Below are 57,671 nucleotides of genomic sequence, written 5' to 3' on the forward strand. Positions count from 1 at the left end.
TCCGCCCTGGCGCGTCATCGCCACCAGCAATACCTTGGCCACGTCCTGGGCGACTTTCTTGCCGTGGTCCCGGGCGACCACCGCCAAGGCCAGGTCTATGCCGGCAGTAACGCCGCCAGAGGTGATCAGGTTGCGGTCCTGGACGTAAATCTGATCGGTCTCCACCGCCGCCTTGGGGAAAGCCTTGATCAACCGTTCCGTATAGTGCCAATGAGTCGTCACGCGATAGCCATCCAGTAAACCGGCATGCCCCAGCACGAAGGCACCCGTGCAGATCGAGCCATAACAGGTCACCCGCCGGACAGCGTCCTGGAGCCAGGCGAGCAGCGACGGATTTTTTTCGTTATAGGCGCCGGGGCCGCCAGGCACCAGCAACAGGTCATAGCCCCCATCCGCCTGATCGATGTGCGTGTCAGCCTGTACCCGGACACCGTTGGAGGCCCGCACCGCCTCGTGCTCAGTGCCAATCAGCGACAGCTGATAGTGGTCGTCCGGCCCCAGATAACGATTGGCGATGGAAAACACCTCCATGGGCCCGGCCATGTCGAGCAGGAGAAAGTCCGGGAACAGCACCATCGCCACTGTTTTCATGGGTTTTAACTCATTGATATAAAAAGAATAGAAGCTTCACGCCGACATTGGACAGTATGACCGGATATGGCACGAACGGCGGCCGAGAATACGTGATTTCCCGCACAAAACTGTCAACCTGAAAGAGACAATGTTTCAACTTCCATCTACTTATTGCTCCCAGCGGTAAACATTAACCTTCTCCTCACTCGGACGAATTCTCGTCCCTACGGGAGATCTCATCATGCTGACCCTTCGCAAAGCCTCTGATCGTGGCGCCGCCAATCACGGCTGGTTGAAGTCGTTCCATACCTTTTCCTTCGCCAATTACCGCAATCCGCGGGAGCAGGGTTTTTCCGACCTGCTGGTGATCAACGACGACCGGGTGGCCGCCGGCAAGGGTTTCGGTCAACACCCGCACCGGGACATGGAGATTTTCTCCTATGTGCTCGAAGGCGCCCTGGAACACAAGGACACCCTGGGCACGGGTTCGGTGATCCGCCCCGGCGACGTGCAACTGATGAGCGCCGGCAGTGGCGTGGCCCATAGCGAGTACAACCACTCGGCCAACCGGCCGGTGCACTTCCTGCAAATCTGGATCGTGCCGGACGTCGTCGGCGCCAAACCGCGTTATCAGCAAGAACACTTCAGTACTCAGAAAAAACGCGGTCGGCTGCAACTGATCATCTCGCCTGACGGGGCCAACGGCTCACTGAGCGTGCGTCAGGATGCGCGGGTCTATGCCGCGCTGATTGACGGCAAGGAAAGCGCCACCCTGGAGTTGGCCGCCGATCGCTATGCCTACGTGCATGTCGCCCGGGGCAATGTCGAACTCAACGGCGTGCAACTGCAGGAGGGCGATGGCGTGCGGGTTCGGGATGAACAGGTGCTGACCTTGAGCAATGGCGCGGATGCCGAAGTGCTGGTGTTCGACCTGCGCCCTCAAGAACTGCCGCAAATGCCGTGAGTGCAGTGGGCCCGGGCCTGTGCCCGGGCTTCACCCATGTTGCCCATCATTCACAATCCTTGGCTTGCCCACTCCCGCACGGCCTGGGCAAACAATCTGAGCGCCATGGGCGGATGTCGATTGGCCGGGTAATACAGGCAGAGCCCAGGGTAGTAAGGGCTCCATTCCGGCAACAACTGAATCAGGTGCCCGGCCTCCACGTGCTCCGTCACTTGCGCCTCGGGCACCCAGGCCACACCGATACCCGCCAGGGCCGCCTCGACCATCAGGTTGAGGTTGTCCATGGTCATCGGACCGTCCACGTCGATGTTCGCGCTCCTGCCCAGATGCTCCAGGTCCCAGCGAAATAACGCTCCACTGGCAAAACGGAAACGGATGCAACGGTGTTGCTTGAGGTCATGGGGCGCCTTGGGCGCCTCGTGGTGCTCAAGGTAGTCGGGCGATGCGACGGCCACAAAACGAATATCCGGGCCAAATCGCACCGCGATCATGTCCCGGGGCACGTCGTCATGAAGACGGATACCCGCATCAAAACCATCGGCGACAATGTCCACCAGACGGCCGTCGGCAACGCACTCGATATGGATCTGCGGGTTGGCGGCGAGAAAGCCCGGGATGACGTGGCGGATCAGGGGCCGAAAAGAGGATTCCGACGCACTGAGACGAATCGAGCCTGACGGTGTATTGCGCGCCGAGGTGACTTCATTCACCGCACTTTCCAGATCCCCCAGCAACGGCCTGACTCTCTGGAACAACTGATCCCCCGCTTCGGTCAGGGCGACGGATCGTGTTGTGCGGTTGAACAGGCGCAGCTCCAGGCGCGCCTCCAGGCCACGCATCGAATGACTGAGCGCCGACGGCGAAACCCCCAATAGTCGCGCCGCACCACTGAAACTGCGTTGCTCGGCAATGGCAACGAACGCCGTCAACTCCGGTAATCCTGCACGAATCACTGATGAATTCCTCTCAATAGCCCATGAAACCACAGCCTGATTGTTGATATTTATACAGCAATTTAAGCTGCCTTCATTCATCCCATCGTTATGAAGGAGATAGAGCATGCGCAAACGTCAATTAGGTAACAGCGGCCTGGAAGTCTCGGCCATGGGCCTGGGCTGCATGAGCTTGAGCTACGGCTATGGGCCGGCGCAGGAAACGGCGGCGGCGATCAAGCTGATTCGCCACGCATTCGACCAGGGCGTGAACTTCTTCGACAGTGCCGAAGCCTATGGCCCCTATGCCAATGAGACCTTGCTGGGTGAGGCGCTGGCGCCCATTCGCGACCAGGTGGTGATTGCCACCAAATTCGGCTTCAAGGACGGCCTGGTCTCGGAAGGCCTGGACAGCCGCCCGCAGACGATTCGCGCGGTAACGGAAGCCGCGCTCAAGCGCCTGCGTACTGACCGCATCGACCTGCTCTATCAACACCGGGTCGATCCGAACGTTCCGATTGAAGAGGTGGCCGGGACCGTCAAGCAGTTGATCGAAGAAGGCAAGGTCAAGCACTTCGGCCTGTCCGAAGCGGGCGTGCAAGCAATTCGCCGGGCCCATGCGGTTCAACCGGTCACCGCGCTACAGAGCGAGTACTCTCTGTGGTGGCGCGAGCCGGAAGCGGAAATCTTGCCGACCCTCGAAGAGCTGGGCATCGGCTTCGTGCCTTTCAGCCCCTTGGGCAAGGGTTTCCTGACGGGTGCGATCGACGAGCGAACCACCTTCGCCGCCGGTGATTTCCGCAACCTGGTCCCGCGGTTCTCTGAAGAAAATCGCAAGGCAAACGCTCATCTGGTCGAAGTGCTCGGCCAGATCGCCGATGGCAAAGGCGCCAGCCGCGCTCAGATCGCCATCGCCTGGCTGCTGGCGCAAAAGCCCTGGATCGTACCGATACCCGGCACCACCAAACTGCATCGCCTGGAGGAAAACATCGGCGCGGCCGAGATCATCCTGACGCCTACGGACCTGAGTGCCATCGAATCGGCCATGGCGCAGATTACCGTCGTGGGCGAGCGCTATCCCGCGCACTTGCAACAACGCGTCAATCGCTGAGTCCGCGCCCACAAGAAAATTCACTTGACTTAACGGTCATTAAATCAGCAATTAGTCTTCTGCCGAGTACTAGCGCCTTGGGCCCGGCGCTACCCTCCTCTCGCAGTTTGCGCATAAATCGTCGCTCAAGGAGGCAAAGGGCGCAGGCTTGATCTATTCATAAACTAACTAATGGATTAACTAGAGAGCCCATGAAAGAGCAACCCCGGCGGCAGGCGATTTCTCACACCTGGCAGGTGCTTGCTCCTGCCAGTGTGCTTTGCATCGCCCTGCTCACGGGCTGCGCCGTGGGCCCGGACTTTACCCGGCCTGGTGTCGCTAAAAATGCCGGTTATTCGCAGGAGAAGCTGGCGACGACGACCGCCTCGGCGGACGTGGCGGACGGAGGTGCCGCGCAAAAGCTGGTCGAGGGCATGGATATTCCCGGCCAATGGTGGACGCTTTTTCGCTCGCCGACATTGAACGCGCTGGTGGAAGAGGCGCTGAAGGCCAATTCGGACGTGGCCGCCGCTCAAGCAGCCCTCCGCCAGGCCAATGAACTGGCTTATGCCGAGCAGTCTTCACTGTTTCCCTCCCTGAGTGGCAGTGCATCCAAGACACGGCAGCTGCCATCGACCGCCAATACCTTTGGTTCGCCCGCGCGGATTCTCACCGTCAATTCAGCATCGCTGAGCGTCTCTTACGACCCGGACGTGTTCGGGGGCGGCCGGCGCCAGATAGAATCCTCCACGGCGCAGGCCGAGTATGAACGCTACCAACTGGAGGCGACTTACCTCACGCTGACCTCCAATGTCGTCAACACCGCCGTGACCCTGGCTTCCCTGCGCGATCAGGTGACGGCCACCCAGGCAATCATTCGCCTGCAGAGCGATCAGCTCGATCTCCTGCAGTCGCAACGGCGGCTGGGGGCGATCGCCAATACCGACGTGCTCACGCAGCAAGCGGCACTGGCCCAAACCCGCGCGACCTTGCCGCCCTTGCAAAAGCAGCTCGCCCAGACCCGTAATCAGTTGATGGCCTATCTCGGCCGTTTTCCCAATCAGGATCAGGGGGAGAATTTCGACCTGGCCTCCCTCCATCTGCCCGAGCAGTTGCCGCTCAGCCTGCCCTCGACCATCGTCGAGCAGCGACCCGATGTGCGCTCCGCCGAAGCGCAACTGCACCAAGCCAGCGCCAATATCGGCGTGGCCGTTGCCAATCAACTGCCGCAATTCAGCATCAGCGGAACACTGGGCTCCAGTGCGCTGGGTGGCACCCGGCTGTTTTCGTCGGGCACGGGATTCTGGAGTCTCGCAGGCTCAGTCAGCCAAACGATCTTTGACGCGGGCACACTGGAGCATCGCAAGCAGGCCGCTGTGGCCGCCTACGATGAATCGGCGGCACGTTATCGCAGCACCGTGATCGCCGCCTTCCAGGATGTCGCCAACGCACTCCGGGCACTGCAAGCGGACGCCGATACGCTCAACCAGCAGGTGCAAGCCGAACAGGCTGCCCACCAAAGCCTGGATCTGGCACAGGCGCAGTTCCGCCTTGGCGCCGTGGGTTACCTGAATCTGCTGACGGCGCAACAGAACTATCAGAACGCGGTACTCACCCGCGTCAAGGTGCAGAGCACCCGCTACAGCGACACCACCGCCCTCTTCCAGGCACTGGGCGGCGGATGGTGGAACCGAACCGATGTGGCCCCTACCTCCCTGGGCAGCCCCGACCGTTTTTGAAACAGCGAGAAAAAACCATGGCTGACGCCAACACTGCCGCTGCTCCATCGCCCCAGCCGACTGAACCTGGCGGTGCACGCAAACGCCGGCTACTCAAGCCCATGCTCATCATGATCGCGGTGGTGCTGGTCATTGTCGCCATCATCGCGGGGGTGAAATTCACCCAGATCTCGAAGCTGATCGCCCAATCCAAGATCCCGCTACCCCCTGCCGTGGTGACGGTCATGCGCGCCGAGTTCGCCGATTGGCAGCCGAGCGTTTCCAGCGTGGGGTCGATCAAGGCGGTACGGGGTGTCGATGTCACCACCGAGGTCGGCGGTATCGTGCGCACCCTCGGCTTCAAACCGGGACAGCAGGTGGCGGCCGGCGACCTGCTCGTCCAGTTGAATGCGGATTCGGACATCGCCCAGCTTCACTCCCTCGAAGCCACCGCCAGCCTGGCCGGCACGGTCCTCAAACGCGACAAGGCACAACTGGCGGTGAGCGCCGTGTCCCAGGCGCAGGTCGAGGCGGACGAGGCTGACTTGAAAGCCAAGATGGCGGCTGCAGAACAGCAGCGGGCGTTGGTGGCGAAGAAAACCATCCGTGCGCCCTTTGCCGGCAAGATCGGGATCACCAGTGTCAATCCCGGTCAATTTCTCAACCCCGGCGACAAGATCGCCACCCTGCAAACCTTCAACCCCATCTATATCGACTTCAACGTACCGCAAGCCCAAGTGGGGGCGATTGCCCTCGGCCTGCCCGTCGCGGTCACGGCGGGCGGCCTGCCCAAGCAGACCTTCGCCGGCAAGGTCACGGCCATCGACACCAGGTTCGATCCGACCACACGCAATGTCGTCGTTGAAGCCACCGTCGATAATCCGAAGCAAAGCCTGGTGCCCGGCATGTTTGCCCAAGCCGTCGTGCAGTCCGGAGAGAAGCAGCGCTACCTCACCGTGCCACAGACCGCCGTCACTTATAACCCTTACGGTACGACGGTGTTCACCGCGGTGCAGAAGAACGACCAGGGCAACGATGTGCTCACGGCGCAGCAGACGTTTATCCAGACAGGGCCGACCCGCGGTGACCAGGTGGCCATTCTGTCCGGCGTGAAGGAAGGCGACCAGGTGATCACCAGTGGCCAGATGAAGCTCAAGAATGGCTCACCGGTGAAGGTCGATACCCAAGGCGCGCCCTTGAACGACGCGGCCCCCAAGCCGCAAGAACAATAGGTCGCGCGCCCCATGAAGCTTACCGATATCTTCATCAAGCGACCGGTCTGGGCCGTTGTCATCTCGCTGTTCATCCTGATACTGGGGTTGCGCTCGATCTTCGGGCTGCCGGTCAACCAGTGGCCACGCACTGAAAACACCGTGGTCACCATCACCACCAGCTACTACGGTGCGGATGCCGCCACCGTGGCCGGCTTTATCACCCAGCCTCTTGAGTCGGCCATCGCCCAGGCCCAGGGCATCGATTACCTGGCCTCCTCGAGCATTACCGGGATCTCGACCATTACCGCGACCCTGCGGCTCAACTACGAGGCCAGCAAGGCACTTACGGAGATCAACACCCAGGTCAACTCGGTGAAGAACCAGCTACCGGCCCAGGCCCAGGAGCCGGTGCTCACGGTGGCGGTCGGACAGACCACCGACGCCATGTACCTGGGTTTCTACAGCGATGTATTGCCCACCAACAACATCACCGACTACCTGTTGCGGGTCGTCAAGCCGAAGCTCGACTCCCTCGAAGGCGTGCAGACGGCCGAGATCCTGGGCGGGCGCCAATTCGCCATGCGCGCCTGGCTCGACCCGGGCAAGCTGGCCGCCCACAACGTGTCGGCGCAGGACGTTTCCGTCGCCCTGGCCAACAACAACTACCTGTCGGCCCTGGGTTCGACAAAAGGCCAGATGATCACGGTCGACCTGACCGCCGGCACCGACCTGCATACCGTGGATGAATTCAAACAGCTGGTCATCAAGCAGAACGGCGATGCGCTCGTGCACCTGGAAGATGTAGCCACGGTGACCCTGGGGGCGGAGAGCTACGACACCAGCGTCGCGTTCTCCGGCAAGCGCTCGGTGTTCATCGGGATCAAAGTGGCACCGAATGCCAACATCCTGACGGTCGCCGCCAGCGTCAGGAAGGCTTTCCCCGACCTGCAATCGCAACTGCCGAGCGGCGTCCGGGGCGAGATCGTCTACGACTCCACCGAGTTCATCAATACCTCGATCTATGAGGTGGTGAAGACCCTCGTCGAGGCGATGATCATCGTCTCGATCGTCATCTATCTGTTCCTCGGTTCGTTTCGCGCGGTGATTGTTCCGCTGGTGGCAATACCGCTGTCGCTGATCGGGACCTTCTTCATCATGTTCCTGCTGGGGTACTCGATCAATCTGCTGACCCTGCTCGCCCTGGTATTGGCCATCGGCCTGGTGGTCGATGACGCGATCATTGTGGTGGAGAACGTCGACCGGCATATCAAGGAAGAAGGCAAAGGCGTAATGGAAGCGGCCATGATCGCGGCCGGGGAACTCGGCGGTCCGATTGTCGCCATGACGGTGGTGTTGATTGCCGCGTACGTCCCCATCGGGCTGCGCACGGGGCTCACCGGTGCGCTGTTCAAGGAGTTCTGTTTCTCCCTGGCGGGCGCCGTGACCGTGTCGGCCGTGGTGGCGCTGACCCTCTCGCCGATGATGACTTCACGGTTATTCAAACCGGGACAGGAAGAGGGTCGCTTTGCCCGCCTGCTGGATCGCTATTTCGACCGGCTACGCCACCGCTATCACCGGGTCCTGTCGGCCGGGCTGGACAGCTGGCCGGTGCTGGTCACCTTTGGCTTTATCCTGTTCCTGCTGGTGGCCGCCAGCGGCATGACCGCCAAGAGCGAGCTGTCGCCGACCGAGGACCAGGGGCTGGTGTTCATGCAGATCAAAGGGGCACCGACGGCCTCTCCCCAGCAGATGGAGCGGCTGGCTGACCAGGTCTTCCAGATCGCGAAGACGGAACCCGAGTACGCACAGATGTTCCAGCTCACCGGGGTGCCCGCGCTCAATCAGGGGCTCGGCGGCGTGCTGCTCAAACCCTGGGGAGAGCGTGGTCGCTCGCAAGCGGAATTGGTGCTGGACCTGCAACAGAAGTGGAACCAGGTGGCCGGCGCCAAGATGGCGGCCTTTCCGCTGCCGTCGTTACCGGGTGCCCAGGGTTTGCCGGTGCAGTTTGTGATCACCACCACGGAGTCCGTCGAGAACTTGAATGAAGTCGCCCAGGCGGTTATGGCAGAGGCCCAGAAGCAGCAGCTGTTCTGGTTCTCGGACCTGGACCTGAAGATCGACAAGCCACAAGCCAAGCTGATCGTCGACCGTGACAAGATCGCCGCCCTGGGGATGACCCAGGCCGATGTCGGCGCGGCACTCTCGGCGGCGCTGGGTGGGAATTACGTGAACTATTTCTCCACCGCCGGGCGCTCGTACAAAGTCATTCCACAGGTCCTGCAGGTCGACCGCCTCAACCCCGATCAGATCCTCGATTACTACATTCGCACGCCCTCCGGCGCCATGATCCAGGCGCGCACGGTGGCGCATATCGAGACCACCACGGAAGCGGAGTCCATCAACCACTTCCAGCAGCTCAACTCGGCCACCCTTTCAGGCGTGAGTGGTGTGGCCCAGGGTGAACTGCTGGCGAAACTGGACAGCATCCTGCACAACGTCGCGCCATCGGGCTACACCTCCGATGCGTCGGGTGAGTCGCGTCAGTTCATGCAGGAATCGGGCGGATTCGTCGGCCTCCTGCTGTTCTCCATTCTGATTGTCTACCTGGCGCTGGCCTTCCAGTTCGAGAGCTACCGCGACCCGGTGGTGATCCTGTTTTCGGTGCCACCGGCGCTCTTCGGCGCGCTGGCCTTTATCACCATGGGCTTCGCCTCGATCAACGTGTACACACAGGTGGGCCTGGTGACCCTGCTCGGGCTGATCACCAAGCATGGGATTCTGATCGTGCAGTTTGCCAACGAACTGCAGCGCGCCGGTCTCAGCAAGCGCGAGGCCATCGAAGAAGCCGCGGCGGTGCGCTTGCGACCGATCCTGATGACCACCGCGGCCATGGTGTTGGGCGTGGTGCCGCTGGTCTGGGCCTCCGGGGCCGGTGCGGCCGGGCGCCACGACATGGGCCTGGTGATCTTCGCCGGCCTCTCGATCGGTACCCTGCTGACGCTGTTCATGGTCCCGGCCATGTACATGTTCATTGGCACCACTCACCATCAGGAGGCGCCCGCGCAGCCGCTGTCTACACCGGTGGCCTAGCGGTCGCCACGCTCACGCCAGGCGTGCGCGAAGAAACTCGATGAAACGCTGGGTCTTGGCCGGCAGCAAGCGGGTCTCGGTGACGGCATAAACCGTCACCGGCTTGCCCTGCCATTCGGGCATGACACGACACAGTTGGCCATTACGCAGTTCATCGGCAATGATTTCCTCGTTCATCAGCACGATGCCCTGGTCGAGCGTAGCCAGCCGCCTCAGCATCCCGACGCTGTTGACCATGAAGCGCCCGCCCACCGCTACCGAGAGGGTTTGTACGCCATCGTGCAGCGTCCAGCTCCCGGCCTTTTGAATATTCAGGCACTGATGCCGTTCGAGATCACTCGGTGTACGGGGCTCGCCCGAGACTTCGAGATAACGCGGCGAGGCGTACAAATAAGGCACCAGGGTGATCAAGGGGCGTGCGATCAGTTGCGAGTCCTCCGACTCGCCAATCCGAATGGCGACGTCAAAGGGTTCGCTCACCAGGTCGACGCGCCGGGAGGTCAGGTCGAAATCGAAGCTGATGCCCGGATAGAGCTCGGCAAACTCAGCGATCAGGGGCGACAGGTAAGTGACCGCAAAGTCCACGGGGAATGAGACCCGCAGCACCCCGCTGGGTTGCGCGAGCATTTCGCCAAGCTGCTCATGGGCCAGCCGGGCCTCATCGACAATGCGCTTGCAGCGCTCGAAATAGATCTGCCCGGCTTCAGTCACCTCGACCTTGCGCGTGGTCCGATGCAGGAGCCGCAAACCGATCGCCTTCTCCAGGGCACTGATACGCCGGGACAAGGTGGAGTTCGGCATGCCCAGCACCTCGGCCGCCCCGCGAAATCCTTTGGCTTTGACGACCTCGACAAACAACGCCATATCGTTCAGAAGTTCCACGCCAATTGCTCCACCTATGGATCAATCAAATCCAGAAGACCCAATTTATCCCAAAAATAATAAAGCTGATGATGCGTCTCCAGCAACACACACTTTCGAGGATCGCACCATGAGCTCACTCTTCAGCCCCATACACGTCGCCAACGCCACCTTTTCAAACCGCCTGGTCATGGCGCCCATGACCCGCAGCCGCGCGGAGTTCGATGGCACCCCGGGGGAACTGGCGGCCGAATATTATGCCCAGCGCGCCAGCGTCGGCCTGATCGTTACCGAGGGTACACAGCCGTCCGACGATGCTCAGGGCTACCTGACCACGCCGGGTATCTATAGCGATGCCCACGTGGCCGGCTGGAAGAAAGTCACCGACGCGGTACACACCCACGGTGGGCATATTTTTATCCAGTTGATGCATGCCGGTCGCATGTCCCACCCCGATAACACGCCCCATCATCGCCAGGGCGTGGCACCGTCCGCCATCGCACCCAATACGCCCATGTTCACCGTCAAAGGCATGCAGGACATCCCGGTGCCACGGGCGCTGAGCACCGAGGAAGTACGTCAGACCGTCGCTGATTTCCGCTTCGCCGCGCGCCGGGCCATTGAAGCCGGGGCCGACGGTGTCGAAATTCACGGCGCCAACGCCTACCTGGTCCAGCAGTTCCTGGCCCCCAGCGCCAACACCCGAACCGATGAATACGGTGGCTCGATCGAGAACCGCGCGCGTTTTGCCATTGAGGTCGTGACCGCCATCGCCGAGGAAATCGGTGCCGATAAAACCGCCCTCCGCCTCTCGCCCGGCATCACGATGTGGGGTATCGATGAAGGTGAGGAAGGTCCGAACCTCTACCGCTACCTGGTGACCGAACTGAACAAGCTCGGCCTTGCTTACCTCCATATCCTGCATAAAGGCGACGACGCGCTTCTGGCGGACATCCGCAAGGCCTGGGACAACACCCTGATCGTCAACCGCCCTGGCCGCCCGCGGGAACAGATTGGCGCCGACCTGGCTTCAGGGCTTGCGGACATGGAGGCCTACGGCCAGATGGTTCTGGCCAATCCGGACTTTGTCGAGCGCTTGAAGACTGATGCGCCGCTGAATAACGCGGACAACACCACCTTCTTCGGCGGCACTCAGAAGGGATACACCGACTACCTGGCCTTGAGTGTTTGAAGGCAATGAGAGGAAACAGCCAGGGCATTCTGCTGCCCTGGCTAGTCCCACTAGGCTGGAGATTGCGAACGCACCGCCGGTTTTCTCAGCATCACCGGGATCGACAGGGCAATCAACGCGGCGATCACGCAGAGCAACCCGGCGATAAAAAACGCCGGCGTGTAGGTGGCCAGCAAGGTCCGCGTCAGCCCGGCGCCATAGGCGGCAAAGGCCGCACCCAGTTGATGGCCGGCAAACACCCAGCCGAAGACGATATTGGCCCGCTCGCCGCCGAACTTCTGCGCCACCAGCTTGACCGTGGGCGGTACGGTGGCGATCCAGTCCAGACCATAAAGCACGGCGAAAAACGACAGCCCGAACACGGTGAAGTCGGTAAACGGCAGGAGCATCAGCGAAATGCCGCGCAAGCCGTAATACCAGAACAACAGCCAGCGGTTATCGAAACGATCCGACAACCAGCCCGAGCCCACGGTGCCGAAAAAGTCGAAGATCCCCATCATCGCCAGGATACCGGCCGCAGTGGTGGCCACCAGGCCGAAGTCGCCGCACATGCTGATGAAGTGGGTCTGGATCAGCCCGTTGGTGCTGGCCCCGCAGACGAAGAACGTCAGGAACAGCACCCAGAACGTCCAACTGCCCGACACGTCGCGCAGCACCTTCAGCGGGCTGATCAGCATCTGCAGCAAGCTGCCCCGGTGGGCGGGTGCCGGCAGGACCTCTTTCTCCCCATACAGCGGCAAATCCAGGTCCACCGGACGATCACGCAGCAGGGCCAGTACTGCCAGCACGACCACCGCCATGGCGCAGCAAATGAAGCTCAGCGCCAAGCGCCAGCCATAGTGTTCCGTCAAGGACGCCATCAGTGGCATGAACAGCAGTTGGCCGGTGGCGGAGCTGGCCGACAGCAACCCGACCACCAGGCCGCGACGATGGGAAAACCAGCGGGTCGCCACCGTGGCCCCAAGCACCATGGCGGTGAGTCCCGTGCCGACGCCGACCACCACGCCCCATAACAGTACCAGTTGCCAGAAGCTGTTCATGAACATCGACCCGATCATGCCGCCCAGCACGATCACCAGCGCCACCAGCACCACCCGGCGCAGGCCGAAGTAATTCATGAAGGCCGCCGCGAAAGGCCCCATCAGCCCGTACAGCATGAAACGAATCGCCAGGGCCCCGGAGATCTGCGCACTGCTCCAACCAAATTCATGCTCCAGGGGCACGATAAATACTCCCGGCGCCCCCATGGCACCGGCCATCACCAGCATGGTCAGGAAAGTGACGGCGGCCACCACCCAGCCATAGTGAACCTGACGCCGCGCCAGGCGGTTTGCGACCAATGTAGACAGCATGGAGTATTCCTCAGGCTTGCGGGACGTGCCGCATCTCGTCGGGGGAAGGACAGAATAGATTAGTTACAACCTTTATTTAATAGATGCTTTACATCATGTATTTTGAGCTGACAAGGCCCTCGATACTTCAATGCAGGGGCCAGCGACTGCTCCACAGCGGTTGTCATGAACCTTTCGACGCCAAGGAAGCTGGCGCGCAGCCTCCCCCACATCAACTGCAGCCGTTCGAGTTTCAACCTATCAAAGGAAGCGAACGCTCAACACTCAAGAACGAACCACCGAGCCCGAAACCGGCAGCTGATCCAGCAGCTTGAGCCCGGTGGTTTTCACGAACGTCTCATAGTCCATCGGCTTTTCGATACGGGTTTCCGCGTTCGGCAGTACATAGGCCCAGGCGCGCCTGGACGATACGTCGTAGACCAGCTTGAACAAGCGGGTGGGCACCCAGACCTGGTCATCGCCAATGGTCCCATGGCCCTCGTCGAAGATCGGACCGGTAAAGACAAACACATTGCCCTCGGCACGCGCCGCGAACTTTCTGACATCGGCCTCGACCTTGCTCCAGATCTTGCGGTTATTGGTCGGGTCCTGCGGGACCATGTTCGACAGCGCAAAGGACTGCGCCATGGCATTCGCATTCGGCGCATCGGCCGCCGGTGCCTGATGGCCACGGTCCACGGCCGGGTGCTGGGCCCGGTAGTCGCTCAGTTCCGCTCGCGCGCCCTTGGGGATGCGCGGGTCCGGGTAGAACTGGTTGGTACGCTCCTCCCCCTTTGCATCCTGTAGCTGGGCCGCGCTCAGGCGTTCCACCACCACAAGCGGGGTCTTGCTGGTTTGCGAGTAGAGCACCGCAAAGCTGTCGGAACACAGGGCCATGGGTTTCATGGTGGCCGGCACACTGGCGGTGCTGATCGGCTTGGCACCCGGGAACAAGTCGGCACAGCCGTCAAATGAAGCCTGTTGCTGTTGACTCGAATACAGGTCGATCGCCGCGCCCTGGCTGATGGAGCCCGAACGGTGCCCTTGTTTCTCGTGTTGGTTGGGTGGATCGATAAGATCCAGCAGGTTGCGCGCTTGTGCGGCGCTGGCAGAAAACAACACAAGGGCGGACAGCCCCACTGCGATACGGCGTAGGTTCATGCTTGGATTCTTTGGATTGGAGTGCGGGGATACAGATGACAAAGCCCTCTGGACGAGGGCTTGGAGAGGCGTTTTACGCGTTATGAGCGGAAATTGCCAGCCGCCCAAGCCTAAGGCACCGAGCTATCGGAATGGGTGGGAGGCACCCGACGTAATGTATCAATGCGCTCCTGACACGATCCGCAGCCTTTGATCCTCCAGATCGAACAGGTTCCATCGCGCCCCTTCGTCCGATTCGACCAGCAGACGGTTCAATGGCCCGAGAAACTTCGTGAACTCCTCATCGGTACAGGTGGGCAGGAAGAGCGATAAAACCCGTGGATCGTAATACCGAAACATCAGCAGCTTTTTGTCTTCGGTTCGCACGCGAAGAAATTTCTTCAGATGTAAACGTATGGCGGACATCGGCAATGCTGCCGGGGCAAAGATGAATATCCCCCAAGCGCGGCCCCAACCTCGATCCAGCAGTTCCCGGGTGGCAGGCGACGTGGACGTCAGTTGGGATTCGGGTTGAGCGGGAGGTGGCAAGACAGGTGCTAGCGTATCCGTTTCCACACTGGGCTTTTTTGCCGGACGGCGAACCGCGGGCCTTGCGGCCGGCGCATCGATCCGACCCGCGGCCTCCGACGCCGGTACCCGGGTGCGCGCCATGGGGACGTAGGGATAAACGTAGGCACACAAATGCCCATTCTGGGGGTTGCGAGAGAATTGTCTCAGCACCTCCGCGTCGGGTAAGCGATGGCTATGCGCCAACTGGCTGGAGAGCAAGGAGCGCAGACGATGCATCTCTCCAGCACCCTGGAAATATCGGCGAACAAAACGCTCCACCTGCCACGTCTCACCCAGGTCCATTCTGACCGCTCGCTGGTCGTAGGTTCAGTTACCCGTCCTCGTATCGAACGGGTCATGAGCAAACCCGGCCCTGTCGGCAATCTCGATGCGATCCAGTCCGTCAAAAAAACATAACCGCATAGGCTGAAGGCCCTTAAACGGGATAAGACGTCATTTGTAGCATAAGTGGCCAGGCAGGCGGTCCCGAAAATCCCTGTGTGCTCGACGATTCCCGGGCAGCTTCCTGACATCCGGGAAGTCGGCCAGACCGCACAAAACCGATACCAAAACAGTCCTGCTTTTGTGTAGGACGTCACTGCACGCCTCCCGGCGAGTGGATCCGACACGCCTCGAGAAAATCCTCGAAGCCCTTAAAAGACACGGGATAGAGCGGTTTTATAGAAACAAAAATGACCGCCCATCCTGGGACAATGCAAACTTAAAGATACTAATAACAATGATTATCATTGGTTTTCGTGTTTTAACTCGCTATCCTTCGCGTGCTTTCACTCAAGACCGTGCACAAGGAGTCAGACTTGAAAAATGGATACAGCAAGAAACCGCAAGCCCTGCTGAGTCGCTGGAGCGAAGCGCTCGGCACCCCTCTTTTCCAAGCCAACCACATCACTCTCGACGCGCTGGTCAACACCCTTGCACCTGCCGCCGAGCGCAGTTTCCAGCGCTTGATCCAGGCGCTGTTCCGCGAAGGTCTGCTGGACGCCGGCGCGCTCGAATACGACGAGCCCCCTCGATGCTGGTTGACCCTCGCCGACCGCACCCGCCTGTGCTTCGACCATCTGCTCCCTGGACGCATGAGCAGTTGGGACCTGCGGGGCGACATCACGGCGTACGGCGATGATCATCCCCCGCACAAGATCCAGTTTCCCTCGGAGCTGCTGAGCCTGCTCAACCATGGCCTCGAGTCGCCTGCCGACGCCGAGGTGCTGCGCCGCCTCAACGAAGAACTCGACGACAGTTTCGCCAACGACACCCTGTGCCTGGCCTTCCACGAGCGCTGGACACTCCAGTTGCATGAATCCATGGACCCGGCGCACAGCGACAATCTGCTGGGCTGGCTCAAGGATGAGCCGAGCATCGCCAACCCCACTTCCCTGCTGGAACAGTGGGGCACGCTGGGCCACCCCTGGCACCCCAACTACAAGACCAAACTGGGCTTGAGCACGGACCAGGTCATCGACTTCTCACCGGAATTCGAAGCCCGTTTCCCGGTGATGCTCTGCGCATTGCACCACCAGTTTGCCCATGTCGAATCACTGGCTGGCACCATGGATTACTGGCAGTGGTGGCAAGCCCACTTCCCCCAGGCCGCGCAACAGTTGACCGCTGAATTGACCCGTCAGGGCCTTGAAGCCGGCGACTACCTGCCACTGCCCGCCCATCCCTGGCAGGCACGCCAGGAGCTGCCGCAGACCTTCGCCAACGAAATCGGTGATCGCCTGCTGGTCCTGACCGATATAGTCGCGTTCACCGCCCACCCGACCATGTCGTTCCGCACCGTATTGCCTGAAGGCCGCCGTGACGCGCCGATGGTCAAGCTGCCGGTGTCACTGCGCCTGACCAGCGTGCAGCGCACCGTTTCGCCACGCTCGGCGCGCATGGGCCCGCGCATCAGCCTGCTGATGCAAAGCATCCTGGCGCGCGAGCCCGGGATCCGGAACATTCTCGGTATCGTTCCCGAACGCATCGGTGTGCATTTCAAACCGCAACCGGTTGACGACGAACGTTCCCGTCACCTGGCCGTACTGTACCGGGACAACCCACTGAGCCAGTTGCAACCGGGCGAAATGGCCATTCCGGTCGGCAGTCTGTTTGCCATCGACCAGCACGGCCAACCGCTGTTGAGGCAGTGGGTGCGCCTGGCAAAAGGCACGGACGATAGCGCCGCCATGCAATCGTTCTTCCACGACTACGCGTCGATTGCGGTGCCTGCCCTGCTAGGTATGTACCTGCGCTACGGCGTCGCGTTCGAGGCCCACCAGCAAAACAGCTTCATGATCATGGCCGCGGACGGACAGTTGAGCCGCCTGTTGTTGCGAGACTTCGGCGATATCCGGATCGACCGCAAGACCTTGCACGCACAGGGCCTGGACATCGAACTGCATGATCCGAAGATGACCCTGTATGACGATGCCGGCTTCGTGCGCGACAAGCTGCTGCATACGGTCTTCATGTGTCATCTGGGCGAACTGGTGCTGCTCAGCGCCCGCCACTTCGACATCCCCCAGGCCCTGCTCTGGAGTGAACTGGCAACCCAGGTCCGCCAGTGCTTCGACGACTTGCGCGATCAGGTCGAACCACAGCGCTGGAGCACCGAGCGCCAGGCCCTGCTGGAACAGGACTGGCCCGCCAAGTCGTTTATGCGCATGCGCCTGCTCGAGAGTCACGCCGATATCGTCGGGCGCCTGCGCAACCCTCTGAGCGTCAACGCCGATGGCAGCTAACGACACGGCGCTGCGGTTGCTGGTCGGGATTCAACTGGTGTCCATGGGGGCCATGGAAATGAGCGGCCCCTTCTGGCCCCTGCAGATCCAGAAGCTGCTCGGTGCCGCCGGTGCCCAGTACACCGGCCTGCTGTCTTCGCTGGTGTACGCCGGGCCGATGATGGCGGCGATGATCCTGACCCCGATGTGGGGGCGACTGGGCGACCGCACCGGGCACAAGCCGATGATCATTCGTGCACTGCTGGCGCTGGCGGTGTGCCAGGCGCTGGCCGCGATCACCTTCGATCCCTGGCTGCTGGTGGGCATCCGGGTGGTTCAGGGTGCCCTGGCCGGGTTTATCGCGGCGGCCCAGGCCTACGCATTGGCCTGCTGCGGCGCCGGCGGACGGGGGCAGATTCTCGCCCGCCTGCAATCGGCCACGGCGGTCGGCTCGCTGGCCGGGCCGGTGCTGGGCGGCTGGTTGATGGATATCTCGGGGTTCGCCTTGCTGTGCTACAGCGCTACCGCGATTTGCCTGTTGTGTGCGGCGATCAGTCTGTTTTTACCCAGTGACACACAGCGTGCGCCGGCCAAGCAAAAACCGGCGCACGCAGCGCTGCCCAAGGGTTGGCTGGGGGCCATGCTCGGGGTCATCGTGCTGATCCAGGCCGCCAAGATGATGCCGCAACCGTTCTATGCCTTGTACGTGGCGGACGTCCTGCACGCGCCTGGATGGTTGATCGGCGCCAGCTATGCCGCCAGTGCCGCCACCCTGGCCTTGTCCGCGCCGCTGTGGGGACGACTGTTCGACCGCCATCAGCCCGCGCACACCTTGCGGGTCATCGAATGGGTTGCCTGGGCCTGTGCCCTGACCCTGGCCTTTACCGCCGTGGCCAGCGAATGGATGGGCTTTCTCGCCAGCCGGCTGCTGTGGGGCGTGTGGCAAGGCGCGCTACTGCCCGTTGCCTACACCTTGATCGCCAACACCGTTGCCCCCAGCCAGCAAGGCTTTGCCCTGGGCCTGGGCAACAGCGCCGCCAAAGCCGGCGCGTTGTGCGGGGTTTTGCTGGGGGGCATCGGCATGGGAATCGTCGGCGTGGCCCACAGCTTCTGGCTCGTCGCCCTCACCTACGCCATTGCCGCCCTGGGTATCCGCGCCATCCGATCATTTTCACGAACGCCGGAAACCGGCGTTTTATCGACCCACACTTCTGCGAATCAAACAAAGAAAGAGCCATGAAAAAAATACAACTTTCCATCCTCCTGCCCTTTATCGGCTCGCTGAGCACACCGGCCTGGGCCGATCAGAGCGAACCCGCCCAGGCGGCACCCGGTACCCTGCAACTGCAGGAAATGGTGGTTTCCGCCACCCGCAGCGAAACCAGCATCGCCTCGATTCCAGGCTCCGTGCAGGTGATCAACGAAGAGCAGATCCGCCAGCAGACCGGTGCCGGTCGGCGGGTCGCGGATATCCTCGGGCAACTGGTGCCGGGCATCTCCCCTTCCACCGGTGGCATGAGCAACTTTGGCCAGACCCTGCGCGGACGCAACACCCTGATCCTGATCGACGGGGTCTCCCAGAACGCGACGCGGGACAACTTCCGCCAGCTCAACAGCATCGCCCCGGAAAGCATCGAACGCATCGAAGTGGTCTCCGGCGCCAGCAGCGTCTACGGTGCGGGCGCGTCGGGCGGCATCATCAACATCATCACCAAGCGCAACAAGGGTGAGGAACTGGCGTTCAGCAGCAAGATCGGCATGACCACCGGCAACAACCTCAACAACAAGGGCTTCTCCTACGAAGCCTTCCAGAGCGCCACGGGGCACAAGGACGCGCTGGACTGGTACGTGTCGGCCAACGCCGTGCAGCGCAACGACCAGTTCGACGGCAACGGCAACCGCATTCCCCAGGACACGTCCCAGGGCAGCAACATGGACACCAGCACCTACGACCTGCAAGGTCGTTTCGGCTACGCGCTGGATGCCGACAAGAAGATCAGCCTGTCACTGCAGGACTACAAGGACCAACAGGACACCGACTACACCAAGGACCCGCGCATCACCAACAATGCCGTCGCGGTAAAAGGCCTGAAGCTGGATGACCAGCCGTACACCCATAACCAGGCGGTCAACCTCAACTACACCGACAAGGATTTCCACGGTCAGGGCCTGCAGGTCGAAAGCTACTGGCGGCGTGCCGATGCACTGTTTTTCCCGGACCTGTCACGGGGCCTGGCCGGAGTCTCCGACAACAACAGCATCCAGGATGTCTACGGCCTGCGGGCGGCGATCGAAAGCAAGATGCCGGACATCGGCCCGGCCACCGGCACACTGGTCTGGGGCGCCGACTATGATCACGAAACCTCGCGCCAACGCGGCGATCAGTACCGGGTCAATGGGCTGACCTACACCAAGACCGGTACCACCTTTGAAATGGGCCCGGACACCGTGACCGCCACCAAGGCCATTTTCGGCCAGCTGTCCTACGACGTCGGCGACTGGACCCTGCGTGGCGGGGTGCGTCGCGAATGGATCGAAAGCGAGATCGCCGACAGCATCGCCTATGGCGAAATCGTCCAGACCGGCAATCGCGCGACGCTGCCCGGCGGCACCCTGAATTACAACGACACGCTGTACAACCTTGGCGCGGTGTATCACCTGAACGAAAACCAGGACCTGTTCGTCAACTTCAGCCAGGGCTTTTCCCTGCCGGATATCCAGCGCTTCCTGCGTGACGTCAGCAGTACCTACAACATCCATGACCTCAACGCCCAGGCCATCAAGGTCAACAGCTATGAGCTGGGCTGGCGTGGCAACTGGGACAAGTGGCAGGCCAGCGTCACGGCCTACGAAAACACCTCGGATGTCACCCAGTTCTATGACGCCAACAACCGCGTGCTGCGTCTGATCAACCAGAAGGAGCGCGTGCGCGGCGTGGAAACCAGCCTGAGCTACAACGTGACGGATCAATGGTCGGTGGGCGGCACTTACGCTTACGCCAAGGGCGAGACCGATCAGAACGGCAAATGGATCGACCTGCCGGCCACACGCATTTCCCCGGCCAAGACCACCGCCTTCGTCGGTTATGAGCACGGCGACTACAACCTGCGCCTGCAAGGCATGCGCCTGTCGGACTACGACGCGGCCTTCAAGGACAACAACGGTCGCGATATCAAGGGCTACACGTTGTTCGACCTGCTGGGTTCGGTAGCGTTGCCGGTGGGTCGCCTGGAAGGTGGTGTCTACAACCTGGCGAACCGCAACTACCAGAACATGTTCGCCCAGGCCAATGCCCGCGCGCCTTATCCGAATGCCGAAGGTCGGACCTTGAGCGTGAGTTACGCGGTCGATTGGTAAAACCCGCCCGTGAAGGCGTCAGTCCTCAACCCTTGCGGGGGACTGACGCAGCGCCTTCCCATAAGTGATTCTTCACATTCAGGAGGGAGCATTCCCCGCCATGGAACTGTCCTCTAGTGATCGGCAACTTTTTACCCTCACTGACGACTGGAGTTCTTCATGGCGAAAATCACCCTGGCCCGGCAATTGGCGACTACCCTTGAACAGGCGGGCATCAAGCGTATCTGGGGCCTGACCGGCGACAGTCTCAACGGCCTGACCGACGCCCTGCGCGCCATGGACAGCATCGAGTGGATGCATGTGCGCCACGAAGAAGTCGCGGCCTTCGCCGCCGGCGCCGAAGCCGCTGCCACCGGCGAGCTGACGGTGTGTGCCGGCAGTTGCGGGCCGGGCAACCTGCACTTGATCAATGGCCTGTTCGACTGCCATCGCAACCATGTGCCGGTCCTGGCCATCGCCGCACAGATCCCCTCCTCCGAGATTGGCCTGAACTACTTCCAGGAAACCCATCCCCAGGAGCTGTTCAAGGAATGCAGTCACTTTATCGAGTTGGTGACCAATCCCGCGCAGATGCCCCAGGTGCTGCACCGGGCCATGCGTTCGGCGATCCTCAACCGCGGCGTGGCGGTGGTGGTGATTCCGGGGGATGTGTCACTGCTGGAAGTGGAAGACAGCTTCAAGCCATGGCCGGCGCTGTTGGCGCCGCGCACCTTGCCGGCGGAACAGGACCTGCAACGCCTTACCGATATCCTCGAACACAGTAAATCCGTAACCCTGCTGTGCGGCAGCGGCTGTGCCGGTGCCCACGACGACGTGCTGGCCCTGGCCGACGCCCTCGGTGCGCCGGTGGTCCACGCCCTGCGGGGCAAGGAGCATGTGGAGTGGGACAACCCCTTCGACGTCGGCATGACCGGCCTGATAGGTTTCAGTTCCGGTTACCATGCGATGCTCAACTGCGACACGCTGATCATGCTCGGCACCGACTTCCCCTATCGGCAGTTCTACCCCACCGACGCGAAGATCATCCAGGTCGACCGTAATCCGCAAGCGCTGGGCCGGCGTGTCACCCTGGACCTGGGGATCGCCGCTGACGTCAGCGAAACCCTCCAGGCCCTGTTGACGCGCCTGACCCGCAAGACCGACCGCAGCTTTCTCGAAAGCTCCCTCAAGCACTACGAGAAAGCACGCCAGGGCCTTGATGAGCTCGCACAACCCTCAAAGGCCGGTCGGCCGATCCACCCGCAATACGTTACCCGCCTGCTCAGTGAACTGGCCGACGACGATGCGATCTTCACCGCCGACGTCGGCTCGCCCACCGTCTGGGCCGCGCGTTACCTGAAGATGAATGGCAAACGCCGGCTGATCGGCTCGTTCAACCACGGTTCCATGGCCAACGCCATGCCCCAGGCCATCGGCGCGCAAGCGGCCTTTCCCGGGCGCCAGGTGATTTCCCTGTCCGGCGATGGCGGTTTCAGCATGCTGATGGGCGACTTCATTTCCCTGGCACAGTTGAAGCTGCCGGTGAAAGTCATTGTCTACGACAACGCCTCCCTGGGATTCGTCGCCATGGAGATGAAAGCCTCCGGCTACTTGGACACCGGCACCGAGCTGAAAAACCCGGACTTCGCGGCCATGTCCAACGCCATGGGCATCCTCGGTATTCGCGTCGAGCAATCCGAAGACCTGGAACCGGCCCTGCGCCGCGCCCTGGCCCATGACGGTCCGGTGCTGGTGGACGTGGTCACCGCCACCCAGGAACTGGTCATGCCGCCGAGCATCAAGCTGGAACAGGCCAAGGGCTTCAGCCTGTATATGCTCAAGGCGGTGATGAGCGGACGCGGTGATGAGGTGATCGAATTGGCGCGGACCAACTGGTTGCGCTGATCCGGCCATTCAGTGACGGCGGCTGGCGCCGTAGCGGATGATCACCCGGGTAATCGCCTCGATAATCAGCGGGTCCGCCTCCGGCGCACTGAATAAACGGAACTCGGCATCGGGCAGCGGCGGCAAGCCATGCTCGGCGCCGAGGACTGCCAATCCCTGGGACACTTGGCTGAGGGTCATCGGCGCGATGGCAAAGCCTGCCAGGGCCGCAGCCTGCAACGCGGCATAGCTAGTGCAGAGCATGGCCGTGCGCTGGGTGATGCCGGCCTGGGCCAGACGCGTCAACGCGGCCTCCCGGTAAGGACAGGGTTCCGGGAACAGGGCCAGGGGCAAGGGTGTCGGCAAGGTGCCTAAAGGTTGTGCGGACCAGGCCCAGACCAGGGGTTCCTGCCATAACGCCAGGCCGGGCTCGCTGGACTCACACAACGAACCGACCACCAGATCCAGTTCGCCCTGCTTCATCAGGGTCAGCAACGAGCCGGGAATACTGACCTGCACCTTGAGCTGCATGCCCGGATAGTCGGCGGCGAAGGCCTGCAACTCCCGCAACAGACGGGCATCGGCGAACTCTTCCGAAACACCGATGCGCAAACTCCCTTGAAACGCCGAACGGGTCAGCTCGGCCCAGGCATCCCGATTGAGCGCCAGAATACCCCGGGCATAGGCCATCAACCGTTCGCCATCGGCCGTCAGTTGTTGGGAGCGGGTGGTGCGGGTGAGCAGCGGCTTGCCCACCTGCTCTTCCAGGCGCCGCAAATGACCGCTGACGGCCGACTGGGTCAGGTGCAGGCGGGCCGCGGCGCGACTGAAGCCGCCTTCATCCACCACCGCGACGAAGGTCTTGAGCAACAAGGCATCGAACATATGCTGATACGTGATCAATAAGTCTGTAAAACACGATTTATATTTCAAGTAGCGCTATGTTGCAATGCTCGGGTCTTCTCTCCCCTTCCCTGAGGCCCGCCATGACCGTCCTTCTGCATATCGAATGCTCCCCGCGCAAACAGCGCTCCGCCTCCCTGGAAATCGCCCGCCAGTTCATTGCTCGCTATCAGCGCAACGCGCCGGATACCCAAGTCGTCACCCTGGACCTGTGGAACCTGGACCTACCGGAGTTTGACGGGCCGGTGATGGATGCCAAATATGCCGGCCTGAGCGGCACCCCATTGACCGAGGAACAGGACGCCGCCTGGACGACCCTGAAAGATCTAGCGGCTCACTTGCATCAGGCTAACGTACTGGTGTTCTCCGTTCCGCTGTGGAATTTCGCAGTACCCTACAAGCTCAAGCACTTTATCGACGTGGTTTCGCAGAAAGACGTACTGTTTGAATTCAGCCCGGAACACGGCCTGCGGGGTTTGCTGCATAACAAGACGGCCGTGAACGTGTATGCGCGCGGCATGGACTATTCCGAACCGACCGCGCAACCGATGGACTTCCAGAAACCTTATATGGAAGCCTGGCTGGGTTTTATTGGTGTGACCGACGTGCATTCGCTCTATGTAGAGAAAACCATTCTCGGGCCTGACGTTGATTTGGCCTCTCGCCAGAACACCACCGGACAGGCCCTGGCGCTGGCCGACCGACTGGCCTGATCGCAGGTAAAAAACAGACCCAGCCGAAACGGCTGGGATCGTGACACAGCAGAATCATCCCGCAATAATCGGCATCACGTCTTACTTGATAAAGCGTATAACACCCGCTAAAGCCTCTCCATCCAAGTACAACTTTCCGATACTTATCTCTTAAATCAACCACTTATACAGTGAAAACGCCTGTAGTCCGCTTTTTATACTTCCCATCCCGCTGATCTCGCAGGTGTTGCCCTGCAAGACCGGTCGCCCAAAAAGTCGACCCGGTTGAGCGAGTACGGGCTATCCGTCGGTACTTCCAACGCTCGGTGGTTTATATCCAATAACAAGATGAGGTTGTATTTCTATGCGCGCAGACAACCATCTGCCCAACGGGGGGACTGCTCAAGGCGGACCGCTCAAACGTGAACTGGGTGAACGACATATTCGTTTGATGGCCCTCGGCGCCTGTATCGGTGTCGGGCTATTCCTCGGTTCGGCCAAGGCCATTCAAATGGCCGGTCCGGCCATCATGCTGTCCTATATCATCGGCGGCCTGGCGATCCTGGTGATCATGCGCGCCCTGGGCGAAATGGCGGTACATAACCCCGTCGCCGGCTCGTTCAGCCGTTACGCACAAGATTACCTGGGCCCGTTGGCGGGATTTCTCACCGGCTGGAACTACTGGTTCCTGTGGCTGGTGACCTGCGTGGCGGAAATCACCGCGGTGGCGGTGTACATGGGCGTCTGGTTCCCCGATGTGCCGCGCTGGATCTGGGCCCTCGCCGCCCTGGTCAGCATGGGCACGGTCAACCTGATCGCAGTGAAAGCCTTCGGTGAGTTCGAGTTCTGGTTCGCCCTGATCAAGATCGTCACCATCATTGCAATGGTGGTGGGCGGGATCGGTGTGATCGCTTTCGGTTTCGGTAACGATGGCGTGGCACTGGGGATTTCCAATCTGTGGAACCATGGCGGCTTTATGCCGAACGGCGTCACCGGCGTGCTGATGTCGTTGCAAATGGTGATGTTCGCCTACCTGGGCGTGGAAATGATCGGCCTGACCGCCGGAGAAGCACGCAACCCGGAGAAAACCATTCCCCAGGCGATCGGCTCGGTGTTCTGGCGCATCCTGCTGTTCTACGTGGGGGCCTTGTTCGTCATCCTGTCGATCTACCCCTGGGGCGAAATCGGTACCCAGGGCAGCCCCTTTGTCATGACCTTCGAGCGGCTGGGCATCAAGACCGCTGCCGGCATCATCAACTTCGTGGTGATCACCGCGGCGCTCTCCTCCTGCAACGGCGGGATCTTCAGCACCGGGCGCATGCTCTACAGCCTGGCACAGAACGGCCAGGCGCCAAAAACCTTCGGCAAAACCGCCGGCAACGGTGTGCCGCGCAATGCGCTGCTGTTGTCCATCGCGGCCTTGTTGCTGGGTGTACTGCTGAACTACCTGGTGCCGGAAAAGGTCTTCGTCTGGGTCACCTCGATTGCCACCTTTGGTGCGATCTGGACCTGGGCGATGATCCTGCTGGCCCAGCTCAGGTTTCGCAAAGGCCTGAGCGCAGCGGAACGTGCAGGCCTGAAATACCGCATGTGGCTGTACCCGATCAGCTCCTACCTGGCGTTGGCGTTCCTGGTGCTGGTGGTGGGCCTGATGGCCTATTTCCCGGACACCCGCGTGGCACTCTACATAGGACCGGCGTTCCTGGTGCTGCTGACGGTGCTGTTCCATGTATTCAGGTTGCAACCAGCCAATTCCCTCCGAGGTGCGGTGCGCTTGGCCCCTTGATGGTGTAACGCGCTTGGCCAAAGGATCGCACTGCTGCAGCCCCAAGAGCAGCAGTGCGCGCTGGCGGCTCCCCATTGAATGCTGACGCATACCTCGTTTTTTCCGACTTCCTGGCCCACCTGTACTAGCCTCTTGGACAGCTCAAGCATTTTCCTGGAAACGAGGAAGCCCGTATGCGCCTTAGAAATCTCAATGTAGCCCCGCGCTCAGCGCTGTTTTTCGCCTTGATCATTGCCTTGGTTTTTATCCTCGGCGCAGTCGCGGTGGTGCAGATGGGCGGCCTGCGGGACTCGGAAAAAGATGTCGAAGTCAATTGGATGCCCAGCGTCCGACAAACGGCATTGATGAGCCTTGGGGTGATGCGCCTGAGACTCGAAGTCCAGCGCAGCATTGCTGACCCCGAAGGTATTCAAAAGACGGCTGAAGCCTTCCCGGGCTTCCGAAAGGCTTTCATGGAGGCGGTGGCCAATTATGAGCCTCTGGTTGCGAGCGACCAGGAGCGCGCGCTTTATCTGAAGGTAAAGGCATCCGCCGAGGCGTACTCCAGGCAGTTGGACAGTCTCGAACCACTGATGAAACGCGCTGACTTGCCTGCGATAGCCAGCCTGAATGCGACAAGCATCCGGCCTATCACCACCTTGATGGAGGGGCAGATCAAAGACCTGACCGACATCAATAACGAGGGCGCGGCACTGGCGGGTCGAAATGCCGCCCATCTCTACTCCACGGGACTTTGGCTGGTTGTCGGTCTGATTGCAGGTGTAGTGATTCTGACTGTCGGGTTGGCAATAGTTCTGACCAGGAGCATCACCTCTCCCATCAGCGATGCCTTGTCCGTCGCCGAGCGTATCGCCAGTAGCGACCTGTCAAAGGAAGTACGGGTGAGCGGGACCGATGAAGCCGGACGACTGTTGAAAGCACTGGCGCAGATGCAGAAAAACCTTCGCAATACCATTGTGCAGATCTCCGAGTCTTCCACCCAACTGGCCTCCGCGGCCGAGGAAATGACAGCGGTCACCGAGGAGTCCAGCCGAGGCCTTGTTGCACAGAACGACGAAGTCAATCAAGCCGCTACGGCCGTCACCGAGATGAGTGCTGCGGTTGATGAGGTCGCGCGTAACGCGGAGTCAGCCTCCGAAGAGTCCAGGCGCACCCAGGGCTTTACCGAGGTTGGCCTGAAGCGAGTGGCTCAGACATTGAAATCCATTCAAAAGCTGAGCGGTAATGTTGAAAACACCAGCGAGCAGATTCAAGGTCTGTCAAATCAGGCCCAGGGTATCAATAAAGTCGTCGAGGTGATTCGGGCGATCGCGGAGCAGACCAACCTTCTGGCGTTGAACGCCGCCATTGAAGCCGCACGAGCCGGTGAACAAGGCCGTGGTTTTGCGGTGGTTGCCGACGAGGTCAGGGCTTTGGCCCACCGAACCCAGCAATCGACCCAAGAGATCGAGCAGATGATTGCGGCGATTCAGAACGATTCGGAGCACGCCGTGGAAGCCATGAATACCAGCAAAGCATTGGCAACCGAATCCCTTGGCGTGGCTCAAGAAGCCAGTAGCTCCCTGGATCAGATTGCCAGCGCCATGATTCAGATCAATGAACGTAATCTTCTGATCGCGACCGCTTCTGAAGAACAGGCCCACGTGGCCCGTGAGGTCGATCGCAACCTGGTCAGTATCCGCGAGCTTGCCGCACAGAGCTCCGCAGGCGCCAGCCAAACGGCCAGCGCCTGCAATGAGATGTCAAAACTGGCGGTCAATCTCAATCAGTTGGTGAATCGCTTCGTGGTGTGAAAGGCGGACCACTCAGGATTTGGCGCCCAGCTCCGCGGAAATCCGCGCGGCGGCGCTTTTGATCTGCGGGATCAACTCGGCCATTTTCTCCAGCGGCATATAGGGCACCGTGCTGGCGATGCTTATGCCGGCAACGATTTTCCGGCTGGCATCCCGTATAGGCGCGGCCACACAACGGATCGACGGTTCATTGTCTTCCAGGTCGAAGGCATAGCCCCCCGCCACATACTCCTGCATGCGCGCACGGAACTGCTCCCAGGTCTGTTCCACATGCTGGGGCCACAGGGCGTTCTTGCCGCCCACCGGCAGGCTGATCTGATACAGGCGCTGCCATTCTTCCGGCGAGCAATCGAGCATCAGCGCCTTGCCGATCCCGGTCCGCGCCAGCGGCATGCGATGGCCGACCCGCGAACGCATTTCCGGGCCATTGCGCCCCGGATTCTTGTGCAGATACAGCACGTCATCGTCTTCACGAATGGCCAGGTGGATGGTGTCGCCGGTCAGCGCCGACAATTCATCCAGGAATGGCGTAGCCAGGGTCACCAGCGGCAGGGCTTCGCGGGCCTGGAAACCCAGCTCGATCAGCTTCGGTCCCAACAGATAGCCGACTTGCGGCACCACCCGCAGATAGCGCTCGTCCACCAGGCAACTGGCCAGGCGATGGGTGGTGCTGCGCGTGGTCCCAATCAGCCGGGCAATCTCCTTGAGATCCCGGGCGCCGTTGGCCACCGCCTGCACCACGCCCAAGCCCCGGAGCAGCGTCTGGGTGCCGGTGGGTGCAGAGTCCTTGGCGTTTTTCAGGGTGTCGTCCAGCATATGCAGCCTTATAAAAGGGTCTACGAAAACGAAGGCCATTATGGCCGCTCACTGGCCCGCCTGCATGTCACTTTTCAGGCCTTCCGCTCACTGCGCCGAGAAGCGGATCAAGGTGGTCTGGCGATAGACCTCCCCCGCCTCGATCCAGGCCCGGGGAAAACCGGGTTGGTTGATGCCATCGGGACAGTTCTGGGTCTCCAGGGCAAAACCGGCCCAACGCGGATAAGGCTTGCCCGCCTTGCCCTGAGCACTGCCGTCGAAGGCATTGCTGGTATAGAACTGCACCCCGGGCTCGGTGGTGTGCAACTGCAACCTGCGACCGCTTTGGGGATCGTGGATATCGACGGCCAATCGGCTCAGATCACCCTCGGCATCCAGCCTCCAGTGATGATTGAAACCCTGCTGCGCCGCACCGCTGATGCGCAATTGCGGATGGTCATCGGTGATGTGCCGGCCAATCGGCGTGGCCTGGCGAAAGTCCATCGGCGTACCGGCCACAGGCGCCATCTCACCGCGGGGTATCAGTTGCTCCGTTACCGGCAGGTAATGGCTGGCATGGAGCGTCGCCACCTGCGAGAGGATATCGCCGTTACCCGCGCCGGCCAGGTTGAAGTAGGCATGCTGGGTCAGGTTGACCGCCGTCGGTGCGTCGCTGACCGCCTGATACTCGATGCGCAGCTGGTTGTCATCGTCGAGGCTGTAGGTGACCTGGGTCCGCAGGTTGCCGGGAAAACCCATTTCGCCGTCGACGGACAGGTAACTGAGCTTCACACCCACCCAATCGCTGCCCTGGACGGGCTGCGCCTCCCAGACCTTCTTGTCGAAACCTTCGGGGCCGCCATGCAAGGCATTGGCGCCGTCATTGAGCGGTACCTGATAAATCCGCCCCGACAACTCGAACCGACCTCCCGCCAGCCGATTGGCGTAACGCCCGATCAGCGCGCCCAGGTACAAACGCTGATGCCGCTGATAGCCCGCGATATCGTCGAAGCCCAGCACCACATCCTCGTAACGGCCGTTTCTGTCCGCCACCAGCAGCGCCTGGAGAATGCCGCCGTAGGTCAGCACACTGGCCTGCATGCCGTGACGGTTGCCCAGCTGGTACTTGTGCACCGGCGTACCGTCCTCCAGATGACCGAAGAGACTTTCCCGGCAGGTCAATTCCGGCACTGGCGTACTGTTCATCCCCGCGCCCTCAGCGTTGCTTGAGGCGGTCGATGATCACCGCCCCGAGAAGAATCGAACCGCGAATGACGTACTGGTAGAAGGTGTCGATATTCTTCAGGTTCATCGCGTTCTCGATGATCGCCAGAATCAGCACGCCGGCAATCACATGGCGGATCAGCCCGATCCCGCCGCTCAGGGAAACCCCGCCGAGCACACAGGCGGAAATCACCGTCAGCTCGAAACCCTGGCCGATCATCGGCTGGCCCGAGGTCATGCGCGAGGCCAGGATCACCCCGGCCAGCGCGCCGATCAGCCCATGCACGGCGAAGATGATGATCTTGGTCCGGTCCACGTTCACGCCGGCCAGCAGCGCGGCTTCCGGGTTACCGCCGATGGCCATGGTGTTGCGACCATAGGTGGTGTAGTTGAGCAACCAGCCGAAAAAGATGAAGCACAGCACGGTGATCAAAATCGGCACCGGCACACCGAAGAGCTGGCCGTTGCCGAAGACGAAGAAGCCTTCGTCCATCACCCCGACGGCCTTGCCATTGGAGAAGATATAGGCCAGCCCGCGCACGATCTGCATGGTTGCCAGGGTGGTGATCAGTGCGTTGACCCGCAGCTTGGCGATCACGATCCCGTTGATCAGGCCCACGCACAGCCCCATGGCCAGCGCCGCCGAGACCCCGAAAAACACGCTGTCGGTATCACGAATGACAATCCCGGCCACCACCCCCGCACAGGCGATCACCGAACCGACCGACAGGTCGAAGTGCCCCGAGGCCAGGCAGAACAACATGGTGCAGGCGGCAATCCCCGTGGTGGAAATCGCCAGGCCCAGGCCGCGCATGTTCAGGGAGGACATGAAGTTATCGATGAACAGCGCGCAGAGCACAAAGATCCCGATGGCTGCGAGCAGCATCACCCAATCGTCGAAGAACTTGCGCTGATTGAAGCCGAGCCAGAATGCGTGTGTATTTTTGACCTGTGACATAGACACCTCAATAGGTTTTCAGTCCCGCGAACGCGGGAGGGCCAGTTGCAACAGACGGGCTTCGTCGGCTTCGCTGCGTAACCGTTCACCGGTAATCGCGCCTTCGCTCATGACCAGGATGCGGTCGGAAATGCCCATGACCTCCATCAGGTCGCTGGACACCACGATCACCGCAATACCCTGCTCGGAGAGGTTGTAGATGATCTTGTAGATCTCGGCCTTGGCACCGATATCGATGCCGCGAGTCGGCTCATCGAGCAGCAGCACTTTCATCGGCATCGACAGCCAGCGCCCCAGGATCGCCTTCTGCTGGTTGCCACCGGACAGGTAGAGGATCGGTTGGCTGGCCGAAGGCGTACGGATATTCAGCGCGGCGATTTGCTGTTGGGCATTGTCCCGCTCCCAAGCGCCGCGGATCAGCCAGCCGAAGCCGGCGTGATGAGTCCGGGCGCTGATATTGATGTTCTCCGCCACACTGGCACGGGGCACGATGCCTTCCTTCTTGCGATCCTCCGGACACAGCAGCACCCCCGCCGCAATGGCATCGCGCGGCGATTTGAACGCCACCGTCTGCTCATCCAGCACCAGGCGTCCAGCCTTGCTGCGGGACAGGCCGGCCAACAGCCGCAAGAGTTCGGTGCGCCCGGCGCCGACCAGGCCGAACAGCCCGAGGATCTCGCCCTTGTTCACGCTGAAACTCGCCGGTTCCAATACGCCCGGCCCGAGCAGGCCTTCGACCCGCAAGGCCTGGCCACCTTGCGGGCGCGGACGGTAGTCGTAGATGTCCTTGATATCGCGCCCGACCATGCTGCTGACCAGCCGGTCGATGCTCAGCTGTTGCATATCCTCGAAGGTGCAGACAAAACGGCCGTCCTTGAACACCGTCACCGCATCGCAGATGCGGAACACCTCTTCCATGCGATGGGAGACATACAGAATCACCCGCCCCTCATCCCGCAGCCGGGCAATGATCAGCATCAGCCGCTCGATCTCCCGCGCCGACAGGCTGCTGGTGGGTTCATCGAAGGCAATCACATGGGCATTACGCGACATGGCCTTGGCAATCTCGATCATTTGCCGCTGGCCCAGGGACAGGCTGCCCAACCGCGCATTGGGATCGATCTCGTCGGCCAGGCCCTTGAGCAGCTGGCGGGCGCTGCGCACCATTTCCCGGCGATTGACCAGGCCCAGGCGCGAGGGCATGTGTCCCAGCAGCAGGTTTTCGGCCACGGTCATTTCCGGCACCAGATGCAGTTCCTGGTGGATCACCGCGACGCCATGGGCAATGCTGTCGGCCGCCGACCTGAAACTCATGACCTGCTCGCCGATCTGCAGGTTGCCGCTGTTGGGCGAATAGAACCCGCCGAGGATCTTCAACAGGGTCGACTTGCCCGCGCCGTTCTCGCCCATCAGCGCATGCACGCTGCCGGGCCGCGCCTCGAAACTGATCTGCGCCAGCGCCCGTACCCCGGGAAACTCCTTGCCGATGCCGTTGAAGCGCAGGCTCGCGGCCGCCTTCGAGTGTTCCAACATAACCTATCTCCCGCACCGGGCCGCGCACTGCGCAACCCACAGGGTGGACGTCAGGTGCAAGGTCCAGCCCTTGCGCCGAAGGCGTGTCATTTCCACAGCCCGATCTTGGTCAGCTCTTGCTGGAAGTTGGCGCGGGTAATCAAGGTCACGGTATCCAGGGCGGTGTACTTGGCCGGTTCCTTACCGGTGCTGACCCAGGTAAACATCTGGCTGGCGGTTTCATAACCCGAGGTATCGGGACTCAACAGCATCGAACCGTAGAAGCCGCTGTCGGCCTTCTTCAGCTCGCCGATGGCATCGGTGCCGTTGATGCCGACACCGATCACATTGGCCGCCTTGAAACCGGCGCTTTCGGTGGCCCGCACGCCGCCCAGCACGGCACTGTCGTTCATGCCGCCGACGATCAGGTTCTTCGCCGTGCCCGGCAGCTTGACCAGGGCCGAGTTGGTGGAGTCCATGCTGCCAGGGACATCGAGGGTTTTCTGCGCCGTGAAGAGGATATGGTCCGCCGGCAGGCCCGCGGCCTTGAGTGCGTCGACCGAACCGTCGGTGCGCTTCTTGCCGGTATCCAGTTCGTCGAAGGTGTTGATCACCGCGTAAGTGGCGCTCCAGTCCCAGCCGCGTTTTTTCGCTTCATCGGCCATCGCCGTGCCTTGCTTCTGGCCGATCTTGAACGCCGCCAGGCCGACATAAGGAACGTCTTCCATGGGCTTGCCGTGGGCATCGACAAAGCGGTCATCTACGGCCAGGACCTTGAGGTCGTTAATCTTGGCCTTGGCCATGATCGCCGGGCCCAGCGAGGTGTCCGGCGGGCAGATGACAAACCCCTTGGCGCCGCTGGCGGCCAGGGTGTCGATGGCCGCCAGGGTCTTCTCGCCATCGGGCACGGCGATCTTGATCACCGTGAAACCCTTGTCCTTGCCAGCCTTTTCGGCAAAGGCCCATTCGGTCTGGAACCAGGGCTCCTCGGCCTGTTTGACCAGAAAGCCGATCTTCACCTCTTCGGCCGAGACCCAACCGCTGAAACTGCTGGCGGCGACCAGCGCCGCGGCGCAGGTCAGAGAGCGGATGTTGCGCTGAATAAACATAAGTAACCCTCTTGTTGTTATTGGTTCGTTACGTACGGAAAGACTGCCCGGCCCAACGGCCGACTGGGCGTTACTCGTGGTACAGCACTGAACGGCCGCCATCGATCATCAGGCAGGTGGCGTTGATAAACGGTGCCTCGTCGGTCGCCAGGAACAGCGCCGTCATGGCCACCTCGACCGGCTGGCCGATACGTCGTGGCGGGTGCAGGTCGAAGGCCCGTTGCCGTTCGGCGTGGGGGTCGTCGAAGCCGTTCCAGTAGTCGACATTGAGCTGGGTCTCGATATAGCCCGGGGCAATGGCGTTGACCCGAATGCCCTTGGGCGCGTACTCGATACCCAGCGCCCGTGTCAGCCCGAGCAGGCCATGCTTGGCCACCGGGTAGGGAAAGCAGCCCGGAATGATGTGGCTGGAATGGGTCGAGGCGATATTGATGATGTTGCCGATACCCTGCTCGATCATGTGCGGCAATACCGTGCGGCAACCGAACCAGGCGCCGTCCAGGTCGATGGCGAAGCAGCGGCGCCAATCCTCGTCGCTCATCTCCAGCGGATCGCGAAACACATTCACGCCGGCACAGTTGACCAGTACATCAACGCGCCCGAACTTTTCAATGGCCAGGTCCACCAGGGAACGCCATTGTTCCTTGGAGGTAATGTCCACGGCCTGGGCATGGACCTGGGCGCCACGTTCACGCCAGCGGGCCGCCACACGCTCGACTTTCTCACCCTGGATATCGCCGATCACCAGCCGCGCCTGTTGTGCCTGGAAGCAGGCGACAATCGCCTCGCCGATCCCTTGGGCCGCCCCGGTCACCACCACCACTTTGTCTTTCAATCGGTCGCCGTAGGTGGGCTCCGGAACCTCGGGTAAAGACAGCGCTTCAGCCATTTCAAATACTCCTGTCAGTCAGATGTTCAGCCGGAAAAACGCTGGCAGGCCAAGCCTTTCACGCCAACGTCGGCCATCAATAACGCGCCGTCCAGAGCCCCATCTTTCCCTTCCCTGCTGCTCGCCGGCCGGGCGCTGGTGACGTAAAGCGTGGACAGATCGGGCCCGCCGAAAACACAGCTGGTGGGGTACTCGACGGGTAACTCAATGACCCGGTCGAGCGTGCCGTCGGGGGCATAGCGAATCAGGCAATGACCGCCCCAGCGGGCATTCCAGACATAGCCCTGGCTGTCCATGGCCGAACCGTCCGGCACACCACGGCTGGATGGTTGGCCCCAGGGGCTGCGTGCGCCCAGGGAACCATCGACCTCGATGGCATAACGATAGAGTTGGCCATCAAGGCTATCGGCGCAGTAGAGCTGCGTGCCCGTGGCGTCCCAGAGCAAGGTGTTGACGATGCCCTGCCCCTCCAGCAAAGGAGTGACGCGAGCATCCGGATCGACCCGGAACAAGCCGCCTGAACGCCGGGTGATCGGCAAGTCGCTGCCATCGGCGGCCAGGTTGTTCTGCATGCTGCCCAACCATAGTCTTCCCTGCGCATCGCAACGGGCTTCGTTCGCACGGTTGCCGCTCACCGGGTCGGCCACGCAGAACAGGCTCAGGACCGGCTGCTGCGACGGCGAGTCGAGATCAAGGCGATAAACGCCACTGGCCAGGGTCACCAAGGCATCACCGCGCTCGCACGGGATGAATGCCGACACGGCTTCGGGCAACTGCCACTGCTGGTAGTGCCCGCCACTCAGGCGGCAGGCCAGCCGAGCGGCGATATCCACCCAGTACAGGGCCTGGTTCGGGCCGTCCCAGAACGGGCCTTCCGCCAACATGAAGCGCTGTTCGCTCACCGCTTGCCATTGCATGACTAATCCTCCTGTCTGATCCATGGTCTTACCACTCGGCAAAGCTGCCGTCGGCATGGCGCCAGATCGGGTTGCGCCAGCGGTGGCCGATGGCCGCGCGTTCGATGACGTACTCCTCGTTGATCTCGATGCCCAGGCCCGGGCCGTTGGGGATCTTCACGAAACCCTTGTCGTAATCGAACACCCGCGGATCCTTGACGTAGTCCAGCAGGTCGTTGCTTTCGTTGTAATGGATGCCCAGGCTCTGTTCCTGGATAAACGCGTTGTAGCAAACCGCGTCCAATTGCAGGCATGCCGCCAGCGCGATCGGACCCAGCGGGCAATGCAGCGCCAGGGCCACGTCATAGGCTTCGGCCATATTGGCGATCTTGCGGGTTTCGGTGATGCCGCCGGCATGGGAAGCATCCGGCTGGATGATGTCGACATAACCTTCGCTGAGCACCCGCTTGAAATCCCAACGGGAAAACAGGCGCTCACCCAGGGCAATTGGCGTGCTGGTCAGCGGCGCCAGTTCTTTGAGAGCTTCGTAGTTTTCGCTGAGCACCGGCTCTTCGATAAACATCAGCTTGTAGGCGTCGAGCTCCTTCATCAGCACCTTGGCCATGGGTTTGTGGACCCGGCCATGGAAGTCCACGCCGATACCGACATTCGGCCCCACCGCATCGCGCACGGCGGCGACGTTGGCCAGCGCCAGGTCGACTTTTTCGAAACTGTCGACGAACTGCAGTTCTTCAGTACCGTTCATTTTGACGGCGGTGAAACCCCGCTCGACGGCTTCCCGGGCAGCCCGAGCGGTGTCGGCCGGACGGTCGCCACCGATCCACGAATACACCCGGATCTTGTCGCGAACCTGCCCGCCCAGCAGATCGCTGACCGAGACCCCGAGCGCCTTGCCCTTGATGTCCCAGAGCGCCTGGTCGATCCCGGCCAGGGCGCTCATATGCACCGCGCCACCACGGTAGAAACCGCCGCGATAGAGCACGGTCCAGATATCTTCGATATTGCGCGGGTCCTTGCCGATCAGATAGTCCGACAGCTCATCCACGGCCGCCGCGACGGTATGGGCGCGGCCTTCGACCACGGGCTCGCCCCAGCCGGTCACGCCCTCGTCGGTTTCGACCTTGAGGAACAGCCAGCGTGGTGGAACGATAAAGGTGGTCAGTCTGGTGATTTTCATCGTGTTGTCTCTCTTGTTCAGAGGCAGCGCCCACGGCGCCGGAAAGTCTTAACGCAATGCGTTCCAGGCCTGCACATAAGCCTTGGCGCGGACAGCCACTTCGTCAGGTGTCAGGCCCGGCTTGAACAGCCCGGAACCGAGGCCGAAACCGCTGACGCCCGCCTCGACAAACACCCGCATATTGTCCGGTGTGATCCCGCCGACCGGGATCAGCAAGGTTCCTGCCGGCAGCACCGCCAGCCAGGCCTTGACCACCGCCGGGCCCATTTGCTCGGCCGGGAACATCTTCAGGACATCGGCGCCTTCGGCCAACGCGGCAAAGGCTTCGGTCGGCGTGGCGACACCCGGCGACAGGTACAGGCCCGCCGCCTTGGCCGCGCGCAAGACCTTGGGGTCACTGTGGGGCATGACGATCACCTGGCCGCCGGCCGCCTTCACTTGCCCGACCTGTTCCGGGGTCAGCACCGTACCGGCGCCGATCAGGCAATCGGCAGGCAACAGGCTGCGCAGGATGCGAATACTTTCGTAGGGTTCAGGCGAATTGAGGGGCACTTCAATAACGCGAAAACCGGCCTGGTAAAGCACCTCGCCGATGGCCGCCGCCTCTTGCGGACGCAGGCCGCGAAGGATCGCGATCAGCCCGTTTTTCGCCAGTGCTTGCTTGAGCATGTCAGACCTCCTGGTAGTTGAACGCAGACGCTCAGCCGAGCAGCCCGGCCGCTTCGGCCAGGTGCCATAACCCGCGCTCGGTGGCCTGTTCGGCCAGGCTCACCGAGGCAAAGCCGCAGGCATCGAGCGCCCGGCTGTAGCGGGTACAAAGTTGGGAATTGCCGATAAGAATGATCGAGGGCAAGTGACTGCCGTTGCGTCGACGACGCTGTACGTCGGCGAGGGCCACGAGTTCGTGACCGATCAACAAACCCGACAGGTAGTCGACTTGCCCGGTGGCACTCAGCTCGCCGGTCAGGCCAAGGCTACGGGCACTGAACAAGGTCGAAAGCGGGCCGATCTCGCCGTCAGTGGACAATGCCACCTGTACGCCGCGATCAAACGCCAGCCCATCAAAGGTCGCACCGCGTTGTTGAGTGCGGCCCAGAATGCTGTGTTCGCTGAGGATGGCGAACAACTCGCCGGTCATGAAGGTGTCGAAATGCACGATACAACCGTCGGCCACTTCGACCCATTTCGAATGGCTGCCCGGCAAGCCGATCAGCAGATTGTCGCCAGCACCCGCCGACAGGCTTTGCAGGACACCGAGGACCTGGGTCTCTTCGCCGCGCATCACATTCGGCAGCGGTGAGCGCTGGATGACGCCGGGCACGATATGCACCTCGACGCCGCGCAGGCTGCGCAGGGTTTGCAAGGACGTACCGAGGTTGGCGACATTCGCCGGGGTAGCGCAATAAGCGGCTTCGCGCCAGCCCTGGGCGCTGCCGACCATGCCACAGGCGATCACTGGCAGCTCGGGCTGCGCCTCCAGCCAGTCGCCGCAGGCGTCGTCGAACGCCAATTCGAAACCATCGGTGCACATCTGGCCGGCGATCATCCGCGGCCCACTGGGCAACTGCATGATCCCCGACGACAGCGAGCGCTGTTCGAGCACCTGGCCGCCAGCAGCGAGTTTGTAAGCCCGAAGGGAGGTGGTCCCCCAATCGAGCGCGATCAATTGCGCCTGCATCGCTTCACCTGAATTTATTTTTGGACAGTGAGTGCGTAGAGCTGATGCGGCGACTATAGACCCTGGCTTAAACAAATCTCAATATATATTTATACATCCCACATATAGGGATTATAGTTTGATTGTGACGGTGCTCACACGTGGCAGAGGCCCACAACCGTGCTACCGGATGAGGTCGCGGCCATCAGGTGCTCAGGCTCACGTCGGTGATCCCAATGTGAGTGGTAGCGCTACGCCTGCATGAAGTGCAACTTCTCGGTGTTGTGTCTATGGTCGCAATGCCAGCGACCTTCGCGAGGATCAGAATCCTCGGCGCACAGATCGACTACTCACTACACAACGGACCGGAAGATCAGGGCCGACAAAGAGATGGCGAAGTCCTTATCGAGAGGTTCACCCAACAGCATCCTGTACCAAAAGGCCCCGTGCAGGGCCACGACGGCCGTCTCGATATCGGCGTCGGCGGAGATCTCACCCAGTTGCCTGGCGTTCTCCAGGATCAGACGAACAATGGTTGCCCGGGGGGCGAGAAAACGCTCTCGAAAAGTCTCACGAAATTGCGGGTCCTGTTGCGCGGAGGCCATCAGGCTACGCAATGCGGCGCCATCGTCTCCCAGATTCGAAAACAGGTTGGTTAGAAATCCCCGCATGACTGCCTCCGCGCCGCCCTGCGCGGGCACTTCGATGCGCTCGGCACTTTCCATAAAGGCATCCAGAACCAGTTCGGCCTTGCTCGGCCAACGACGATAAAGCGTCTGTCGGCCCACACCGGCTTCTTCGGCGATTTTCTGGACGCTGACCGCTCCGTAGCCATGGGTGCTGACCAATTTCCTGGCCGCCTCAAGCAAGGCCGGTCCAGCAGAGTCATCCCGAGGTCGTCCAAGGGATTTAGCGGCTTCATCGTGAAGCGATGGCAAAGGCATTGCGATACTCCAGTCTCGTATGTATAATTTCGAGACCATAGTATCACAATAGCCTGTAACGCCGGAGCGTCCGCCGCCGGTCCAAGGCTTGGGAAGCCCCTGACGGGAGAACGACCCATTCACCTTGCAGAACAACCGCGGGCCACATCAATCACTTGGAGATATGGATAGATGACTCAACAACCCCACTTGCGCTTCGTGACACTCCTGGGCAGCTTACGCCAAGGCTCGATCAACGGTGCCCTGGCCAAGGCGCTTCCTGCGCTCGCACCCGCCGATGTCAACATCGAGCACCTTGGCTCTATCGGTGAGTTTCCCCATTACGACGCTGACATCCAGTCAGCTGGCTTCCCGACACCGGTCACGGTAATGGGGGCATCGATCCTCGCTGCCGATGCCGTCATCATCGTGCTGCCCGAGTACAACTATTCAGTGCCCGGCGTGTTAAAAAATGCGCTCGACTGGATATCACGACTTCCCAATACCCCGTTCGCCGGCAAGCCTGTAGCCATCCAGTCAGCCTCACCGGGTGCATTGGGTGGCGCACGAGCCCAATACCACCTGCGACAAATGCTTGTCTTCCTTGACGCCCATGTACTCAACAAGCCGGAAGTGATGATAGGTCAAGCCGCGACCAAGATAGATGTACAAACCTCTGTGATTTCGGATGTGACCACCTGTAACTTTGTGAGCAGCCAGCTAGAGGCTTTGGCGATACTCGTGCGCGGGCGGACACGAAATTGAATACCCGGCAGACCCACGCCTTTTATACCGGCACCGCCAAAATACTTCACTGGTTCATGGCAGCGCTTTGGATTGCTATCTGGGTGATCGGATTTACGGCTGTGCATTGGCGTGACGTATACAATCACCACTTTCAATTGACCTTCTTGCATAAAGCACTGGCCAGCACGATTTTGCTCTTGACCGTGCTGCGAATTTTCTGGCGACTAAAGCACCCGCCACCCGCCATGCCGGAAACTTTGTCTGCCTTGATGCAACGGCTCGCCCATCTTGGTCATTTAGGTATCTATGCCCTGGCTCTTATTGTGCTACCCATTTCGGGGTGGTACTGGAGTTCGGTAGCAGACAAACCCATCCTGATGCTGGGCCTTATTCATATACCGCCCTTGGTAGCAGCCGATCAATCACTGTACGCCACCGCGAAATGGATACATACCCTGATCGCGTGGTCTTGCGGACTCATCATTCTCGGCCACATCCTGGCGGCGCTAAAACATCACTTCGTCGATCGAGATGCTGTCCTTCGCCAGATGTTACCCAATTGCCGTTCCTCATCAAGAACCCACGACTGACTTAAAATAGCAGAGCGAGTGAAACCCGGAAGTTACGTTGTCGTATCTGCCCTGCGGCGACCGTCAGCAGAGCACGAATTTCATCAGAAACGATTCGCTCTAATCAATCGAATTCAGCGGAACAAGAATATGTCGACTCTCAAACCTGTCGGGGCATTTTCACTGCTCTGCGTGGCGTGCCTTACCATTATGGTCGGTTGTGTGATTGTACCTGGCCTGACCAGCATTGCGTCCGGCCTCGGTGTAACAGGCTCGGCCAGTTGGCTCGTGACACTCCCTTCTTTAGGCGTTGTGCTCTTTGGCCCCATCGCCGGAAGTATCATTATCCACAAAGGCCCTCGGTTCTCACTTCGCTCAGGGTTGGCGTTATACGGTCTTATTGGTATTGCCGGCGCCTTGCCTCTAGGGTCAATTTATACCTATATCGACAGGCTTATCCTGGGAGGTGCCACAGCATTGGTAATGGCTTCTGGAACCTCACTGATCTCCGAGTTCTACAACGGCCATGCCCGGCTGAAAATGATGGCTCGCCAAGGGATGTCCATCGAGCTGGGTGGTGTGATTTTCCTGTTTATCGGCGGTGTCCTGGCTGAAATGGGCTGGCGCTGGCCATTCCTGCTGTACCTTGTGAGCTGGGTTTTCCTGGCCATGATAGCGCGCTTTATCCCGGCCGAGTCACCGACACACCAGGCCAAAGACACTCATACGGAACATCACGGCAACGCTGCCCGTGGCGCGACAGCCAAGGTCCTGCCGGTTTATCTCGCGGCCTTGCTGTCAATGACCATCTTTTTTGCGGCGATCATCACATTACCGCATCGGCTCCATGCAATGGGCTTTACCGAGTCAGAAACCGGCTATCTGCTGTCTTTCGTTTCACTTATTGCCGTCGCAGGGGCATCCACCCTTCCGAAGCTGATCGTACGCATTGGTGAGTACTCAACGCTTGTGATCGGCTTTTTTTGCTACGCAGCCGCTCATATAACCTTCAGTTCGACGCAACACATTGAAGTGATAATAGCTGGCAGCTTTATGCTCGGGCTGGGTTTTGGCCTGACCATACCGTTGGTCAATCATATGGCGGTGGAAAGAAGCCACCCCCGCATCAGAGGAAAAAATCTGGCCTATCTGTCCATGTCTATCTTTCTAGGCCAGTTCTTATCCTCTTTCTTTGATTACGTCCCCGGTGGGGCACAACAAATTTTCAAGGATGCTGCTGTATTGGCGACTGTTGGCGTCGTGATATTTTCAGCTCGTGTATTGCAAAAAAAATCAATTAAAACCTAGCCAAGCGCATCCGTATAAATTTCCAAATCACTGAATCACCAGCAGCATTTTTGAGCAAGACAATCACTTCAGCCTATTTTTCAGCCGCACGGAGCTGCACAGCGACTCCAGATGCCCCATAGACGAATAGTATTTAATTTGAGGGTGACACCATGTTCGGACACTTAGTATGTGCCTTAATTAGTTTCATAATAGGGACCCTGCTCTTACCTATCATCAAACAGCAGTTCAATCCACCTCCGAGCGTCGTTCAGACAATCACGCCCCACATGACAGCACCTGCCGCAAAGTTCCCCACAGAGTCGCCCATTGCACTCGTTTTACAAAACCATCGTTTCAATCCATCGAACTTTACTGTTCCGGCCGGTAAACGCTTTCGTATTCAGCTTACGAGCCATGATCCTTCGGTGGACGAGTTCGAAAGCTACGATATGAAATTCGAGAAAATCGTAACGCCCAACACGACCATTACGGTGTATGCCGGCCCCATGCACCCTGGAACCTACAGCTTCTTTGATGACTATCACCCTGAGGATGCCAAGGGCACCGTCACCGTTGAAACAGGAGATCAGGATAATGTTCGCTAGTTTGCTGATTGTTTTCCGAGAGGTCCTTGAAGCGGGGATTATTGTTGGCATCGTGCTGGCGGCTACCCAAGGTATCGGCCGGCGCACTCATTTCATTGCCGGGGGCATGGTGGGGGGCCTTTTGGGAGCTGGCGTCCTGGCGTTGTTTGCTGATGTGATCACCGAGTCTTTGTCGGGATTTGGAGAGGAAATCTTCAACAGTGTGATTCTTGTTATCGCCGTGTTCATGCTCGGCTGGCATAACCTCTGGATGGTTCGCCACGGTCGAGAAATGGCCTCGGAAATGAAAGCCCTGGGGCATGCGGTCGCGCGGGGCGAGTCATCCCTGCCAGCCATGGCCATCGTCGTCGCCGTCGCGGTATTACGTGAAGGTTCCGAAGTGGTGCTCTTCCTTTATGGAATAGCCGTATCCGGGCAGACAACAGCCCTCTCGATGTCCGTGGGGGCAGTACTCGGCGTCTTGGCGGGCAGTTTGGTTTCATGGCTGCTCTATCGGGGTCTGGTCACCCTCCCCCTGAGCAGATTGTTCAGCGTTACCAGTTGGTTGATCGCGTTGTTGGCCGCCGGCATGGCCGGGCGCGCGGCAGCCATTCTTGTCGGCGCCAACCTGATCCCCGCGTGGGGATACGAGTTGTGGGACACCTCATCGATCGTGGCAGACGGAAGTCTGTCCGGTCGGGTCCTTCAAGCGTTACTGGGTTATAGCGACAGGCCCATGGGCATTCAGATGGCCGCCTGGGCCTTTACCTTGAGTGCCCTGGTCATCGGCAATCGGCTTATCCGCAGCCGCCCCGCCACTTCTTCTATTTGCTGAACCTCAACCTCCCAAGGAATGCATGATGAAACCTTCATTCAACGCATCAGTATTGACGCTGATGAGTGCCTGCGCACTGACTTTCAGTGTCGTTGCGCAAGCCCGTGAATACCCGATCGGTGGCCCGGTACAGGCCCATGACATGGAAATCGCCTCCTCCTATCTAATCGGCATCGACATGGCCCCCATGCCGCCGGGCATGCTGATGGGCGCCGACAGCGTCCACCTGGAAACAGACGTCCACGCCACCGCTGACAATAAATATGGCTTCGCCAACGGTGAGTGGATACCGTACCTTCGTATCTCTTACTTGCTCGTCAAGCAAGGATCGCCCGACTACAAAGAGATCGGGACGATGATGCCGATGGTGGCTAAAGACGGTGCCCACTATGCAAATAACGTCAAAATGGACGGCCCCGGGACTTACACCGTTGTCCTTCGCTATGAAAGCCCCCAGGTCAATGGCTTCTTCCACCACGTGGACAAAGAGACCGGGGTACCGGAATGGTGGGGGCCTTTCAGCGAAACCTTTACCTTCCAGTATCCGCAAAAGTGACTCAGCGCTGCCGCAACTGGATTTGCTGTCCAAACCGAACGAGAGCTACACGAAGCTTTACGAAGCCGATAAAAAGTTTGCCTGAGGCTTTCTGACGGATTGATAGTCCTGGCCCGATAGCCGCTATGCGCTGAAAAAGGCTCTCGCTTGCGAGGGCCTTTTTTATTGCCCGGCGATCGGCATAAGCGGCGACAAACAAGGCATCCTCCGGGCAGTAGACCTCGCACATGAGGCAGGTCTGGCAGTCGTCCTGCCGAGCGATCTGTGGTGCCTGCCCCGCGCCATGATGAGCGTCGTCACCAGGACTCACGCTCGACGAGCGGGCATGCAACCCTGTGAGTCGCAGGGTCGTCCCGGCCTTGAATCACATGCTCGGCGGCACGACGCCCCATCTCGTAGTACGGTAGTTGCACGGTACTCAGCGGCGGATAGAACAACTCGGCCACCCCGATCATGTTGTCGTAGCCAAGGACCGCCACATCCTCTGGAATACGCAGGCCACGGCTGAGCAGGTATTGATAGGCGACCAGCGCAATGCGGTCGTTGCCACAGATAAGCAGGTCAAACGCCGGCTTGCCCTCCGGGCCGCACAATTGCTGTTCCAGCGCGACCATTGTTTCCTGATAGGCATCGTCGGTCGACAGGTTGTATTGGGGAATATCGTCCACCGACAGGCGGACCTCGGCGAGGGCGCGAACCAACCCGCGCTGACGCCACTCCCAGGCCAGGCTGCTTTGCGGCAGGCTGATGCACAGCGGACGCCGGTAGCCGCGTTTCAATGCATTTTTTACCGCCAGGTACTGACCCTCTTCATCGTCCGGTATGTAGCATGCGACGTCGGCTTGCGAACTGATGCAGTTGCTCAGCACCAGAGGCAGGCTGCGCAGTACCTGGGGGATTTCGACCGTGCGTAACTGCATGGCGCTGAAGATGATTCCGTCGGGCTGATGCGACAGCATCAGATCGATGGTTTGCTGGTTCGGCGGCGCTTCGAACACGTTGAGGATGAAAACGTTCCAGCCGTTTTCCCGTGCCGTGCGCTCCATTGAAAGGAGCATTTCCACGGCGAAGGGCGTTGTCGCGGTATCAAGCGCGAAGACGCCAATGGTCTTGCCACTGGAGTGACCACCACGGATCTTGCGAGCTGAAAGGCTGGGCACATAACCCAGGGTCTCGATCGCTTGACGAACCTTCGCCAGGGTTTCCTGGTTCAGTTTTTCCGGGGTGTTGAGTGCCCTGGAAACGGTCATGAAGGAAACCCCCGCCAGCCGTGCGACATCTTTAACTGAAGCCATTCGCGGGTGCCATTGCTTGTCTGGCCGGGCATCATGTCATGCTTGGTAAATGCATAACAACACCATGACCGGCGGCCGGCGGCACCCTTGGCACATCCGCTGTCATCAGAGCTGCAGATCGGCGAGATCCCAGACAGCAGTTTCCCCGAACCGCCCTGCCCCATTGACCGCGAATGCACTGACGGCGAGGCTGTCGGGCCGTGGGTAAATCCGACTGGTCAGGCTATAGGTGCCATCGTCGACGAACACCTCGATGGACGAGCGATCAAGAAAGACCCGCAGGGCTATCTGCTGCTGCCCTGGCGCCACCGGTACGCTACGAACACCGCTTACGCCGGCGCCCGAGCATTGCCTGTCGAGCACCAAACGTCGGGCCATGGCATCGAAGTACAGCAATGTGCGTTCTTGCTGGTCTTCGCTGCAGCGCAGCGCCAGGCCAAAGCGCTCGGCGGTGCTACCCGCGAGGTCCAGTTCGAGCTCAAACTCCAGCAGCGCACCGCGCACGTCGAGTGGGCAACGGCGTGATTCGATCACGCCGATCTGCAGCGTTCGCTTGGCTCGCCGTAGCGCTTTCAGTTCTCGGGCCGGCCGCATGCGTAACCGTTCACCGTCGCGACTCAACTCGCGCGGCAACGAAAGTGCGCCGCACCAGTGTTGCGCCTGGCTCGGCATCGGGCTGTCCCACATATCCATCCACGCCCAAAGCAAACGTCGCCCGTCTGGCGCCAGCAGTGTCTGTGCGGCATAAAAATCGTGACCGTGGTCAAGCTCGTACAGCTTGCCGCACTCGCTCAAATGCCCGCGGTCATCCAATTGGCCCAGCCGATAGCTGTTCTGGAACTTGTTCCAGTTATCGTAGCCGTCGGGTTTCAAACCTTGCGGCGAATAGAGAAAGACGTCGCACCCGCCGAGCTCGAACAGATCCGGACATTCCCACATATAGCCGTCCGACTCGCGAGCACCTTTCAGGGCGCAGCCCAGGTATTGCCAGTGACGCAGGTCTTCGGAGCGATAGAGCAGCAGCTGCGGGTCGTCTCCCTGGCGCGCCCCGAGGGCCATCCACCATTGCTCGCCTTGCCGCCAGACCTTGGGGTCGCGGAAATGCATGATGTCCGGATCCGGTGCCGTCTCGATCACCGGCCCGTGCTTCGTGAACGAGAGGCCATCTGCGCTGCTGGCCAGGCATTGGACCTGGCGGATGTTCCGGTCATCCCCCGAAGCACCCAACCAGGTGTGCCCGGTGTAGACCAGATAAAGCCTGTCATCCATGACCACCGCCGATCCTGAAAAACACCCGTCCCGATCGTAGCTATCACTGGGCGCCAAGGCGATGGGCAAATGCTCCCAATGCACCAGGTCGCGGCTCTTGGCATGCCCCCAGTACATCGGGCCCCAGTGCGCAGAGTATGGGTGATGCTGGTAGAACACATGGTATTCACCGCGAAAATGAACCAGCCCGTTCGGATCATTCATCCATCCCGCCGGAGGCGACAGGTGATAGCCGAGGCGATAGTCATCGCCGCGTTCGGGTATTGTTCTTTCGATGGCGCGATGCGCTTCATCCAGCAGTGCAGCGTGCATGGTGTGATCCTTACTAGGGTTCGTAACGAGTGGCGGATTGAACAATGGCCGGAAGCTCCAGCGGTTCGGTAACCTTGGCGGGAGAAGAGGTGCCGGCTGGATCGGTGCGCAACAAGGTCCATGACAACAGCAGGCACCCGCCGACCAGGCCAGCCATCAGCACGTAAACACTCGAGAAACCGACATGGTCGTAGCCGTAGCCCACCAGAGGCGAAAGCAGCATCGCGGTCAATTGCTGGGCGAACTGGAAGCCCACCAAATAGATCGAGGCGGACAGGCGCGAATCGAAGTTGAGCGATATGTACTTGAATACCGAAACCAGGAGGATGGGCACTTCCAACGCGTGCAACATCTTGCAGGCGGCGATGGTCCAGGCTTGCATGGCCAGCCCGGAGCCCAGGATCCGCACGAACATGATGCTGCCCGCCAGAATCAGTCCGTACTTGGCGCCTGTACGGCTGACCACCCATGGCGCGAACAACATCAATACGGCCTCAAGCAGCACCTGCGATGAATTCAGGTAGCCATAAGCACGGGTGCCCTCCTCCGGGGTCGGGAAGAAAGAGGAGAAATACACCGGAAACTGTTGTTCGTAGATCATGTAGATCCCGCACACACCGGTCAGGTACAAGCTGAATGCCCAAAAACGCGGTAGCCTCAGCAACTTCCAGAGATCGTGCACGCGCACGGGCATCGCTGCCCCCTTTCCGGCTACGCCGGGTTGACTGAAGCGGCTCAAATCCAGCCTGGAGAGGATCAACAAGAACGCAACGCCGGCAGCGCTGCTCAGGTAAAACGCGATATCCGGGTCAATGTTGAAGACCACGCCAACCACACCCGTCGCGCTGGCCCAGCCCAGCGAACCCCACATTCTGGTGGTCCCGAACTCAAGGCCCGCGTGACGCGACAATCGCTCCGTGTAGGACTCGATCACGCCCACGCCCGCGAGCATGGCCAAGGCCAGAAAAGCCGCTCCGACCAAAGCCCCCAACACCACGTTCTGAGCCAGCAGGTGGGCATATACGTAAATCGCAAACGGGGCCGCCGCGCAGAGCAGGATGCCAATCCACACCAGCAGTTTTTTCGACAGGCCAAGCCGATCCTGCAGCGCGCCATAGAACGGCTGAATCAGCAGCGCCGCAATGGCGTTGGCCGCGAAAACAAAGCCGATTTCCGTGCCATTCAGGCCGATGACTCGATGCAGCCAGATCGAGAACAGCGAGTAGCTGGATGACCACGAGAAGAAGAAGAAATACAGCAAACCACTGATGAGCCAGTACTCACGTTTCATTGAGATCGACATGGAACAGTCCTCTTGTTTTTATTTTAGTTAACGTTAACATCGCAACACATTACGCGTCCTGGACGGGCTCGTTGTCAAGTGGGTTGAGTGCAACTGCCGGTGATATCGCGATAAGAAAACTGGGTAAAAGCCGCGCTGCCGGCGACTCCAGGAACACTTGCGATCTCTCGCAAATGCCTGCTCGACCAGGGACAAGGACTCGTTTGAAAGGTGTGTAGTGCCCCAATACAAAAACAAGAGGGTCAGCATGCGTAATACGCCGCTTCTGGGTATCTTTGCCCTGCTTTTTTCAACCACCAACCTGCTTGCCGAACCGGCCTTGACCGTTGAGGAGCGTCTCGCTCAGTTGGAGGCCAGGACCGCCGCCGCCGAGAAGCGGGCGTCGACGGCTGAAACCGACGTTGTCCAATTGCACAGGGAGGTCGAGCGCCTCAAGAGTCAGCTCGCCGTCAATGCCGCGTCACCCACGGCAACGCAATTGCCTCTAGACGAGAGAGTCGCCCAGATTGAAACACGCCAGCAGTCCATGGAGCAGCGCACCTCGACCCTCGCCTCTTCGGTTGATTCGATCCAGGACGTCGCGCAAGGTTTCTCCTTTAGCGCGTATGCCCGTTCCGGGATGATGACCGATGGCGGCGGCGCCGGTCGGGGCGGCCCCAACATCACCCCCGCAGGGTCGATTGGTGGGTCGGTTGGGCGCCTTGGCAATGAGGTGGACACCTACGCAGAGGCGAAATTCTCGAAACAAAGCCAAGCCGATAACGGCACGCGCTCCAAGTACCTGTTTGAGATCGCGGACGGTGTGGAAACCCCCAACGATTGGACCGCGGCGCAAAGCTCGCTCAATGTGCGCCAGTCCTATGCCGAGCTCAGCCATCTGGCGTCATTCCAGAACACCCCCATGCTGCGCGACGCGACCTTATGGGCCGGCAAGCGCTTTGATCGAGACAATTACGACATCCATTGGCTTGACCGGGGCATTGTGTTCCTGGCCGGGACCGGTGGCGGGATCTACGACGTCCGCCTTGCCGATAATTGGCGCATCAATGCCTCCCTGATGAGCCGTTCCTACGGTGATTTCGGTACAGAGGAAAACAAGGACATCCGGAGCTATGTCGCGACCCTCAACCAATTTTTCGATGATGGTCGCTGGCAGCTCATGCTCAATGGTATTACTTCAAGCCAGAACGACGCCAGGCTGATGGACGGCGGCACCCGGCTGAATGCGGCGGGGTTCAGCCCTGCCGAAAGCGGCTCCCATGGCCTGTTCGCCTACCATCGACCAGACTTTTTCGGTCGTGAAGGCTATTTCAAAGCCGCGTTGCTGTACGGCAAAGGACTGGGAGCGGAGGTCAACAACATTGGCGCCGATGGCGACTTGCTTGAGCAGGCCCAGACGTTGCGGCTGGCACTCTATGGTCATACTCGCCTGAATGACGATTGGCGCATCGCACCGACCCTGATTGCCGAACATAGCCAGGATCGCTATGTCCCCGGCGACGACTATCGCTACTTGACGCTCAACGTGCGATTGGCCAATGAACTGAGCCGCAACTTCGAAATGCAATATGAGCTGAGCTGGCAGACCATGGACCTGGATGCGCGGGGCTATGCCGGCCGCCATACAGCCGACGGCGACTATTGGAAACTCACCTTGGCGCCCACCTTCAAGCTGCAAACTGGCGACTTCTTCACCCGCCCTGAATTGCGCCTGTTCGCCACCTATATGAACTGGTCGAGGAACCTCGATAACTTCAGCTCAACCGATGATTTCGGCCAGAAGGGCTTCAGGTCTGGAGGCGTCTGGCAACTGGGGGTGCAAATGGAAACCTGGTTCTAGCGGACGAGCTTCGGCTACATGATGGCGCCTGAAGTGATCGAGCTGTTGCAGGCCAGGGTGAGCCGCTTTCTACCCGTCTGATGGTCAGCTGGCTGAACCGGCTGCTACGATCTGCGACAGACGGCCCATCCACCGGAGAATGAAAAGTCTATCGGCCGGGAGCTTGATGACAGCGTGTCGGCTGGATGCAGCCTGTTCTCTGATCGATTTTATTGGCCCTACGTAAACGCCGGGGTCCCCACACGCAGGATCCGCAACGCTTTGCCGAGGACTGCACGGCTCATCCTGTACTTGCCGGCTGCAAGGTTTATCAAGACATTCAGGCCGGGGCCACCGCCGAATCCCGGCAGCGCTTGTCGATGAGTTTGAGCGACCCGCGCGTGGCCGCCATCGTTTCATTGGACCTCGGCCTGTCCCGAGGCTTCACCGATAAAAGCCTTGCAGACCTGCACCGACCAGTACTGGTGATTGCCGCTGGTTGGCCCTCGGAAGAACTGCCGGCAAGGTTGGAGTCAGCCGACTTGGCCAGGCGCCTGCCTCAAGCGTCAGTGCGCTACCTGGAAATCAGCGACGCCACCCACTTCAGCTTCATGGCCCCCTGCAAACCGGACGCTGTGCAACTGATTGAGCAAAACGACCCCGGTGACGGGATCATCTGCCGGGATGGTGATGGGGGCCGCCCACGGGCGCTGATCCAGCAGCAAGTGCTTGGTGTGATCAGCGAGTTCCTGACGCAATCGCTCTAAGTGTTTGGTTCCAGGATGAGAGGGTGCGGATTAATTGTGAAACGGTCTCGATCCAAGGCTCACCCGCCTTGCTCTGGGTCAGTTGAACTCAAAGAAAGCGCCTCAAATCGCTTTTACATTCGTCATGGCTTTGAGTTCGTCGAAAGTGGTGAGTTTGATAATTATTATGTCCGCGCCAGCAGGCATGCTGTCAGCTAGAGCGGCTAGACGGATCTCGGTAAGCCAATGGCAAACACACCTAAGTGAGCGATCCATCTTCAACCTCTAAAAATCATCGACTTTTTGAAATTACACCCTTCATATATTGATTTAAATCGCGAAAATCCTGAACCTTCCAAGCGAATGGCGATAGTTTTACACCATTCTCTCGCAACGTTTTTGGAATCAAGTCTCCATTTGGACGAAGTATTATCGATGACACAATAACGCCCGGATAATCATTTAGTCGTTTTTTGAAAACGGATGTTGTGAGGTCAGGTGCAGGAGGATTGCTTTTATTAGCCAAGGGTCCTGTTCCCTTGAGATCTGCTCCGTGGCACATGGCACATCTCTGTGAATAGAGATTTTTTCCATTGGCGTTATCCGCAAAAGACAGTGATGCTTGAATGAGCGATAAAATGCCCAGCGACGCGATGAATAATATTTTCACTTTCATTTTCCATATAGCCCTGTTGTATCAATCAGATCACAACCCGCCACTCACAAACTGGTTACGTCCGAACGCCTTGGCGTTATAGAGAGCCTGATCTGCCACCTCAATCAACCCTTGCAAATGGTCCAGTTGAGACCCCGTGGCTGTGGCAATCCCAATGCTCACACTCAGCCGTCCGAATGGGCTGGTGTTGTGCGCAATGTTTTCTTGCTTCAAACGGTCGAGGATAAGTTGCGCCACCACCGCGGCACCGTCACTGTCGGTGTCAGGCATGATGATGCCCATCTCCTCTCCGCCATAACGTGCCACCAGATCTGACGGTCGCCTTACGCACGCCTCGAAGATTCTGCCAACCGTCTGCAGGCATGCGTCTCCTGCCACATGCCCGAACGAGTCGTTAAAGCGCTTGAAGTAGTCGATATCGATCATCATCAATGCCAGCGTCGTACCCTCACGCTGTGCTCGCCGAGCCTCCATGGCGAGGCTCTCATCAAAGCAGCGCCGATTTGCCAAACCGGTCAGGGCATCCTTCATCGCGAGCAACTCAAGCTGCCGATTCGATGAGAGCAGCTGTTGCTGAGCTCCACGCAACTGATCTTCCGCCTGGGTTCGCCGACGGATATCCAGGATCAAGAACCAGCCGATAAGGCCGGTGAGTCCCAACAACCCCGTCACCACCACCGCCGACAGCAGTGCCTCCGTCCGCCACGCGGCGAGGGCTTCGCGCTTGCCTAGTGCCACAGTCGTTATCAACGGCAGCCGGTCACTCTTTCGGAAAGCGTAGAGCCGCTCCACGCCGTCCAGGCTGGAGGTAAACGAGGCAGTGCCGACTGATCGATCGACAAGATACTTTGCATAGATGGGCGACTTGGAAAAGTTGCGTCCCATGTCCTGCTCACGGAAAGGATAGCGAACCAGCAACGTACCGTCGGTATAGGACAAGCCGATAGCGCCCTCCTGCCCTAGGTCGATCGTTCCAAACAACCGCAGGAAGTTTTCGATCCCCAAGGTGACCGCCACTACCCCGGCAAAGGCACCGTGAGGATTATTGAAACGGCGGCTGACGGTGATCACCCATTCCTGATTAGATCGGCTCTGGATTGGCGGACCGATAAAGATCTCACGGGATGGATCGTCACGGTGATGAATGAAATAGGCACGATCAGTACTGTTCGCCCCGACTGGAATCGGCCGGTTGGAGGACATCAACCAGCGGCCCTGATTATCGTAGATCGCAATACTACTGAGCTGTGGCATCAGCGGCTCCTGGCGGCTGACCAATGCACTCAGCCGTTGAATCTGCGCAGGCCCGCTACCTTCGGTTTCCAGCCGTTCGACCAGCCCGAGCAAAAGCAGCGAGCTTTGGCGGACGATGCCTTCGGAATAAGTAGCAAGCGCCTGGGTAAGGTTCAAGCCATGGACGTTCACTTCTTCCAGCGCTCGATCTCGAGAGGCCAACACCTTCCAGACCGTCAGTGATGCCAGGGAGCAACCGATAACCAACAGCAAAAGCACAACCAGATGGGTATCACGCTTCACATTACAACCTTATGGAAAGTCCGGTTTTCCGTTTCAGCGACTATTGGACCAAGGCAATAGCGGCAGCCATTCGTCCTTTTCTTGAACAAGGATACAAGTAGTCGTGGATCGCTGCAGCAACAGAGTGATGAGGGAGGAAGATGCAGACTGCCGAGCTGATCAGCAGGACAAGCAAACCGATGAGTTGCATCCCCCTGGCGAGCGCATCCTCGCTTCAAGGTGAGTCTTCCTACTCGAAAAGCATTCAAGAACTTAAAGAGGTCGCCGACACAGGAAGTTGCTACTTGCGCCTCGAAAAAGGCGAATCCAATGAATGGCTTCCCATGGACTCCTTCTCATGGAATCGATGACCCTCCCTACAAAGAGATGAACGCCATATGGAAGGGTTAAAAGCCTTTTTCATCGACACTTCAATCGATATGCCCTATGTGCACGGCTCCCACAATTCGGGCCTGGTGCTGCTCTCGATTCTGGTGTCGATCTTTTCGGCGACGATGTCGTTGCAAACCGCACAGATCGCGCGCAACGCTGAAAACGCCTGGTATCGGCACGTCGCCATCAGCACTGGCGCAATCGCCTTGGGTGGCGGCATCTGGACCATGCACTTCATCGGCATGCTGTCATTCGACCTCCACACCCACGTCAACTACGCCACCGCCCTGACCCTGCTCTCCCTGCTACCCGCCTGCGTGGCGTCCTGGTTCGCCTTGCTGATGCTGACAAGGCGTGAAGTGACACTGCCGCACCTGGTCATGAGCGGCACCCTGGTGGGTTTAGGCATTGGCACGATGCATTACATCGGGATGGCCGCGATGCAAACATCGTTGCAGATGCGCTATGACCCCCTCACCTTTGCCCTCTCTATCTTGCTGGCGATCAGCCTCGCGGTGTTTGCGCTGTGGGTGAGTTACGGACTGCAACACACCGCGCTCAACTCAATCAGGCGGCTACTGATCAGTGGCACCTTCATGGGCTCGGCGATCGCCGGCATGCACTACACCGGCATGGCCGCCGTACGCTTCATCGGCACCCCGGACAACGCCACCGCCAGCGTACTGATCAACGCGACCTTCGCCTCGTTTGCGCTTTCCACCTTCACCGTCACGGTGACTGTGCTGGTATTTGCGCTCAATGGACTGATGCACTCACGCAAGCTGTACCAGACGATGGAGGAGAACAACCTCAAGATCGAGGACAGCAAGTCACGCATGCGTGCCATCCTCGACACCGCCGTCGACGGCATCATTACCATCGACAGCCATGGATTGATCCAGAGCTTCAACCACTCGGCGGAACGGCTGTTCGGCTGGACGGCCGAGGAAGTCTTCGGCCGTAACATCAAGATGCTGATGCCCGAACCCGACCAGTCTCGGCATGACAGTTACCTCCACAATTACCAGACATCCGGCACACCGAAGATCATCGGAATAGGTCGAGAAGTCATGGGCCTGCGCAAAGACGGTAGCCTGATGCCGATGCGCCTGGCCGTCGGCCGTGTTGATCTGCCCAACGAGCTGCTGTTCGTCGGTTTCGTGACCGACATCACCGAACGCCATACACTGGAGGCATCGCTGCGCGAGACGGCTGAACGGGCCGAACGCGCGGCTACGGCCAAAAGTACCTTTCTGGCCAATATGAGCCACGAAATCCGCACGCCGATGAACTCCATCATCGGCTTCACCGAGCTCTTGTTGCAGGGGGATCTGACATCGATCCAACGCAACCACCTGAACACCGTACGGCAATCATCAAGATCCCTGCTCGGGTTGATCAACGATATCCTCGACACCTCGAAGATGGAACATGGCAGCTTGGCACTTGAGGCCATAGATTTCTCGCTCAAAGGTCTGGCACTGCAGATCGAATCCTCCCTGCGACTGGGGGCACACGCCAAGCACCTGACCCTCTCCACGCACTACCCGAGCGACATGAATGAATACTTCCGCGGCGATCCGCTGCGCATCCTGCAGATACTGACCAACCTGGTCGGCAATGCCATCAAGTTCACTGAACACGGTCGCGTCGACATCTCGTTCAGCCATGAGCCCGACGGAGTGCATGTGAAGGTCAAGGACACGGGCATCGGTATGACGCCCCAGCAGGCCGAGTCGATATTTGCACCGTTTACGCAGGCCGATGCTTCCATCAGCCGTCGTTTCGGTGGCACGGGGTTAGGCACCACGATCGCGCGCCAGTTGGTCGAGCAGATGAGCGGCCGTATCGAGGTCGAAAGCGCGCTCGGATGCGGTAGCACCTTCCACGTGCTGCTGCCCCTGCCCATCGGACAAAAACCGGCGGCCCTTAAACCCGCGACCTACCATCAGGCACTGCCGCCCCTGAAGATCCTGATCGCCGACGACGTCGCCCAAAACCTGGAGCTCCTGACACTGACACTGGGCGCCGGCGGACACACCATCGTGATGGCTCATGATGGGGATGAGGCGGTAGAGAAATTCAGGACTGAACACTTCGACCTGGTGCTGATGGATGTCCATATGCCTCGCACCGACGGCCTGCAAGCCACCCGGCTGATCCGCCAGTACGAACGCACCCACTCTCGCCCTCACACCCCCGTCATTGCGCTTACCGCCAGCGTGATGGCCGAGGACCGGAAAACCGCACGCCAGGCCGGAATGGACGGCTTTGCCGTAAAGCCACTGGACGCGCCACGGTTATTCGATGAGATCGCGCAGGTGCTGAACCTCGAACGTCGCCCCTCGTCCTCCCGCGAGCAGGATCGAACCCCACCGCCATCCCAGTTGATCGATTGGATAGCCGGCACCTCGCTATGGGGCAGTAAAACGAGATTGGCCAAAGCGCTTGAGCAGTTCCTGAGCGCAACGGCGGTCAACCATCCACTCCCGGATGAAGCAGAGCGCTCAGTTGATTGGGAGGCGACACTGCTCAGTCTCCATAGCATTCACGGCGCAGCGGGTAATCTTGCCCTACCGGCCGTGACTGAGTTGGCCAGCACACTGGAGGACATGGTCAGGACAGGATGGCGCGAGGAAGCACGACCGCAAATCACCCAACTGCGCCTCTTGCTGCAGTCAGCCGCCAAGGAGCTACAGGCCAGTGAGGCACTCGTCGTCGATAACAAAGTACCTCAACCGCCCATGCTGGAGCCCGAACTCCTCGCCCACATGCAGACTCTGCTGACATGCTTTGAGCACAGTGAATTGAACGATGCGGTACTGGAGAAGGTGTGCACGGGCCTGGAAAGTCTCGGCGAACGTGCGCAAGTCCAAGCTTTGCGGACTGCGGTTGATACCTTTGAGTTAGACCACGCTCACACGCTGCTGCTGCAGCTCGTCACCACCCATGCCACGGAACCCCAAGCGTGAGCCGGCTATGAAGCGAATGACAGACCAACGCCCGACCTTGCTGCTGGTCGATGATGAGGCAATCAATCTTCAGGTCCTGCGCCACACGCTGCAGGATGACTACCGACTACTCTTCGCCAAAGACGGGTACAAGGCCCTGGAACTTGTGCGCACTGATCGCCCGGACCTGATTTTACTCGACATCATGATGCCAGGCCTTTCAGGCTACGACGTCTGCACAGCACTCAAGCAGGATCCCTGCACAAGCGCCATCCCCGTGATCTTCGTCACCGCGCTGAGCGAGGTCGACAACGAGACACGCGGCCTGGAACTGGGCGCGGTCGACTACATAGGCAAGCCCTACCATCCCGGTATCGTCAAAGCCCGCGTGCGCACCCACTTGTCGCTCGTGCAGGCACAGGAGCTGCGCGATACACGCTTGCAGATCATCCAGCGCCTGGGCACGGCGGCCGAGTTCAAGGACAACGAGACCGGCCTGCACGTCATACGCATGAGCCACTTTGCGCAGACGCTGGCCCTGGCCGCGGGCTATAGCCGCTACGCAGCGGATGATTTACTGCATGCCGCGCCGATGCACGACGTCGGCAAGATCGGTATCCCCGACGCCATCCTGCAAAAGCCTGGCAAGCTCACGGACGATGAATGGCAGATCATGCGCCAGCACACCGTGATCGGCGCCAAAATTATCGGTGACCACCCTTCAGGGCTGCTGCATACGGCGCAAATCATCGCGCTGAGCCATCACGAAAAATGGGACGGCAGCGGCTACCCCAATGGACTCGCCGGTGAAGACATCCCCCATGTCGCCCGTGTGGTCGCCATAGCCGATGTGTTCGATGCCCTCACGAGTGAGCGGCCCTATAAACGCGCCTGGTCTGTCGAGGACGCCGTAGGACTGATACGCCAGCAATGCAACCAGCATTTCGACCCTGAATTGGTAGGGATATTTCTGGACTGCCTGCCTGAAATCCTCAAGATACGCGAACGCTGGGCCGATGCTGAATCCTGAGCGCTTGCGCCTGGCTTCCCGCTCAGTTGAATCCGAGTGTCACGAAGGGCTGCCTGGTCCATAACGTCATGAGCAAGGATGATAGGGAAATATTAATGAGCACCTCATCACGAGTATCCCTCACCCCACAAGGGGCGGAGTTTTCACGGATCATCTTTGGCATGTGGCGTTTGAGCGAGTGGTCGCTGTCCGTCCATGAGCGCCGGCAACTGATTGAAGCCGCGCTCGAACTCGGAGTGACAAGCTTCGATCACGCGGACATCTACGGCAACTATCAGTCTGAAGCCTTGTTTGGCGAAGTGCTCGCCGCCGCCCCGCATTTGCGCGAACAGATGCAACTGGTCAGCAAGTGCGGAATCAAGTTGCTCTCGTCTCGGCGGCCGGAGCATCGACTCAAGACCTATGACACCGGTTTCGAGCACATTGTCGCCTCGGCCGAGCACTCACTGCGCGCCCTGCATACCGAGTACCTGGATGTGCTGCTGATCCACCGTCCCGATCCGTTGATGGATGCGGATGAGGTTGCACGGGCCTTCAACGCGTTGCATCAGGAAGGAAAAGTACGGGATTTCGGTGTCTCGAACTTTACCCCCTCCCAGTTCGCCCTGCTCCAGGACAGAATGGTCGCCAACGGTCTGTCACTGGTGACCAACCAGGTCGAATGTTCGCTGCTGCAACTGGCCCCTCTCTATGATGGGACCTTCGACCAGGCTCAACAGCTCAGGTGCGCGCCCATGCTCTGGTCGCCGCTCGGTGGCGGGCGTATTTTTACCGATTCGGACCCCGTGGCCAGCCGAGTCAGGGAGACCCTGACACACCTGGGAGAGC

47 protein-coding genes and 2 pseudogenes (2 of these 49 cut by a window edge) are annotated in these 57,671 nt (G+C 60.0%); 26 read left to right on the top strand and 23 right to left on the bottom strand.

The window, feature by feature from the left end; all coding sequences use genetic code 11:
- Positions 1–591 carry the 5' portion of a GlxA family transcriptional regulator gene (locus tag M5B42_RS12640; RefSeq protein WP_103496616.1) on the bottom strand. Its footprint begins 360 nt before the window's first position, so the window shows 591 of its 951 coding nt (coding positions 1–591); its start codon is at positions 589–591; its stop codon lies beyond the left edge, outside the window.
- A gap of 223 nt (positions 592–814) precedes the next feature.
- Here M5B42_RS12640 and M5B42_RS12645 point away from each other — a divergent pair, with 223 nt between their 5' ends.
- On the top strand, positions 815–1,537 hold the full coding sequence (locus M5B42_RS12645) for a pirin family protein (protein ID WP_103496617.1): 723 nt from the start codon (positions 815–817) through the stop codon (positions 1,535–1,537).
- A gap of 50 nt (positions 1,538–1,587) precedes the next feature.
- Here M5B42_RS12645 and M5B42_RS12650 read toward each other — a convergent pair whose 3' ends face one another.
- Complete coding sequence (locus tag M5B42_RS12650; RefSeq protein ID WP_248746020.1) at positions 1,588–2,490, bottom strand: LysR family transcriptional regulator; 903 nt, start codon at positions 2,488–2,490, stop codon at positions 1,588–1,590.
- A 106-nt stretch (positions 2,491–2,596) separates the two neighbouring features.
- Here M5B42_RS12650 and M5B42_RS12655 point away from each other — a divergent pair, with 106 nt between their 5' ends.
- From M5B42_RS12655 to M5B42_RS12670, 4 genes are all read left to right on the top strand, one after another.
- Complete coding sequence (locus M5B42_RS12655) at positions 2,597–3,580, top strand: aldo/keto reductase (RefSeq protein WP_103496619.1); 984 nt, start codon at positions 2,597–2,599, stop codon at positions 3,578–3,580.
- A 191-nt stretch (positions 3,581–3,771) separates the two neighbouring features.
- Positions 3,772–5,298 carry an efflux transporter outer membrane subunit gene (locus M5B42_RS12660; RefSeq protein ID WP_248746021.1) on the top strand — a complete coding sequence of 509 codons (1,527 nt, stop codon included), beginning with the start codon at positions 3,772–3,774 and terminating at the stop codon, positions 5,296–5,298.
- Between the two features lie 101 nt (positions 5,299–5,399).
- The gene (locus M5B42_RS12665; RefSeq protein ID WP_248746239.1) at positions 5,400–6,509 is read left to right on the top strand and encodes an efflux RND transporter periplasmic adaptor subunit; all 1,110 of its coding nucleotides are present in this window, start codon (positions 5,400–5,402) and stop codon (positions 6,507–6,509) included.
- A 12-nt stretch (positions 6,510–6,521) separates the two neighbouring features.
- Positions 6,522–9,581, top strand: a complete 3,060-nt coding sequence (locus tag M5B42_RS12670; RefSeq protein ID WP_248746022.1) for an efflux RND transporter permease subunit — start codon at positions 6,522–6,524, stop codon at positions 9,579–9,581.
- 12 nt (positions 9,582–9,593) lie between these two features.
- On the opposite strand, the gene M5B42_RS12675 is transcribed toward M5B42_RS12670, so the two are convergent.
- Positions 9,594–10,463 (bottom strand): LysR family transcriptional regulator, encoded by an 870-nt coding sequence (locus M5B42_RS12675; RefSeq protein ID WP_248746023.1) that lies wholly within the window; start codon positions 10,461–10,463, stop codon positions 9,594–9,596.
- Between the two features lie 109 nt (positions 10,464–10,572).
- Between M5B42_RS12675 and M5B42_RS12680 the strand changes: the two genes are divergently transcribed.
- Entirely contained in the window at positions 10,573–11,634 is a 1,062-nt protein-coding gene (locus M5B42_RS12680) for an alkene reductase (RefSeq protein ID WP_248746024.1), read from the top strand.
- Between the two features lie 50 nt (positions 11,635–11,684).
- On the opposite strand, the gene M5B42_RS12685 is transcribed toward M5B42_RS12680, so the two are convergent.
- The 3 genes from M5B42_RS12685 to M5B42_RS12695 all read right to left on the bottom strand — a co-directional run bounded on the left by M5B42_RS12685 (position 11,685) and on the right by M5B42_RS12695 (position 14,912).
- On the bottom strand, positions 11,685–12,986 hold the full coding sequence (locus M5B42_RS12685; RefSeq protein ID WP_248746025.1) for an MFS transporter: 1,302 nt from the start codon (positions 12,984–12,986) through the stop codon (positions 11,685–11,687).
- A 264-nt stretch (positions 12,987–13,250) separates the two neighbouring features.
- Entirely contained in the window at positions 13,251–14,126 is an 876-nt protein-coding gene (locus M5B42_RS12690; RefSeq protein WP_152740383.1) for a DNA/RNA non-specific endonuclease, read from the bottom strand.
- 159 nt (positions 14,127–14,285) lie between these two features.
- On the bottom strand, positions 14,286–14,912 hold the full coding sequence (locus tag M5B42_RS12695; protein ID WP_248746026.1) for a DUF4123 domain-containing protein: 627 nt from the start codon (positions 14,910–14,912) through the stop codon (positions 14,286–14,288).
- Here M5B42_RS12695 and M5B42_RS12700 point away from each other — a divergent pair.
- From M5B42_RS12700 to poxB, 5 genes are all read left to right on the top strand, one after another.
- Positions 14,907–15,092, top strand: a complete 186-nt coding sequence (locus M5B42_RS12700) for a hypothetical protein (protein ID WP_248746027.1) — start codon at positions 14,907–14,909, stop codon at positions 15,090–15,092. The genes M5B42_RS12695 and M5B42_RS12700 overlap by 6 nt on opposite strands.
- Positions 15,093–15,493: 401 nt before the next feature.
- On the top strand, positions 15,494–17,419 hold the full coding sequence (locus tag M5B42_RS12705; RefSeq protein WP_248746028.1) for an IucA/IucC family protein: 1,926 nt from the start codon (positions 15,494–15,496) through the stop codon (positions 17,417–17,419).
- The gene (locus M5B42_RS12710) at positions 17,409–18,638 is read left to right on the top strand and encodes an MFS transporter (protein WP_177100574.1); all 1,230 of its coding nucleotides are present in this window, start codon (positions 17,409–17,411) and stop codon (positions 18,636–18,638) included. The genes M5B42_RS12705 and M5B42_RS12710 overlap by 11 nt, the downstream gene beginning before the upstream one ends.
- On the top strand, positions 18,635–20,755 hold the full coding sequence (locus M5B42_RS12715) for a TonB-dependent receptor (RefSeq protein ID WP_248746029.1): 2,121 nt from the start codon (positions 18,635–18,637) through the stop codon (positions 20,753–20,755). Before M5B42_RS12710 ends, M5B42_RS12715 begins: the two co-directional genes overlap by 4 nt.
- 159 nt (positions 20,756–20,914) lie before the next feature.
- Positions 20,915–22,639, top strand: a complete 1,725-nt coding sequence (gene poxB, locus M5B42_RS12720) for a ubiquinone-dependent pyruvate dehydrogenase (protein ID WP_248746030.1) — start codon at positions 20,915–20,917, stop codon at positions 22,637–22,639.
- Positions 22,640–22,648: 9 nt separating this feature from the next.
- Here the strand turns inward: poxB and M5B42_RS12725 are convergent, their stop codons facing one another.
- Positions 22,649–23,503, bottom strand: a complete 855-nt coding sequence (locus tag M5B42_RS12725) for a LysR family transcriptional regulator (protein ID WP_103496632.1) — start codon at positions 23,501–23,503, stop codon at positions 22,649–22,651.
- 101 nt (positions 23,504–23,604) lie between these two features.
- On the opposite strand from M5B42_RS12725, the gene M5B42_RS12730 reads away from it, so the two are divergent.
- The 3 genes from M5B42_RS12730 to M5B42_RS12740 all read left to right on the top strand — a co-directional run bounded on the left by M5B42_RS12730 (position 23,605) and on the right by M5B42_RS12740 (position 27,792).
- Positions 23,605–24,234, top strand: coding sequence for an NAD(P)H-dependent oxidoreductase (locus M5B42_RS12730; protein WP_248746031.1), 630 nt, complete (start codon positions 23,605–23,607; stop codon positions 24,232–24,234).
- Between the two features lie 343 nt (positions 24,235–24,577).
- Positions 24,578–25,999: an amino acid permease gene (locus tag M5B42_RS12735; RefSeq protein WP_248746032.1), complete on the top strand. Its 1,422-nt coding sequence runs from the start codon at positions 24,578–24,580 to the stop codon at positions 25,997–25,999.
- Positions 26,000–26,172: 173 nt separating this feature from the next.
- Entirely contained in the window at positions 26,173–27,792 is a 1,620-nt protein-coding gene (locus M5B42_RS12740) for a methyl-accepting chemotaxis protein (RefSeq protein ID WP_103496635.1), read from the top strand.
- A 12-nt stretch (positions 27,793–27,804) separates the two neighbouring features.
- Here the strand turns inward: M5B42_RS12740 and M5B42_RS12745 are convergent, their stop codons facing one another.
- From M5B42_RS12745 to M5B42_RS12795, 11 genes are all read right to left on the bottom strand, one after another.
- A complete protein-coding gene (locus tag M5B42_RS12745) occupies positions 27,805–28,608 on the bottom strand; it encodes an IclR family transcriptional regulator (protein ID WP_103496636.1) in 804 nt (267 codons plus the stop codon).
- Between the two features lie 87 nt (positions 28,609–28,695).
- The gene (locus M5B42_RS12750) at positions 28,696–29,793 is read right to left on the bottom strand and encodes an aldose epimerase family protein (protein WP_248746033.1); all 1,098 of its coding nucleotides are present in this window, start codon (positions 29,791–29,793) and stop codon (positions 28,696–28,698) included.
- Positions 29,794–29,803: 10 nt separating this feature from the next.
- Positions 29,804–30,769, bottom strand: coding sequence for an L-arabinose ABC transporter permease AraH (araH, locus tag M5B42_RS12755; RefSeq protein ID WP_103496638.1), 966 nt, complete (start codon positions 30,767–30,769; stop codon positions 29,804–29,806).
- An 18-nt stretch (positions 30,770–30,787) separates the two neighbouring features.
- Positions 30,788–32,302 carry an L-arabinose ABC transporter ATP-binding protein AraG gene (araG, locus tag M5B42_RS12760; protein WP_248746034.1) on the bottom strand — a complete coding sequence of 505 codons (1,515 nt, stop codon included), beginning with the start codon at positions 32,300–32,302 and terminating at the stop codon, positions 30,788–30,790.
- A gap of 86 nt (positions 32,303–32,388) precedes the next feature.
- Positions 32,389–33,390 (bottom strand): substrate-binding domain-containing protein, encoded by a 1,002-nt coding sequence (locus tag M5B42_RS12765; RefSeq protein WP_177100601.1) that lies wholly within the window; start codon positions 33,388–33,390, stop codon positions 32,389–32,391.
- A gap of 70 nt (positions 33,391–33,460) precedes the next feature.
- Entirely contained in the window at positions 33,461–34,279 is an 819-nt protein-coding gene (locus M5B42_RS12770; protein WP_177100603.1) for an SDR family oxidoreductase, read from the bottom strand.
- Between the two features lie 26 nt (positions 34,280–34,305).
- Entirely contained in the window at positions 34,306–35,196 is an 891-nt protein-coding gene (locus M5B42_RS12775) for an SMP-30/gluconolactonase/LRE family protein (protein ID WP_248746035.1), read from the bottom strand.
- Positions 35,197–35,224: 28 nt separating this feature from the next.
- Positions 35,225–36,373, bottom strand: a complete 1,149-nt coding sequence (dgoD, locus tag M5B42_RS12780; protein WP_103494860.1) for a galactonate dehydratase — start codon at positions 36,371–36,373, stop codon at positions 35,225–35,227.
- A gap of 48 nt (positions 36,374–36,421) precedes the next feature.
- Complete coding sequence (locus M5B42_RS12785; RefSeq protein ID WP_103494861.1) at positions 36,422–37,042, bottom strand: 2-dehydro-3-deoxy-6-phosphogalactonate aldolase; 621 nt, start codon at positions 37,040–37,042, stop codon at positions 36,422–36,424.
- Between the two features lie 31 nt (positions 37,043–37,073).
- Entirely contained in the window at positions 37,074–38,051 is a 978-nt protein-coding gene (locus M5B42_RS12790) for a 2-dehydro-3-deoxygalactonokinase (protein ID WP_248746036.1), read from the bottom strand.
- A 332-nt stretch (positions 38,052–38,383) separates the two neighbouring features.
- Positions 38,384–38,974, bottom strand: coding sequence for a TetR/AcrR family transcriptional regulator (locus M5B42_RS12795; protein ID WP_248746037.1), 591 nt, complete (start codon positions 38,972–38,974; stop codon positions 38,384–38,386).
- Positions 38,975–39,145: 171 nt separating this feature from the next.
- Here M5B42_RS12795 and M5B42_RS12800 point away from each other — a divergent pair, with 171 nt between their 5' ends.
- The 6 genes from M5B42_RS12800 to M5B42_RS12825 all read left to right on the top strand — a co-directional run bounded on the left by M5B42_RS12800 (position 39,146) and on the right by M5B42_RS12825 (position 43,534).
- Positions 39,146–39,718: an NAD(P)H-dependent oxidoreductase gene (locus M5B42_RS12800; protein WP_248746038.1), complete on the top strand. Its 573-nt coding sequence runs from the start codon at positions 39,146–39,148 to the stop codon at positions 39,716–39,718.
- Positions 39,715–40,290, top strand: a complete 576-nt coding sequence (locus M5B42_RS12805) for a cytochrome b (protein ID WP_248746039.1) — start codon at positions 39,715–39,717, stop codon at positions 40,288–40,290. The genes M5B42_RS12800 and M5B42_RS12805 overlap by 4 nt, the downstream gene beginning before the upstream one ends.
- A 129-nt stretch (positions 40,291–40,419) precedes the next feature.
- Positions 40,420–41,577 carry an MFS transporter gene (locus M5B42_RS12810; RefSeq protein WP_248746040.1) on the top strand — a complete coding sequence of 386 codons (1,158 nt, stop codon included), beginning with the start codon at positions 40,420–40,422 and terminating at the stop codon, positions 41,575–41,577.
- A 152-nt stretch (positions 41,578–41,729) separates the two neighbouring features.
- Positions 41,730–42,164 carry a cupredoxin domain-containing protein gene (locus tag M5B42_RS12815; protein ID WP_248746041.1) on the top strand — a complete coding sequence of 145 codons (435 nt, stop codon included), beginning with the start codon at positions 41,730–41,732 and terminating at the stop codon, positions 42,162–42,164.
- Complete coding sequence (locus M5B42_RS12820; protein WP_248746042.1) at positions 42,154–42,978, top strand: FTR1 family protein; 825 nt, start codon at positions 42,154–42,156, stop codon at positions 42,976–42,978. Before M5B42_RS12815 ends, M5B42_RS12820 begins: the two co-directional genes overlap by 11 nt.
- A 25-nt stretch (positions 42,979–43,003) precedes the next feature.
- Complete coding sequence (locus M5B42_RS12825) at positions 43,004–43,534, top strand: iron transporter (protein ID WP_248746043.1); 531 nt, start codon at positions 43,004–43,006, stop codon at positions 43,532–43,534.
- Between the two features lie 296 nt (positions 43,535–43,830).
- Here the strand turns inward: M5B42_RS12825 and M5B42_RS12830 are convergent, their stop codons facing one another.
- The 3 genes from M5B42_RS12830 to M5B42_RS12840 all read right to left on the bottom strand — a co-directional run bounded on the left by M5B42_RS12830 (position 43,831) and on the right by M5B42_RS12840 (position 47,713).
- The gene (locus M5B42_RS12830) at positions 43,831–44,829 is read right to left on the bottom strand and encodes a LacI family DNA-binding transcriptional regulator (RefSeq protein ID WP_248746044.1); all 999 of its coding nucleotides are present in this window, start codon (positions 44,827–44,829) and stop codon (positions 43,831–43,833) included.
- 105 nt (positions 44,830–44,934) lie between these two features.
- Complete coding sequence (locus tag M5B42_RS12835) at positions 44,935–46,410, bottom strand: glycoside hydrolase family 32 protein (protein WP_248746045.1); 1,476 nt, start codon at positions 46,408–46,410, stop codon at positions 44,935–44,937.
- A gap of 13 nt (positions 46,411–46,423) precedes the next feature.
- On the bottom strand, positions 46,424–47,713 hold the full coding sequence (locus M5B42_RS12840; protein ID WP_248746046.1) for an MFS transporter: 1,290 nt from the start codon (positions 47,711–47,713) through the stop codon (positions 46,424–46,426).
- 247 nt (positions 47,714–47,960) lie between these two features.
- Between M5B42_RS12840 and M5B42_RS12845 the strand changes: the two genes are divergently transcribed.
- The 3 genes and pseudogenes from M5B42_RS12845 to M5B42_RS12855 form a co-directional block, all read left to right on the top strand.
- Entirely contained in the window at positions 47,961–49,553 is a 1,593-nt protein-coding gene (locus M5B42_RS12845) for a carbohydrate porin (RefSeq protein WP_248746047.1), read from the top strand.
- 248 nt (positions 49,554–49,801) lie between these two features.
- Positions 49,802–50,299: pseudogene (locus M5B42_RS12850) on the top strand (dienelactone hydrolase); the annotation flags it as partial.
- Between the two features lie 75 nt (positions 50,300–50,374).
- Positions 50,375–50,497, top strand: a pseudogene (locus tag M5B42_RS12855) (GNAT family N-acetyltransferase); the annotation flags it as partial.
- Positions 50,498–50,570: 73 nt separating this feature from the next.
- On the opposite strand, the gene M5B42_RS12860 reads toward M5B42_RS12855, so the two are convergent.
- Positions 50,571–50,954, bottom strand: a complete 384-nt coding sequence (locus tag M5B42_RS12860) for a c-type cytochrome (RefSeq protein ID WP_152740353.1) — start codon at positions 50,952–50,954, stop codon at positions 50,571–50,573.
- 30 nt (positions 50,955–50,984) lie between these two features.
- On the bottom strand, positions 50,985–52,490 hold the full coding sequence (locus M5B42_RS12865) for a sensor domain-containing diguanylate cyclase (protein WP_248746048.1): 1,506 nt from the start codon (positions 52,488–52,490) through the stop codon (positions 50,985–50,987).
- Between the two features lie 377 nt (positions 52,491–52,867).
- On the opposite strand from M5B42_RS12865, the gene M5B42_RS12870 reads away from it, so the two are divergent.
- From M5B42_RS12870 to M5B42_RS12880, 3 genes are all read left to right on the top strand, one after another.
- Complete coding sequence (locus M5B42_RS12870; protein WP_248746049.1) at positions 52,868–55,834, top strand: MHYT domain-containing protein; 2,967 nt, start codon at positions 52,868–52,870, stop codon at positions 55,832–55,834.
- Between the two features lie 16 nt (positions 55,835–55,850).
- The gene (locus M5B42_RS12875; protein ID WP_218171286.1) at positions 55,851–56,843 is read left to right on the top strand and encodes an HD domain-containing phosphohydrolase; all 993 of its coding nucleotides are present in this window, start codon (positions 55,851–55,853) and stop codon (positions 56,841–56,843) included.
- Between the two features lie 95 nt (positions 56,844–56,938).
- Positions 56,939–57,671, top strand: partial view of an aldo/keto reductase gene (locus M5B42_RS12880; protein WP_248746050.1) — the 5' portion only. It continues 188 nt past the right edge of the window; the window shows 733 of its 921 coding nt (coding positions 1–733); its start codon is at positions 56,939–56,941; the stop codon falls past the right edge of the window.

The organism is Pseudomonas sp. MWU12-2037 (assembly GCF_023242345.1).
GTDB lineage: Bacteria > Pseudomonadota > Gammaproteobacteria > Pseudomonadales > Pseudomonadaceae > Aquipseudomonas > Aquipseudomonas gingeri_D.

Coding starts and splice junctions, on each gene's coding strand:
- M5B42_RS12815 (WP_248746041.1), top strand. CDS start 41,730: ATGTTCGGACACTTAGTATGTGCCTTAATTAGTTTCATAATAGGGACC.
- M5B42_RS12725 (WP_103496632.1), bottom strand. CDS start 23,503: ATGTTCGATGCCTTGTTGCTCAAGACCTTCGTCGCGGTGGTGGATGAA.
- M5B42_RS12750 (WP_248746033.1), bottom strand. CDS start 29,793: ATGAACAGTACGCCAGTGCCGGAATTGACCTGCCGGGAAAGTCTCTTC.
- M5B42_RS12845 (WP_248746047.1), top strand. CDS start 47,961: ATGCGTAATACGCCGCTTCTGGGTATCTTTGCCCTGCTTTTTTCAACC.
- M5B42_RS12730 (WP_248746031.1), top strand. CDS start 23,605: ATGACCGTCCTTCTGCATATCGAATGCTCCCCGCGCAAACAGCGCTCC.
- M5B42_RS12790 (WP_248746036.1), bottom strand. CDS start 38,051: ATGCAGGCGCAATTGATCGCGCTCGATTGGGGGACCACCTCCCTTCGG.
- M5B42_RS12685 (WP_248746025.1), bottom strand. CDS start 12,986: ATGCTGTCTACATTGGTCGCAAACCGCCTGGCGCGGCGTCAGGTTCAC.
- M5B42_RS12810 (WP_248746040.1), top strand. CDS start 40,420: ATGTCGACTCTCAAACCTGTCGGGGCATTTTCACTGCTCTGCGTGGCG.
- M5B42_RS12825 (WP_248746043.1), top strand. CDS start 43,004: ATGAAACCTTCATTCAACGCATCAGTATTGACGCTGATGAGTGCCTGC.
- M5B42_RS12665 (WP_248746239.1), top strand. CDS start 5,400: ATGCTCATCATGATCGCGGTGGTGCTGGTCATTGTCGCCATCATCGCG.
- araH (WP_103496638.1), bottom strand. CDS start 30,769: ATGTCACAGGTCAAAAATACACACGCATTCTGGCTCGGCTTCAATCAG.
- M5B42_RS12745 (WP_103496636.1), bottom strand. CDS start 28,608: ATGCTGGACGACACCCTGAAAAACGCCAAGGACTCTGCACCCACCGGC.
- araG (WP_248746034.1), bottom strand. CDS start 32,302: ATGTTGGAACACTCGAAGGCGGCCGCGAGCCTGCGCTTCAACGGCATC.
- M5B42_RS12700 (WP_248746027.1), top strand. CDS start 14,907: ATGCATCTCTCCAGCACCCTGGAAATATCGGCGAACAAAACGCTCCAC.
- M5B42_RS12875 (WP_218171286.1), top strand. CDS start 55,851: ATGACAGACCAACGCCCGACCTTGCTGCTGGTCGATGATGAGGCAATC.
- M5B42_RS12800 (WP_248746038.1), top strand. CDS start 39,146: ATGACTCAACAACCCCACTTGCGCTTCGTGACACTCCTGGGCAGCTTA.
- M5B42_RS12785 (WP_103494861.1), bottom strand. CDS start 37,042: ATGCTCAAGCAAGCACTGGCGAAAAACGGGCTGATCGCGATCCTTCGC.
- M5B42_RS12860 (WP_152740353.1), bottom strand. CDS start 50,954: ATGAAAGTGAAAATATTATTCATCGCGTCGCTGGGCATTTTATCGCTC.
- M5B42_RS12795 (WP_248746037.1), bottom strand. CDS start 38,974: ATGCCTTTGCCATCGCTTCACGATGAAGCCGCTAAATCCCTTGGACGA.
- poxB (WP_248746030.1), top strand. CDS start 20,915: ATGGCGAAAATCACCCTGGCCCGGCAATTGGCGACTACCCTTGAACAG.
- M5B42_RS12870 (WP_248746049.1), top strand. CDS start 52,868: ATGGAAGGGTTAAAAGCCTTTTTCATCGACACTTCAATCGATATGCCC.
- M5B42_RS12710 (WP_177100574.1), top strand. CDS start 17,409: ATGGCAGCTAACGACACGGCGCTGCGGTTGCTGGTCGGGATTCAACTG.
- M5B42_RS12775 (WP_248746035.1), bottom strand. CDS start 35,196: ATGCAATGGCAAGCGGTGAGCGAACAGCGCTTCATGTTGGCGGAAGGC.
- M5B42_RS12740 (WP_103496635.1), top strand. CDS start 26,173: ATGCGCCTTAGAAATCTCAATGTAGCCCCGCGCTCAGCGCTGTTTTTC.
- M5B42_RS12670 (WP_248746022.1), top strand. CDS start 6,522: ATGAAGCTTACCGATATCTTCATCAAGCGACCGGTCTGGGCCGTTGTC.
- M5B42_RS12660 (WP_248746021.1), top strand. CDS start 3,772: ATGAAAGAGCAACCCCGGCGGCAGGCGATTTCTCACACCTGGCAGGTG.
- M5B42_RS12680 (WP_248746024.1), top strand. CDS start 10,573: ATGAGCTCACTCTTCAGCCCCATACACGTCGCCAACGCCACCTTTTCA.
- M5B42_RS12770 (WP_177100603.1), bottom strand. CDS start 34,279: ATGGCTGAAGCGCTGTCTTTACCCGAGGTTCCGGAGCCCACCTACGGC.
- M5B42_RS12695 (WP_248746026.1), bottom strand. CDS start 14,912: ATGCATCGTCTGCGCTCCTTGCTCTCCAGCCAGTTGGCGCATAGCCAT.
- M5B42_RS12735 (WP_248746032.1), top strand. CDS start 24,578: ATGCGCGCAGACAACCATCTGCCCAACGGGGGGACTGCTCAAGGCGGA.
- M5B42_RS12835 (WP_248746045.1), bottom strand. CDS start 46,410: ATGCACGCTGCACTGCTGGATGAAGCGCATCGCGCCATCGAAAGAACA.
- M5B42_RS12645 (WP_103496617.1), top strand. CDS start 815: ATGCTGACCCTTCGCAAAGCCTCTGATCGTGGCGCCGCCAATCACGGC.
- M5B42_RS12840 (WP_248746046.1), bottom strand. CDS start 47,713: ATGTCGATCTCAATGAAACGTGAGTACTGGCTCATCAGTGGTTTGCTG.
- M5B42_RS12820 (WP_248746042.1), top strand. CDS start 42,154: ATGTTCGCTAGTTTGCTGATTGTTTTCCGAGAGGTCCTTGAAGCGGGG.
- M5B42_RS12690 (WP_152740383.1), bottom strand. CDS start 14,126: ATGAACCTACGCCGTATCGCAGTGGGGCTGTCCGCCCTTGTGTTGTTT.
- M5B42_RS12830 (WP_248746044.1), bottom strand. CDS start 44,829: ATGGCTTCAGTTAAAGATGTCGCACGGCTGGCGGGGGTTTCCTTCATG.
- M5B42_RS12765 (WP_177100601.1), bottom strand. CDS start 33,390: ATGTTTATTCAGCGCAACATCCGCTCTCTGACCTGCGCCGCGGCGCTG.
- M5B42_RS12655 (WP_103496619.1), top strand. CDS start 2,597: ATGCGCAAACGTCAATTAGGTAACAGCGGCCTGGAAGTCTCGGCCATG.
- M5B42_RS12715 (WP_248746029.1), top strand. CDS start 18,635: ATGAAAAAAATACAACTTTCCATCCTCCTGCCCTTTATCGGCTCGCTG.
- dgoD (WP_103494860.1), bottom strand. CDS start 36,373: ATGAAAATCACCAGACTGACCACCTTTATCGTTCCACCACGCTGGCTG.